Raw genomic sequence first — 55,424 nt, 5'->3', positions numbered from 1 at the left:
CTGGGACCGTCGAAGTGGGAGACGTTCCACGTCGGGCAGCTCGTCCCGTGGATCGACCGCAACCTGCGGACCGTGGCGGCGCGGCGCGGCAGGGCCATCGCCGGGCTGTCCCAGGGCGGGTTCGGCGCGATGAGCTACACGGCCCGCCACCCCGACATGTTCGCGTCCGCGACGTCGTTCTCCGGCGCGCCCGACATCGCGCACGACCCGGTCACCGCCGTCGGCGCGTACGGGGTGATCTCCCTCGTCGCCGCCGCCTACGACGGCGTCCCGCCCGACTCGATCTTCGGCTCGCGGTTCGCCGACGCGATCAACTGGCGCGGCCACGACCCGGCCACCCTCGCGTCCAACCTGCGCGGGACGCGGCTCTCGCTCTACACCGCGACCGGCATCCCCGGGCCGCTCGACCACGGGATCCCCGACCCGGGGGCGGTCGGGATCGAGGCCCTCGCCCACCAGTCGACGCTGAGCTTCCACCGCCGCCTCCAGCAGTTGAAGATCCCGAGCCGGTTCGACGACTACACCTTCGGCACGCACACCTTCCCGTACTGGGCGCGCGACCTGCGCGAGGAGATCGGGCCGCTGATGCGCGCGTTCGCGGCGCCGTCCCGCCCGCCGGCGCGCGTCTCCTACGCGTCGATCGACCGGACGTGGACGCAGTGGGGCTGGACGATCTCGCTCGTCCGCCGCGCATCCCGGGAGTTCAGCGGCCTCAGCGACGCCACGTCCACGGGCTTCACGCTCAAGGCGGGCGGCACCGCGACCGTCACGACGCCCCCGTCCTACCGTCCGGGAGCCCGCTACATCATCACGGTCCCCGGGCACCGCATCACCGCGAAGGCCACCGCGTCCGGACGCCTGGCGTTCACCCTCCGGCCGACGCCCAACGGCAGGGTGACCACCGTCCACGCCACGATCGGGCGGCCCTAACCCTCCAGGACGCCGGACCGGACGAGGGCCCGGACGTGGTCGACGATCGGGGGCCCGACGGCGCGCAGCGCGGCCAGGTCGCCGGACGCGACGGCGGGCGTCACCATCGTGCCGACCGCCGCGACGACGACCTGGCAGGCGAACCGGCCGGACTCGCCGGTCGCGCCCATCAGGCCGGCGAGCGCCGACGCCAGGTCGCGCTGCACCGCCGAGCGGCGGGCGACGGCCTCGGGGCCGGCGGCGAACACCTCCACCAGGAACAGCCGCGCGTAGCCGGGCTCGGACGCCAGCGCGTCCAGGTAGACGGCGATGGCCCGCTCGAACCGGTCGACGGGCTCGGCGCCGCCCTGCGCCGCCTGCGCGAGCCGCTCCCGCACCAGCTCGCCGGCCTGGTCGAACGCCGCCATGAAGCAGTCGAGCTTGGACGAGAACAGCCGGTAGAAGCTCTGCCGCGACACCCGGGCCCGCTTCAGCACGTCCTCGACGGACGTACCGGCGTACCCCTTCTCGGTCATCGCCTCGGCCATGGCCGCCAAAAGGCGCCCGCGGTGGACGCGGTCGACCTCCGCGCGGGACAGCGCGTGGCGTCCCCGGGGGAGCCGGGGCGGCGAGGACTGCGGCACCCGATCACGATAGAGCACCCGCCTCGCGGCGCAGGCCCGTCCGGAAAACGGGGATGAGACCGGTGTGATGGCTTTCACCGGATGGTCCGTACACTGGGCGAACGGGATCGTGGAGGCGGTCCTGCGTTTCGGCGCGCCGTGACCCTACCTTCACGTACGCGGTGGGACGTACGTCACACTATGCATGTAGGTGTTTCGAGGAGGAGAAGCGTGACCGACCGCGACGTGGACGTTCTGAGCAGAGCACCGCTCTTCGAGGCCCTCGACGAGCAGGGCGCCAAGGCGCTGCGCGCCAACGTGACGGAGGTGCGCCTGGCACGCGGTCAGACGCTCTTCAACGAGGGGGAGACGGGCGACCGGCTGTACGTCGTCCTGGAGGGCAAGATCAAGCTGACCCGGACGGCGCCGGACGGCCGGGAGAACCTGCTGAGCGTGCTCGGCCCGAGCGAGATGTTCGGCGAGCTGTCGCTGTTCGACCCGCGGCCCCGCACCGCCAGCGCGATCGCGGTGACCGAGTGCCGGCTCGCCGGGCTCGGCCACGACGACCTGCGGCCGTGGCTGACCGGGCACCCCGAGGTCGCCGTGCAGCTGCTGCGCGCGCTCGCCCAGCGGCTCCGCAAGACCAACGACGTGATGGCCGACCTGGTCTTCACCGACGTGCCGGGCCGCGTCGCCAAGGCGCTGCTGGACCTCGCCGAGCGGTTCGGGCAGCCGTCCGAGGCGGGCCTGCACGTGCACCACGACCTCACCCAGGAGGAGCTGGCGCAGCTCGTCGGCGCGTCCCGGGAGACGGTCAACAAGGCCCTCGCCGACTTCGCGCAGCGCAACTGGCTGCGGATCGAGGCGCGCGCCGTGGTGATCCTCGACATCGAGCGGCTGCGCAAGCGGTCCAAGTGAGCGGGCGCCCCGGGTGAGACCGGGCGGGCCCCGCTCCGCGCAGCGCCGCGCGGAGCGTCAGGGGCGTTCGTTCAGATAGTCCAGCTGCGACTGGACGGACCACTCGGCCGCCGGCCACAGCGACCTGTCGACGTCCGCGTAGACGATCTCGACGACCTCGCGGGCCGTGCGGGCACCGCCCGCCACGGCGGCCTCGACCTGCGCGAGGCGCTCGCGGCGGTGGTCGATGTAGTGGTCGAGGGCGGCCAGCGGGTCGTTCAGCTTCGGGCCGTGACCGGGGAGGATCACGGCCGCTTCCTGGTCGGCGGAGAAGGAGCGCAGCCGGTCCAGGGAGCTCAGGTAGTCGCCGAGCTTCCCCTCCAGCACGGTCGTGCCGTAGCCGAGGACGGTGTCCCCGGTGAGGACGGCGCGGTCCGCCGGCAGCCAGAACGTGAGCGAGTCGTCGCTGTGGCCGGGGGTCTCCATGATCCGCAGTTCGACGCCGCCGGTGGTGACGACGTCCCCCTCGCCGAGCCCCTCGTCGCCGAGCCGGTGCGCCGGGTCGAGGGCCCGCACCTTGACGCCACCCGCTTTGCCGCCGCCCGCGAGCTCGGCGAACTTCGCGGCGCCCGCCGAGTGGTCGGGGTGGCCGTGGGTGAGCAGGACGAGCCCGACGCGCCGGCCCTGGCCCGCGATCAGGTCGGCGACGCGGCGCAGGTGCTTGCCGTCCTTGGGCCCGGGGTCGACGACGACGACCTCCTCGGCGCCCGGTTCCCCGATGATCCAGGTGTTGGTGCCGTCCAGGGTCATCGCCGACGGGTTCGGCGCGAGCACGCAGGTCGCCCGTTCCGTGCCCATCCCATCGATCTCGCTCATGTCGCCCATCCTGCCCGAGGCCCGATCGGGGTGGCGGACCGGGTTCCAGCCCAGCCGTTCGAGGTGCCGCAGCGCGGAGGTACCGGCGAGCCGCCACATGACGGCCCGCGACCAGTTTCCATGAGCAGGCATCCCGCGGCGCGTCACGCCCCGCTCGGGTAGTACTGGGCGGCCTTCTCGGGCAGCACCAGCCACGCCTCACCGTCGATGATCTCCGCGGTGGGCTCGTGCACGATGATCTCGCGGGGCGCGGCGAGCACGTCCGCGACGGTGTCGAACGCGGCCAGCTCGCTCAGCGTCGCCAGGGTCGGCGGCAGCATGAACCACTCGCCGGCCTTCGCGCGCTCGACGGCGTCCGCCGGGCGCACCCACGCGGCCCGGTCGGCCTCGGTGCTGACGTCGCGGGCGCGCTGCCCGGCGGGCATCGCCGCGACGAAGAACCGGGTGTCGTAGCGCTTCGGCTCGACGATCGGGGTGATCCAGTGCGCCCACGGGCGCAGCAGGTCCGCGCGCAGCACCAGGCCGCGCCGGTCGAGGAACCCGCCGAACGACTGGGAACGGTCCAGCAGCGCCTGCCGGTCGGCCTCCCAGTCGTCGCCGCGGGTGTCGTCCACGACCGTGCCGGCGGTGGGGCCGGCCAGCAGGACGAGCGTCTCCTCGAAGGTCTCCCGGACCGCCGCGCAGACCAGCTCCCGCGCGGTCTTCTCGTCGGCCTTGAACGCCGCGCCCCACTCCGCCGGGGACGGCCCGGACCAGGCGAGGTCGGCCTCGCCGTCGCGCGGGTCGACCGAGCCGCCGGGGAAGACGTAGGCGCCGGGCGCGAACGCCATGGACCGCACCCGCCGCAGCAGGAACGCCTGCAGCCCGTGCTCCTCGTGGTCGCGGAGCACGACGACGGTGGCGGCGTGCCGGGCGGGGGCCGGCTGCGCCCGGCCTGCCAGGATGTCATCGATCTGTTCCCGCATCGATTCCGGCAACTTCAGCCCGTTCACCATCGCCCCGCCCAACTCGTCGCACTCATGGCGGTTCATTCGGACATACCGAATGGCGTTCCGTCAACCCCGGGGTCCCGGCGCCGGCGGCTCCGGGATCAGGAGACCTCGGCGATCAGTTCGACCTCGACCGGCACGTTCCGCGGCAGCACGGCGACGCCCACGGCGCTGCGCGCGTGCTTGCCCGCGTCCCCGAACACCTCGCCCAGCAGGTCGCTGGCGCCGTTGATCACCTGCGGCTGGCCGTAGAAGTCCGGCGCGGACGCGACGAACCCGACGACCTTGACGATCCGCACGACCTGCGACAGCTCGCCGACCTCGGCCTTCAGCGCCGCGATCGCGTTCAGCGCGCAGATGCGGGCCTGCTCGGCGGCCACGTCCGCGGACACCTCGGCGCCGACCTTCCCGGTCACCTTGATCTCGCCCTTCACCAGGGGGACCTGGCCGGCGGTGTAGACGAGCGAGCCGGTCCGCGCCGTGGGCACGTACGACGCCAGCGGCGTCACGACCTCCGGCAGCTCCAGGCCCAGCTCGGTGATGCGTTCTTCGGGCGTGCTCATCAGGACTGGATCTCCCGCTTGAAGTAGGCCACCAGGTTCTCCGGGTTCGGGCCCGGCAGGACGGTGACGAGCTCCCACCCGTCCTGGCCCCAGTTGTCGAGGATCTGCTTGGTCGCGTGCACCAGCAGCGGAACGGTCGCGTACTCCCACTTCTTCATGGGTTTCACCCTAGCGATCAGTGCCTCCCCGCCCCGCCCGAACCCGCTCTTCACAGCGCGTCCGCCCGCTCCGGCCGCCCGCTCACAGGGAGGCGGCGTCGTAGTGGTCGCGGGACGCCCGGATCTCGTCGATGTTGTGCTCGGCGAAGTGCTGGACGGCGTCGAGCAGCGGGACGAGGCGCTCGCCCAGCAGCGTCAGCGTGTACTCCACCTGCACCGGCACGGACGGGGTCACGGCGCGCGCCAGGAAACCGTCCCGTTCGAGGGAGCGCAGGGTCTGCGTGAGCATCTTGGCGCTGACGCCCGGCAGGGCGCGGGCGAGCTCGGCGTACCGGCGCGGCCCCCGCGTCAGCTGGTACAGCACCATCGACGTCCACTTGTTGCCGATGACGCCCAGCAGATCATGTGTCGGGCATTGCTCCATATAGGCGTCGAATGCGACCTTGTCCTCCTGCCGCCGTTCGGCGGCGGTCTGCGTCGTCATGTCGTTCTCACAGTCCCCATGCTGCGGGCTCACCTCCGGGTGCCGATCGCACTTGGAGGTAACCCCTTCCGGCGCCGCGCTGTTCCGGGCGACAGTGGCCGTGCTGCGGGGGTTCTCCCCGCTCCCTCCCACGTCAGGAATGGAGTCCGGCATGCGCGCGATCATCGTGGAAAAGCCCGGCGGGCCCGAGGCCCTGAAGAACGCCGAGGTCGGGGAGCCCGAGCCCGGACGCGGGCAGGTGCGGATCCGCACGGCGGCGGCCGGGGTGAACCCCGTGGACGCGGCGACCCGCTCGGGCGCGCTCGCCGACGCGGGACTGATGCCGCCCTTCGGCTCCCGCGGCCCGGTCGGCATCGGCTGGGACGTGGCCGGCACCGTCGAGGCGGTCGGCCCGGACGTCACCCGGTTCGCGGCCGGCGACCCGGTCATCGGCCTGCGGGACCGGCTGGACGTCCCGCTCGGCGCCTACGCGGAGGCCGTCGTCCTGGACGCCGCCGCCGTCGCGCGCGCGCCTGGCTCCGCGTCCGCCGTCGAAGCAGCGACGCTTCCGCTGAACGGGCTCACCGCGTCGCAGGCCCTCGACCTGCTGGATCTTCCGTCCGGCAGCACGCTGCTGGTCACGGGCGCGGCGGGGGCGGTCGGCGGCTTCGCGGTCGAGCTGGCCGTCCAGCGCGGGCTGCGGGTGGTGGCGGCGGCCTCGGAGGCGGACGAGGCGCTGGTCCGCGACCTGGGCGCCGAGTGGTTCGTCCCGCGTGGCCCGCACCTCGGCGACGCCGTGCGGGCGCTCGTCCCCGGCGGCGCGGACGGCGCGCTGGACGCGGCGCTCCTGTCGATCGCGGCGCTGGACGCGGTCCGGGGCGGCGGCGCGTTCGTCGCGGTCAGCGGCGGCCCGGCCGCCCCGACGCCGCTGCGCGGGATCACCGTCCACAACGTGTGGATACGCGCCGACGGCACGCAACTGGAGCAGCTGTCCGCGCTGGTCGACGCCGGGCGCCTCACGCTCCGGGTCGCCGGCACGTTCCCACTCGCGGACGCCGTCAAGGCGCACGAGCGGCTGGAGGCGGGCGGCCTGCGCGGCCGGCTCGTCCTGACCACCGCGGAAGTCTGATCGCCGGGCGATCCGGGCGGCGGCCTCAGGGATTCCGGGGCTCCTGCTCGGCGCGGACCATCACGCGCCGCAGGAGGTCCGACAGGGTGCGGCGCTCGTCCTCGGTCAGGCCGCCGAGCAGCCGGTACTCCTCATGCCCGACGCCGCCCATAGCGCCGAGCCAGGCGGCGCGGCCCTCGTGGGTCAGCTCGACCCGCACCCGCCGCCGGTCGGTCCGCGACGGCGTCCGGCGGACGAACCCGCGCCGCTCCAGCGCGTCCAGCCGCCCGGTCACCGAGTTCGGCGGCATGCCGAGGTCGGCGGCCAGTTCCGACGGGGCGGCGCTCCCGTGCCGGCCGCCGAGCGCCTGCAGGGTGTCGTACTCGTGCCGGTGCAGGTCGTACTCGACCAGCGAGCGGTCCTTCACCCGCCTGATGTGCTCCACGAAGCGCACCATCCGGGTCACGGCGCCCTCGATGTCGGGATCGAGGTCGGACAGGATCCCCGCCCACCGCGCGACGTGGTCGTCGGTCCGGTCGTGGAGTTCCTCCGTTCCGCCCATGCACGGATCGTACGGCCCCCATCACTTCGGCAGCGAATATTTCGTTGACGAATAGTTCGTTACCGAATTAGATTGCCCGGCATGCCCCCTCCGCTGCGCGGCCGGGACTTCCGGCTGCTGTTCACCGCCCGCGTCCTGTCCCTGACCGGCGACGCCGCCGTGCCCGCCGCGCTGACGCTCGCCGTGCTCCGCGCGACCGGCTCCACGTCCGCGCTCGCCCTGGTGCTGGGCTGCGCGATGGTGCCGCGCCTGCTGCTGCTCCCCGTCGGCGGCGTCCTCGCCGACCGGCTCAACGCCCGCACCGTCGCCGTCGCCACCGACCTCGCCGGCTGCGCCGCGCAGCTGTTCGCCGCGCTGGAACTGCTCGGCGGCCATCCCCGGCTCTGGCACCTCGCCGTCGCGCAGGCGATCGGCGGCGCCGCCTCGGCCTTCCAGGCCCCGACGATCTCCCCGATGGTCGCCGGCACGGTCGACACCGCCGGCCTGCAGAAGGCGAACGCGCTGATCGGCACCGCCAACGGCGCCACCCGGCTGGCCGGGCCCGCCCTCGCCGGCACGCTCGTGCTCACCGCCGGCCCCGGCTGGACGTTCGTGCTCGACTCCGCCTCGTTCGCCGCCAGCGCCGCGCTCCTCGCCCTGACCCGCGTCCGGCGCGCCGCCGCCGCGCCCGGCCCGGACGGGGGATCGGGCCGCCGGCTGCTCCGCGACCTCGCCGAAGGCTGGAACGAGGTGCGCTCCCGCGACTGGTACTGGACGAGCCTCATCGCGCACGCCGTCTGGAACGGCGCGTCCGCCGTGCTGCTCACCCTCGGCCCCGCCATCGCGATCGAGCGGCTCGGCGGCGAGGGCACCTGGGTCGCGATCGTGCAGGTCGGCGCGGTCGGCCTGGTCGCCGGGGCGCTGCTGGCCGGGCGCTTGCGGCCGCGCCGCCCGGTGCTGGTCGCCAACCTCGGCCTCGCCGCGTTCGCGGTCCCGCTCGCGCTGCTGGCCGCCGCCGCGCCCGCGCCGCTGATCGTCGTCTCGTACGGGGTGGCGCTCACCGGGCTCGGCGTGCTCAACCCGATCTGGGAGACCGTCGTGCAGCTGTCCGTCCCGCGGCGGTCCCTGGCCCGGGTCACCTCCTACGACTGGCTGCTCTCCCTCGGCGCCGCGCCGCTCGGCTACGCCCTCGCGCCGTGGGCCGCGTCCGCGTGGGGCGCGTCCGTCCCGCTCATGGTCAGCGCCGTCCTGGTCGGCGGGAGCTGCCTGGCGACGGCCGCGGTCCCGGGCGTCCGCGCCCTCACGATGCCGAAGGCCCCCGCCGCCCTATGACGGGCGCCGGGGACCTCCGGCCGAACATCGCTCTCGTCGGGCCGTCAGAAGTCGGCGGGCGGCTCCTGCTCCGGAGCGCCGCCCCCGGCCGGGCGGTCGCCGCCCGCGATGCCGGGCCGCTCGCCCTCGCGGGGGCCGTCCACCTCGCCGGGCCGCTCGGCCCCGGACACCCCCTGGTGCGGCTTCGGCTCGTCCAGCCCGATGACCGGCGGCACGTCCTCGGCGGACCCCAGCGTCGAGGGCTGCTCGGCGGCCTTCGCCAGGTCGGCCTCGGCCTTGGCGAGCCGCTCCCGCAGATCCATCCGCTCGGCGCCGTCACCGGACCGCTCGGGCCCGCCGCCGCCCATCTTGTCGAAGAACCGCAGGATCTCGACCGGAAGCGGCATGACCAGCGTGCTGTTCTTCTCCGCCGACACCTCCACGACCGTCTGCAGCAGCCGCAGCTGGAGGGCCGCCGGATCCTGCGACATGATCTCCGCCGCCGCGGCGAGCCGCTTGGAAGCCTGGAACTCGCCGTCCGCGGTGATGATGCGGGCGCGCCGCTCCCGCTCCGCCTCGGCCTGCCGCGCCATCGAGCGCTTCATGCCCTCCGGCAGCGACACGTCCTTGATCTCCACCCGCTCGATCAGGATCCCCCACGGATCCTGGGTGATCTCGTCGATGATCGAGCGCAGCCGGACGTTGATCTTCTCGCGCTCGCCGAGCAGCTCCTGCATGTCCGCCTGGCCGATCGCCGAGCGCAGCGACGTCTGCGCCACCTGCGAGATCGCGTATCCGTAGTTCTGCACGTTCACGATCGCCTTCACCGGGTCGACCACCCGGAAGTACACGACCGCGTCCACGCGGACGCTCACGTTGTCCTGGGTGATGCCGTCCTGCGCCGGCACCCCCATCGTGACCGTCTGCTGGTTGACCTTTTGCATTCGCTCTGCATAAGGGATGATCGCCGTCAGGCCGGGCCGGCGGACGGCGCCGGGGCGGAGCTGCCCGCCCCGCTGCACCTGGCCGAACCGGAACACGATGCCGTGCTCGAACTGCTGCACGACACGCAGCGACGAGGCGAGCGTGATCAAGCCGCCCACCACGACGATCAGCAAAATGATCAGGGCCACCGCTGCCATCACGGGCCACCTTTCCGATGTGGACTGTCCGTACCCGCTCGGAGCCCGGACGTACCGGCCCGCGGACCGGTCTCACGTTTCCCAGCTAACCGCGCGGGCACGCCCGTAGCAACGGTCCCGGCGGACGATCTGCGAGCGCGGACGGCATCGTGTCAGGGATCACTTGCATCGGGGCGGGCGGCCTCTCAAGTCCTTGCCGAGTGAACGATATGGTCGATCGGGTGAGCGCGAGAGACACCGACTGGGACGGCGTACGCCTCCACGTCGTCACCGGGAAGGGCGGCACGGGCAAGACGACCGTTGCCGCCGCACTCGCCCTGGCGCTGGCCGCGGGCGGCCGCAAGGTCCTGCTCGTCGAGGTCGAGGGACGCCAGGGCATCGCCCAGCTCTTCGACTGCCCGCCGCTGCCCTACGGGGAGCGCCGCGTCGCCGTCGCGCCGGACGGCGGGGACGTCTACGCGCTCGCCGTCGACACCGAAGAGGCGCTCCTCGAGTACCTCGAGATGTTCTACAGCCTCAAGCGCGCCGGGAAGGCGATGACCAAGCTCGGCATCGTCGACTTCGTCACCACCATCGCCCCCGGCCTGCGCGACGTGATCCTCACCGGCAAGACGTCGGAGTCGGTGCGCCGCAGGAAGAAGGACGGCTCGTTCATCTACGACGCCGTCGTCATGGACGCCCCGCCCACCGGCCGCATCACCAAGTTCCTCAACGTCAATGACGAGGTCTCCGGTCTCGCCAAGGTCGGGCCGGTCCGCAACCACGCCGACACCGTGATGAAGGTCGTGCGCAGCCCCGAGACCGCCGTCCACTTCGTCACGCTGCTGGAGGAGATGCCGGTCCAGGAGACGATGGACGGCGTCCGCGAACTCACCGAGGTGGGGCTGCCGGTCGGCGGCGTCATCGTCAACATGGAGCACCAGCCCGTCCTGTCGGAGGACGACCTCGCCGCGGCCGCCGCCGGCGCCCTGGACACCGACGGGATCCTGCGCGGCGTGAAGGCCGCCGGGCTGGAGCACGACGCCGAGTCCATCGCCGCGGTGCTGGCCGCCGAGGCCGGCGAGCACGCCCGCCGCACCGCGCTGCAGCGCCGCGAGAAGGAGCGGCTGGAGTCCGTCGACCGGCCCCGCTACACGCTGCCCATGCTGTCCGACGGCATGGACCTCGCCGGCCTGTACGACCTGGCCGCCGCTTTGCGCGCGCAGGGCGCCGCGTAATTCCTGGGGGAGAGGACGTTATGAGCCCCACCAAGAACCCGCCCGCGCTGGACGTCGACGCGCTGCTCGACGACCCGCGCACCAAGATCATCGTGTGCTGCGGGTCCGGCGGCGTGGGCAAGACCACGACGGCCGCGGCGCTCGGCGTGCGGGCCGCCGAGCGCGGCCGCGACGTCGTCGTGCTCACCGTCGACCCGGCGCGCCGGCTCGCCCAGTCGATGGGGCTGTCCGAGCTGGACAACAACCCGCGCAAGATCGAGGTCGGCGGCGACGGCGAGCTGCACGCCATGATGCTCGACATGAAGCGGACCTTCGACGAGATCGTCGAGGCGCACGCCGACCCGGACCGGGCCAAGCAGATCCTCGCCAACCCCTTCTACCAGTCGCTCTCCTCGTCGCTGTCGGGCACGCAGGAGTACATGGCGATGGAGAAGCTCGGGCAGCTGCACCGCTCCGGCGCCTGGGACCTGATCATCGTCGACACCCCGCCGTCCCGGAACGCCCTGGACTTCCTGGACGCCCCCGAGCGGATGGGCCGGTTCCTCGACGGCCGCTTCATGAAGATCCTCGCCGCCCCCGCCAAGACCGGCGGGCGGTTCGGCGTGAAGGTGATCAGCGCCGGGTTCGGCATGTTCACCGGCGCCATCAACAAGGTCCTCGGCGTCCAGCTGCTGCGCGACGTGCAGACGTTCGTCGCCGCGTTCGACACCATGTTCGGCGGATTCCGCGAGCGCGCCGAGAAGACGTTCAAGCTGCTCCAGACCCCCGGCACCGCGTTCCTCGTCGTCGCCGCACCGGAGCCGGACGCGCTGCGCGAGGCGTCCTACTTCGTCGAGCGGCTCGCCGAGGAGCGGATGCCGCTGGCCGGGCTCGTCGTCAACCGCGTGCACGAGTCCGCCGCCGACGGGCTGTCGGCGGCGCGCAGCCAGGCCGCCGCCGAGACGCTGGAGGAGCGCGGCGAGCACACGCTGACCGCCGCGCTGCTGCGCCTGCACACCGACCGCATGCAGCTCGCCGCCCGCGAGGAACGCCTGCGCGACCACTTCGCCTCGACGCACCCGACCGTCCCGGTCACCGCGGTCCCCGCGCAGGCCGAGGACGTCCACGACCTCGAAGGCCTCCGCCAGGTCGGCGAAGACCTCTCGCTCCTCCCCGAATCCCGCGCCAAGCGCCCCGCCTAACGAGCCGGGGCGGTCTGGAAGACGGGCCAGCCGATCTCGGTACGCCAGCGCGACGAGTCGGGGGTGTCGCGGCGGCCGACGAGGTAGTACTCCCGCATGGGGCCGTCCACAGCGAGTGCGTGCCGCGACACGTACGCGGCGAGCGTGCCGTAGGAACGGTCCACGTCGGCGGGCGAGCCGTGGTGCGTGATGACGGCGAGCTCCGCCGCCGGCACCTCCCCCGGGACGACCCGGCCCATCCGCCGGACGGTCCCGGCGCACGGCACGAAGATGGTCGCCTCGCCGCGATGCCGGGTGTACAGCTCGTCCGCGAAGACACCGCCGGCGTGGCCGGCCTCGGGGAGGTCCTGCGCCGCGAGCGTCCCGTACAGCTCGCCCAGCGCGCCCTGGAACCACGCGCCCATGTCGGCGACGTCGACGACCTCGGTGATGGACGCGGCCGGCGCCGCCGGCACGCTGCGCAGCCCGACGCTCGCGGACGCGTCCGCCGGGGGAGGCGCGAGAAGGTCGCGCAGCGCGGCGACGGCGCACCGCGTCCGGCCGAGATCGTCCTCCAGCCGGCGCAGGTGCGCGGCGATCCGCTCGTTGCGGGCGTGCACGTCCGGCGCCGCGAGCACCGCCTCGATGTCGTCCAGCGGCATGCCGAGGTCGCGGAAACGGCGGATGACCTGCGCGGTCGGGATCTGCTCGACGGTGTAGCGGCGGTAGCCGGTGGCCGGGTCCACGTGGGCGGGTTCGAGCAGCCCGACCCGGTGGTAGTGCCGCAGCGTCTTCACGCTCATGTGGGTGGCGCGCGAGAAGTCCCCGATGGACAGGTACGTCATGCCGCCCATTGTGGGGCCTCCCCTCGGGGGAGAGTCTGCGCCGTTCGCCCGGCTTGACCCTGCCCGTGCGGCAGCCGCGAGCGTCGGTCCCGACGGCCCGCCGGGCCGGACGGAAGGAGACCGACGATGACCCAGGGAACCGACCACGAGCTGCGGCCCGCCACGATCGAGGACGTCGCCCGCCGCTACGTCGCGGTGTGGAGCGAACCCGACGCCGGCAGGCGCCGCGCCGCCATCGCCGCGCTGTGGGCGGAGGACGGCGTGGAGCTCGTCGAGACCGCGCGGTTCCGCGGCCACACCGAGCTGGCGGACAGGATCGCCGAGGCGTACGACGAGTTCGTGGTCCGCCGCAAGTACGCCGTGGTGTCGGCGGACGACGTGTTCGGCCACCACAACGCCGTCACGTTCACCGTCCGGCTCGTGGCAGGCGACGGCGAGGTCGCCTGGGCCGCGCGGGTGTTCCTCGTCCTCGGCGAGGACGACCTCATCCGCTACGACTACCAGTTCACCGTGCAGCCCCTGAAGGCATGACCACCGAGCAGGCATGACCACCGGGTCCGGCGCGGCGGCAGGCCCGCACCTCATCGGTACGGGCCCGCAGCCGCGCTTCGGTGAACCTTGCGGTCACCTGCCGTCGACCGATCCCAGCGGACCGGTCGTGCCCATGACCGCCCGCAGGCGGCCATCGGGCGTACCGCCGACCGGCGCCGAGCTCCGCTCAGCTCGCGACGAGCTCTTCCTCGTCGGCCTCGACCGACCGCTCGTACTCCTCCTTGGCGGTCTCCAGCAGCTCGCGCCACGACCGCACGTCCGGCCGCCGGCGCAGGAGCGCACGACGCTCCCTCTCCGTCATGCCGCCCCAGACGCCGAACTCGATCCTGTTGTCGAGGGCGTCGGCGAGACATTCCGTGCGCACCGGGCAGCCGCGGCAGATGAGCTTGGCCCGGTTCTGTGCCGCTCCCTGAACGAACAGGGCGTCCGGATCCGCGTTACGGCAGGCGGCGCGGGCGGTCCAATCCGTGATCCACATCTTGGCCCCACTCCCCTAGGGTCTGTGTCGATTTGCGCTCCTTGGCCGGACGGGCGCGGACGTCAGGCCGCCAAACGAAAGCCGTGGGGAAGAACTTACGGAAGCGAGGGACGATTCAACAGACCCCGATGGGCCCATTCTCGATATAGCCCACCGGGGCCATACCGCCGGAACGGACTAGTTACCTGTAGTTGACGCGCCAGACACGGCGCAGGTTGTCACGAGGGGGACATACCGGGCGAACACCCGGCGCCGCGCGCCCCGCAGCACCCGGGCCTGGGGGACCTGTCCCGTATGCACTGGTCGTCCCGCGTACCCTAGAGCGCGTGCGCGCTGCGAAGCTAGATCGGGGTAAGGCCTTCTCCACGCTGTTCAAGCTGCTGGGGGCGGGCGTCGTCGCGGGTGTCCTGGTCGCGTTCATCGCGCTGCCCGGCGTCGGCAGCGCGGGACTGACCGCGCGCGACGCCGCGAACAACTTCGAGGACATGGACAGCAACCTCAAGACGACGCCGCCGTCGGAGAAGACGGTGATGTACGACGCCAACGGCAAGCAGATCGCCACGTTCTTCGACAAGTACCGCGAGTCGGTCCGGCTCGACCAGGTCGCCCCCATCATGCGGCAGGCGATGGTCGACATCGAGGACTCGCGCTTCTACAAGCACGGCGCCCTCGACCTGAAGGGCACCATCCGCGCGCTGGCGTCCAACGTCGAGTCCGAGCAGACGCAGGGCGGCTCCACCCTCACGCAGCAGTACGTGAAGAACCTGCTCGTCGACCAGGCCACGACGCAGGAGGAGTACAAGGAGGTCACGGCCCCGACCGTGGGCCGCAAGCTGCGCGAGCTGCGCTACGCGCTCGACATCGAGCAGCACATGACCAAGGACCAGATCCTCGAGGGCTACCTCAACGTCGCGTACTTCAGCGCCGGCGCCTACGGCATCCAGGCCGCCGCCAAGCGCTACTTCAGCGTCCCCGCGTCCAAGGTGACCCTCGGGCAGGCCGCCCTCCTGGCCGGCATCACGCAGAACCCCACCCTGTACGACCCGATCCGCAACCCGAAGGAAGCCCGCAAGCGGCGCGACATCGTCCTCTACCGGATGGCGCAGCTCGGGGACATCTCCAAGCAGCGCGCGGACGCCGAGGCCGCCAAGCCCATCCAGCTGAACCGCACCGACCCGGTCGGCGGCTGCGAGTCCAGCAAGGCGCCCTACTTCTGCGAGTACGTCAAGTACGACATGCTCGACATCCTCTCCAACGGCAAGTACTGGTCGATGACGCCGAAGGAGCAGCAGAACGTCGTCAACAAGCTGAACCGCGGCGGCTACACCATCCGCACCACCCTCGACATGAAGGCGCAGAACGCGGTCGACCGGGCGCTGCGCAGCCACGTCGCCCCGGCCGGCAACCGCGTCGGCGCCGAGGCGATGGTCGAGCCCGGCACCGGCAGGATCAAGGCGATCGGGCTGAGCAAGCGGTTCGGCGCGGGCAAGGGCCGCACCACCATCAACCTGCCCGCCGACTCCCACCACGGCGGCGGCACCGGCGTGTCCGCCGGCTCCACGTTCAAGACCTTCACCCTCGCCGCCGCCCTGGACGAGGGCATCCCGGTCAGCACCACCATCAACTCGCCGCAGACCACGACCGTCGGCGGGTTCCAGCCCTGCAAGTACACCGGCACCATCAACGGCACCAAGTACAAGAACCAGATGGCCGGCGGCGGGACCTGGACGCTGCACAACGCCGGTGACAGCGAGGCCGGCGACTTCAACCTGAAGACCGCGACCTGGCACTCGGTCAACACCTTCTACGCCCAGCTGGAGAAGCGCGTCGGCGTCTGCGACGCCGTCGACATGGCCAAGGCGTTCGGCATGAAGCGGGGCAACGGGGAGGAGATCGCGCCGGTCCCGTCCCAGGTCCTCGGCAGCAACGACATCGACATGGTCCACCTCGCCGCCGCCTACGCCGGCTTCGGCGCCCGCGGCAAGTACTGCGAGCCGCTCTCCGTCACGCAGGTCATCGACTCCGACGGCAAGCAGCTGAAGCTTCCCAAGCAGGACTGCCACCAGGCCGTCGACCAGGCCGTCGCCGACAAGGTCGACTCCATCCTCAGCGGCGTCCTCACCAAGGGCACCGCCGCCGGCCGCGGCATCGGCCGTCCCGCCGCCGGCAAGACCGGCACCTGCGAGGAGTTCACCTGCGCGGTGTTCGCCGGCTTCACCCCGAACATGGCCGCCGCCACCGCCTACTGGGACTACCGCGGCCCCTGGCAGTACAAGGTCTACGGCGTCTACGGCGCGGACACCCCCGGCGCGATGTGGCAGCAGAGCATGCAGGACGCCCTCGCCGGCAAGCCCGCTCCCGGCTTCAGCACCCCGTCCCGCGACTTCGGCGACACCACCCGCGTCCCGCAGGTGAAGGGCATGAAGCTCGCCGCCGCCAAGGCCAAGATCACGGGCTCCGACCTGCGGGTGCAGGTCGCGTCCGGGTCCGTCGACTCCGACCAGCCGAAGGGCACGGTCGTGTCGACCTCACCGGACGCGGGCTCCGAGGTCCCGCCCGGCACCACCGTCATCCTCTACATCAGCAACGGCAAGAAGAAGGGCGGCGGCGGGAACGGCCACGGGAACGACGGCGGCGGCGACGAGGGCTTCCCCGGCTGGCCACCCGGCAACTGACGGCAAGAAGGCCCGGCACGCGTGCCGGGCCTGGGAGGGCCCGGCGAGACGCCGGGCGCGGAAGGGCCCGGCGACGCGCCGGGCCCTTCTCTCATTCCGCGAGCTGCCGCTTGACCTCCGCGGCGACCCGCCCGCCCTCGGCGCGCCCGGCGACCTTCGGGTTCACGACCTTCATGACCTGCCCCATCGCCCGCGGGCCCGCCGCGCCCGTCTCGGCGATGGCGTCCGCCACCAGCGCGGTCAGCTCCTCGTCCGCCAGCTGCGCGGGCAGGTACTCCTCCAGCACCGCGCCCTCGTCCCGCTCGGCCTGCGCCTGCTCCGCCCGGCCCGCGTCCCCGAACGCCGTCGCCGCCTCCCGCCGCTTCTTCGCCTCCCGGGTGAGGACCTTCACCACGTCCTCGTCCGAGAGCTCGCGCGCCTGCTTCCCGGCGACCTCCTCGTTCTTCACCGCCGTCAGCGCCATCCGCAGCGTCCGCGTGCGCACCTCGTCGCGCGCCTTCATCGCCACCGACAGGTCGGTCTCCAGCTTCACCTTCAGGTCGCTCATGGTCACATCATGCCCGCACGAACCCGGCCGCCTCATCAGGATTACCGCGAGGTGCCCATGTCTGGAACCATGGACGCCAGAGAAGGGAGAACCGTGCGAAAGATCTACGCCGCGTCCCTCGGCCTCCTGGGCGCGGGCGCCGCGACCTTCGGGTACGCCTCGGTGATCGAGCGGAACTGGTTCCGGCTCCGCCGCTTCGACGTGCCGGTGCTGCCGCCCGGCCGTCCTCCGGTCAAGATCCTGCACCTCTCCGACGCGCACCTGACGCCGGGCAGGTCCCGCCTCATCCACTGGGTCCGCTCCCTGGACGCCCTGGAGCCCGACCTCGTCGTCAACACCGGCGACACCCTCTCCCACCGGGACGCCATCGGCCCCTTCCTGGACGCCCTCGGCCCCCTCCTGGACCGTCCCGGCGTCTTCGTCTACGGGTCCAACGACCTGTACTCCCCGATCTTCAAGAACCCCCTGCGCTACATCTGGCGCACCAGCAAGTCCGACTACAAGCGGCACCGCCGCGAGCCCGACCTGCCCTACCGCGAGCTCGGCTCGTCCCTCCAGGCCGCCGGCTGGCTCGACCTCAACAACCGCATCGGCCGCCTCAAGGTCGGCGAGCTCGACGTCGAGTTCGGCGGCATCGACGACTCGCACATCAACCGCGACCGCTACGACAAGATCGCCGGCCCCGTCGACCCGCAGGCCGACGTCCACCTCGGCGTCATGCACTCCCCCGAGCCCCGCAACCTCGACCGCTTCGCCGCCGACGGCTACGACCTCCTCCTGGCCGGCCACACCCACGGCGGCCAGGTCTGCGTCCCCTTCTACGGCGCCCTCGCCACCAACTGCGGCATCGACCGGCCCCGCGTCAAGGGCCTGCACGAGCACCGCGGCTCCTGGCTCCACGTCTCCGCCGGCCTCGGCACCTCGCCCAAGGCCCCCGTCCGCTTCTGCTGCCCACCCGAGGCCTCCCTCCTCACCCTCGTCCCCCGATGACCCCGCCGCCCCAAATCGGGTACGCACCACTCCCCGACATCCGCTAAAGTGGTCAAGGCGCCGGGAGCACGTACGACTCCCGGGCAGCCACCACCGGGGTGTAGCGCAGCTTGGCAGCGCGCTTCGTTCGGGACGAAGAGGTCGTGGGTTCAAATCCCGCCACCCCGACAGAAAACGCCAGGTCAGAGGCCGGTTCCCACACAGGGAATCCGGCCTCTTGATCGTTTGTCCGCGATTCGTCCGCGCCTCCACGGACACCGTCCACCCGGACCAGCACTGAGCGGACTTGTTCCCCTCCCACGTGTACAGATCCCGCGCTCCCTCCAGCACGTCCCGCAGGCATCGTCAGCGCTTCGCGCCTAGGTGAGGGTCCGCAGTCCACGCCTCCAGCATCAGTGGTCGTACACCTCGTAGCCGCACAAGCCGGTGAAGAGGACGCTCTTGCCAGCGGCGGCGTAGCGGTGCAGCAGTACGTTGCGTGCCCGGTGTACGGGCCTTCCTGCGGGTGGAACCGTGCTGCGCCGGCGAGTGGGCCGCCGGGTGCAAACGGCAGGCGCTCGACTATCGACAGTCACGGTGAGTGGGGCTTGTAACTCGGGGTTACAAGCCCCTCGTGTCAGTGTCGGAGGCCGTCGGTGGTGGCGTGGTCGAGGAGGGTTCCGCCTCGGGTTGCGCCGTACATGGTGGTGTCGGTGATGGTGGCGGCGGTGAAGTCGGCGCTGTCGAGGACGGCGTTGACGAAGAGAACGTGGTGGACGGTGGCGTTGCGGAACCGGGCGCGGGTGAAATCACCGCGGGACAACACGGCCCAGTGGAGGTCGGCCCCGTCCAAGAGGGCGCCGGTGAAGTCGGCGCCGACTGTGGTGATCTTGTTGAGCCGGGCGCCGGTGAGATCGGCTCCGGACAGGTCGGCGTGGTCGAGTTCGGCGCCGAACAGGTCCACGCCGCGCAGGTCGCGCCCGGCCAGCGGAGCGCCCTGCAGGTCGGTGTAGTTTCCGTCGCTGGCGGGATAGCGCGCGTCGGTCCAGTCGTCGCCCCGTTTGGCGGCGCGGATGACGTCCTCAAGGTTGGCGGCCTGCTCGGGGGCGGCCCAGCGGGCGCGGGCGGCGTCGCGTTCGCCTGCCAGTGCCGACAGCGCCTCGCCATGCCGAGGTGAGGTCGCATGCCAGGTCGTCGCGGGGTAACTGTTCTGCGTGCCGGTGGTGACGGCCGCTTCGAAAGCGGCCGGATCGGTGAGGTTGCCGGTCCAGATACCGCCGGTGAGATCCGCGCCGGTCAGGTCGGCACCACTGAGGTCGCAGGTGAGGACGGTCGTTTGGACGGCACGCAACCCCGACGCGCGGCATCCCGTAAGCCGCGCCTCGGACAGCCGGCTCGCTGACAGGTCGGCGTCGACGAGCACGGTTCCGGACAGGTCGGTGTGGCGTGCGCTGACGTCGAGCAGTACCGCCCCAGTGAGGTCGGCTCTGGACAGGTCGGCGAAGTCCAGAACGGCCCTGGTCAGGTCGATACCGGTGAGGTCGCGACCGGCCAGCGGCGCACCGCCGAGGTCGGTCTCCAACTCGAACGGCGGCCGCTCGCCCAGGGCCGCCGCCCAGTCCCCACCGGTCAGCGCCTCCTCGAGTGCCTCCTCCAAGCGCGCGGCCATGAGGGGCTCGGTCCAGCGCTCCATGCGCCACACTGTCGCGGCCGCGTTGATGGACAGCATTCGCCGATTCTCCTACGCGCCGGGCGGCCAGTGGTGCATGGGCGCACTCGGCGGGTATCCGATGCTGTGCAGGAAGCCGTTGACGTTGTGGAACAGCTTGTTGGCACGTTCGTGCTGGTTGAACAGGTTGGTGAGCGCCTCGTGAGTGAGGTCGTCGGGCAGCCTGCGTTCGAGTCGGGAGATCTCACGGTCCAGTGCGGGGATGATGTTGTTCTGCAGCGCGTTGCGGGACTGCTGGAGGTCGTGGATGTGGCTGTACGGAACGTTCGTGACCGGTTTGCGCGCCACCACAACACCCTGGGACTCGAGTCTCGCGGCCTTGAAGTGGTTGTGGTCGGTCTGGCGGTTGATCTTGCCGAGAGGATCGTCGGCGACGTTCTCCAGTTTGTTCATCGCCTGTTTCGCCTCCTGGCTCAGCCCGCTGTAGTCGGGGGCGAGCCCGAAGGGGTCGGCCCATCGCCAGGGGTTGGGCACGTAGGCGTGCGGGTTGGGACCTCCCGCCAGGCCGATGGGATCGGCGCTGATGTAGCGAGCCGTGTCCGGGTCGTAGTAGCGGTGATAGTTGTAGTGGAACCCGGATTCGTCGTCGTAATACTGGCCCGGGAAGCGCAGCGGGCATGGCGCGCCGGCGCCGGCTCCCTTGAGCGATACGGTGCCCGCTCCCAGAGCGGTGTCCGCGCCCCAGATCGAACTGCCGTCGGCGGAGACGACCTCGCCGCCGGGCGTCACCAATTCGGCGGGCGCGCCGACAAGGTCGGCGACGATGGCGTAAAAGCGCGCGTTGGTGCTGTCGGGTGAGTGGACGTCCTGCAGCAAGGGGACGAGGCTTCCCGGCTCATGGGCCCAAGTCGTCACCGTGTCGTCGCGTTGCTGCTCGACGAGAACCGGACCGTCCCATGTGAACAACGTCCGTTCCAGGACGGTCTGACTGTCGGCGGTAACCCGTTCCTTGGCGATGCGACGGCCGAGCGCGTCGTAACGGTAACGCCAATGCGCCCCGTCCGGGGTGACGAGCGCTACGAGCCGGTCGTCGGGGTCCCAGAAGTAGCGCCAGTCTCGGTGGGCTCCTGACAATGTGATCTGCCGCCGGACGACCAGGCGCCCCTGTTGGTCATGCTGATACTGCGTCCTGCCCGCACGCCGCAGCAGCGTCCCGGTGAAGACGCGGTCGCCTTGCACGGCCGCCGTGTCGTCAGGGGGCGCCCCTGGCGGGAGACCTGCGGCAGGGCTGGGCCAGGTCGCCGCCGTCACATTGCCGGCCAGGTCATACCCGTACTGCTCCACGCCGGCCGCGCTGTGAACGGAGGTGATCCGGCGGTGTCCATCGATCTGGGCACTCCGTTGCCCGCCCCGGCGATCGTTGACGGCGGTCGGGCTTCCGTCCTCCCTGTAGGCGTGCGTGCGGTGCTGGAGCAGCCTGGCGTCAGGACCGGTCTGCGGGGTCGGTGCACCCCAGAGCGCCTGGGACGTCAGCCGTCCCGCGGCGTCGTACTGCTGGTCGAGCGCCACGGCGTCGCCCAGCCGCCGCCGCGTTTCCCGGCCCAGGGCGTCATAGCCGAAGTCGAGCCGTCGGCCCCCCGCCATCAGAGCGGTGAGGCGACCGGACGGATCGTAGGCCCACACCGCCTCCCAGCTGGACGGCGTGCGGCGGCGCACCCGGCGGCCGAGGGGGTCGAAGTCCGTCCGCACCGTGCGTCCGTCGCAGGTCTCGGCCACGACCCGGCCGAGTGGGTCACGCTCGAACACCACCTCGGAGTGGGCGTTGGTGGCGCGGATCATCCGTCCGTTGGGGTCGTAGGCGTAGGTGCTCGTCCCGGCCGCCGAACGCTGCGCCACCACCCGCCCGAGCAGGTCCCTCTGGAACTCGGTCGCCTCGCCCGCGCCGTTGACCCGCGTGATCAGCTGGTTCCCGGCGTCGTGGGAGTAGCGGAGCATGCGGCCGTTGACGTCGGTCTCGGAAACGATGTTCCCGGCGGAATCGTAGCCGTAGGTCCAGCGCGCGCCGGCGGGGTTGGTGACGGCGACGACCTGCAATTCGGTGTCGTAGGTCAGCGCGACCGTCGAACCGTCCGGGCCGATCTGTCGGAGCGGGTGGTCGAACGGGCCGTACTCGGTGCGGACCACCTGGCCGAGCTGGTCGGTATAGGCGGTCTGGTTGCCCTCCGCGTCGTATTCCCAGGACTCGGCGAGTCCGAGCGGGTCGACCCGGCTGGTGGGCAGCCCTTCGAGCGTCCAGCCGTAACGGGTCTGGCCACCGATGGCGTCGGTGTGGGTGACCAGCCGGCCGAGGGCGTCGCGCTGGTACCGGGTGAGCTCCCCGGAAGGGCCGGTGATGCCGACCGGCAGGCCGACGGCATTGTTCTCGATGCGGGTGGTGAACCCGAGCGGATCGGTGAGGCCGGTGAGCGCGCCGTGCGCGTCCCGGGTGTAGCGGATCGTGGCGCCAGACGGGTCGGTCTCGGCGACGAGGAGACCCGCTGGGTCGTAGTCGTAGGCCCATTCGGTGCCGTCCGCACATGACACCCGTGCGGGTAGATGGTGGTCGTTGTACTCGACGCGGATCCGGGTTCCGTCAGGCCGTTCAATGTCGGTCACATCGCCGAACTCGTTATGCCGATACCGGAAAGTGCGGCCGAGGGGGTCGGTGCGAGTGAGGAGGTTGCCGCGCTCATCCCATGCCGAGAGCGTGACGCGGCCGAGCGGGTCGCGCTCGGACACGATCCGGCCGCGTTCATCGAATCGGTAGGTGGTCCGTCGGCCGAGCGAGTCGGTCAGCACCGTCTGGTTCTCGTCATACTGCAGCCAGGTGTCGAGGAAGCCGCCGGTGCCGGACCCGCGCACCGCCCGGCCCCGATCGTCATAGGCGTAGCGGTACTCGTTGCCGTTGCGGTCCCGCCAACCCGTCATCCTGCTTGTGGCGTCATAGGTGAAGGTCTGCGGCAGGCCGGACGAGTTGATGATCTCGGTGAGGCGCCCGGCGGGGTCGTAGCGATATCGCATCAGCGGGAGGTCACCGTCACCGGCGCGCAGAAGCAGAGCGGTCACGCGCCGGCTCGCGCCGGTACCGTCGCCCTCCACCGCGACCCGATAGCCCCCGGAGTGCCGCACCTCCACCAGGTCACCGGCGTCGTCGTGGTCGAAGTCGATCCGGTTGCCGCTGCGGTCACTGATCGCGCCGATCGGGCGCCGTGCTCCGAAGACGTCGCCCGGCGGAGGAAAGTACAGGAACCGGTCCCTCTGCGGGTCCTCGACCGTGTACCCGCCATCGGCGCCTAGAGTCAGCGGCCGGACGGGCCCGTTCAGCGGCGCGACCGGCGTCCCGGGCGTCGGCGGGAGCGGGTAGGCGGCGATCGTGCCGTCCGCCAAGGTCAGCCACACGCCGTCCTGATGCACCTCTAGATGCTGGTCAAGGGTGGACGCCCAGGAGACCCCGAACAACCTTCCCTGCCGGTATGTCGACAGATGGATGCGCTCGAACACCAGCGGAAGCACCCCCGGCAGCACCGCGTCGGTCTGCGGGAGCAGTACCTCACCCGAGGCCACGTCGATCGGGTCGCCGCCCACCGTCCGGTCGGCTGGAGGCCGGCCCGGCGTCCCCTCGCGGGCCGCCGTACCCGCGTCCCGTCCGGCGGTGCGTTCGGCTGCGCGGCCCGCGTCCTTCTCCGCGGTCCGGGCCGCGGTCTTCTCCGCGTCCTTGACGACGGTGCGCTCGGTGACCGTCACGGCCTCGCGGTCCAGCAGACGCTCGACGGACTTGGTGATGATGCTGGCGGCCTTCCCGCCTCCCGGCGCCATCAACCGGCCCCGAGCAGCGTGTTGATCGCCTCGTTGACGATCGCGCCGATGATGCGCTGCTGGATCTCCTTGAACACCGGGATCTCCAGCAGCGACCCGCCGAACGTCTCCGGCGCGGTCGCCAGCGCCTCGAGGATCTCCATCAGCAGAATCGTCAGCTGCACGATCACGTTGATCTTCAATGCCAGCACCACGGCCGCGCACACCAGCAGCATCGCGCCCAGGACGTGCGCGGCCGTCGCGCCGTCCTTGAGCACGGCCGAGGGGGAGTGCTGGTGCTCCCAGCGGGACTTGAACGCGTCGATGTCGCCGCCGGAGTTGCCCGTCCACACCTCCTGGGCGGCCCGCTCGGCGTCAGTGCTGATCTGCTGGAGCTTCGACCCGTATGACGTCCAGGACGAGCCGAGTTCGAACAGCCGCTGCTCGTCGATCTCCGGCCAGTTGAACCCCAGGTCGTTGAGCAGCCGTTCCAACTCTCCGGGCAGCGTCATTCCCATCGGCTAAACACTCCGCCCGACCTGCTTCGTCGCATCCTCGATCCGCTGCTCGGAATCGTCGTAGCGATCGGCCATCGAATGGATGGCGTCCCCGAAGTCGGCGAACGCCTTGGCCGCGGAGTTGTAGGACTTGTGTGCCCACTGCAGCGCCACCTGGTACGACGCGCCGATCAGCGACCCGACCATGTCGGTTTCCCCGTACTCGAGGTTCGACGCGTCCCCCTGAAACTCCTGCCAGGCCGAATCCAGCGCCTGGGCCGCCGCGTGCAGATCCGACCCGGCGCTCCGCAGCGTCCCCGATCGGACGACTATCTCCTCAGTCACGCCGCTCACCCGCCGCAGATTGGATCCGGGCCACGGTCTCGGCGATCCCCTGGGAGAACACCGCCATCCCCCGCGCCGAATCGGCCTGCAACTCACCCAGCCGCGCTGCCAAGGCGTGCGTATCGACGTCGCCCTCCGGCCCACCGCTTCCAGCCTGGGTCCGCAGCTCCTCAAGGGCGGCGTTCACCACCTGCACGATCTGGGCGGCCAACTCCTCCGCACCTGAGCGCAGAGCTCGCGGATCCAGTTCCAGGGACTCGATCCGGCCTCCAGAGACGACGGTCGCGCGAACACGACCATCAACCGTCTCAGCCGTGCTCGTGATGGTCTCTGCGTCACCTGGCCGGGCTGAAGCCGACCGCATCTGCTCCAGCGTCCGCCGGGTCTGCGTCAATAGCTCATCGAGATCTGCCAGGCCGCGCTCCACTGGACCCCCAAGCATGCGAAACCGTGATCAAGTAGGCATAGGGCGGCAGATTACCGACTCTCCATCTGGTTGTCACCTCTTGTCATTGCAGTAGCGCATCGAGTCAAAGGTGACCGAGATTCCAGCCCGAGCGTTGATCCATTACCGGGAGGACGAGGCCATGGGCAACGGGAGACCGGCCCGCTGTCGCACTACCAGCAGGAACTCGCCGCCCGCCGACCGTCGAAGTGATGACGCTGCTCGCCCTCCCAGTGCCCACCTCCGGAACGTTCTGGACGACGATCTGCGCAGCACGGACTGTACCTGTAAGCGCAGCCGGTTCCATGTGCGCTCCCGGTGTCAACCGCGGCCGAAAGCCAGCTCTGGCATATCTCATGATCGGGCGGATCGGCTAGTGCCAGATCAGGCAACGTTTGCCCTGTCGATGACGGTGCGGAGGCGTCAATGCCCTCAAAGCGTGGAGACGGTGCTCTGCCGCTTCGGCCCTGAGCCAGGCCGTTGAAGCTCTCTCCGCCTTGGACGGCCGGAATCGGAAGAGCCTCCACACTGACCAGCCATGACCAGCGGGACACCACCTTCTGGCCATGCTCGCATGCCAAGTAGTGCGCGATGGTCAGCCTGCCACGGCGGAGCCCGCGGCGCCGTCATCGAGGAGTTCCTCCGTTTCGCCCGCGACGGCGTGCCCATCGGCACCTCACCCGCCGCGCCCGAATGAGCGTGGCCGTCGGCTACCTTGCGATCCTTTCGCTCCGCGAGGTCGGTGCGCCCTACAGAGTGCCCCGCCTGGCCCCCTGACCTGGCCGACTACTTCGCCCGGCAGCAGACCCCGACCAACCCCAACACCGCACGCTGGCGACGGCCGCCCCGAGACGACCGTCCTCACCACCTTCATAAGGATCACGGCCAATGAGCGGAACACCAGGTCGCACTGATACCACGTGCCCGGCTTACCGCCCGGGTCGGCCGGGTCGGCCGAGACGAATCCAGCCTTGATCTGTACCCGCTGTGATGCAGCATTCTCGCGGGCGGTGGCCGCCCGCAATCTCCGCAGTCCGTGCCGCGCCGCCGCCAGCCGGCACAGCTCCCGGACAGTCGCGGTCGCCACGCCTCGGCCTGCAACGTGCTGCGCAACCCGGTATCCGAGTTCGGCAGTGCCGTCCTGAAGCGGTAAAGGTTGAACCGGCCCAGAACCGAGCCGTCCTCGGCGACAAGCACGTAGAAGGCGCCGATGCCGGCCTCCTGCTCGGCCAGCAGGGCACTGTGCCGGTCGGCGAACTGCTCGAAATACTCCTCACCACGGTCGGAGACCGAGGCGGCGAAGTAAGCGCGGTTCGCCAGCTCGAAAGCCAGGACCGCCGGAGCATGACCGGCATTCAGCCGCATCAACTCGGGCACTGCCCAACCCTACCCGCATCACTCACTCAGGCCACCTGAGTTTCTGCCAACGGGAGAGCGCCAGCCCGAAGACCAGGCCACGTAGAAACCTACGACTGGAGTCTTAGACGAGCTTCCATGACATCCAGGAAAGCAGGGTCGTAGGGATCATCCACGTGCTCGCTATTCCATAGGCCGGATCTGCGAACATTCTCGTTTCTCGCGTCCAGGCCGAGCCAGCCGGGGCTGATCGGGCGGGTTCCGCCAGTGCAACGGGAGAGGAGGGCGATCGAGTTGGCTCGTATGAATATGCGTTGTTCGCGTTCGGGCACTTCGAGCCAAAGTAGCGGCATAGCGCCGATGCGCTCGCTTACAGCTCGCTCAAGCGGGTACTCGGCTTCTCGCTGCGCAGGGCTCACCTTCCTCTGGCCCCAGGACATCTCCACCTCGGCCGACCATTGGCCTGTCTGCAGCAACGCGCTGCCGACGTGCTGCCGGAAGATTGAGCCGCGGTGATTGCCCACACCTACTTTGCTGCCGCTCACTGGACCTCGGTGTTGGGTGAGCCTGGTCCAGAAGGTTGCCTGCGATGTGGCCCTCAACGCATGGCTGCCCACGCGCACGACCCGAAGCCGGTTCTCCCCGGCTCGTACCTGGCCGTCTTCGAGGAAGAACTCCACGCCGTACTGGGGCCACCCGTCGGCCTGGGTGCAATCCTTGAGCAGCCTCGGTCCGCCGAGCCGCTCGGTCAGCTCATCGAGTATGGCGTAGAACCGGTCAGTAGCCAGTCGACGATCCTCTCGTATGACGCTCACCCCAGCCGCTCCACTGTCGAACCTTCCGGATACCTATCGGCGAGATGCCCCTGCCAGAAGCAGGTAAAGGCCTGTCCGAGCCGGCGCGGCACCTTACCCGAGGCTCCCTTCCCGCGCCCTCGATGGTCACCAGGAACGCGTCGACCCCTGCTTGTCCCCAAGACGTGCGCCGTACGAGCTTGGCGTAGTCAGAGCTACTAGCTACGAAAGCTACGACCGACGTCACGACGGAGCCGTGAAAGGGGCGGCGCGGTCGAAGCGGGCGAGGAGGCTCGTTTTGCGGTGGTGCTTTTGGCGCAGGTGCGTGAGCCGTGCGGTGAACTCCTGGGGGATGCCGGCGCGGTCGGCGATGGTCCGCAGGTCCTTGAGGAGTTCGACGGCCACGTCGTAGTCGGAGGGTTTGCGGGCGTCGATCAGTTCATCGACGCGTGCCCAGGTGATCTCCGGGTCGCGGGCGATGGCGTCGAGTCGCTTCTCGCGGGCCGCAGCGCGCTGTTGCTCGCGGCGGGCCTCCTGCTCCGCACGTGTCGCCTCGGCTTTGTGTTCGCGCTCGTGGCGGAGTGCGGCGGCGGTGTCCAGCAGCTCGGCCACCGTGCGCCGGGGACGGTCATCTCCCGCGGCGTCGGATCCGCCGCGGAATCTGCGGAGCAGCTCCATCTGAGCCTGGGGCCCCTGACCCTGCGCGACCCGGAGGAGGAGAGCCTTCCCCTCCTTCGGGGGTAGCTCGTCGATCCACTTGGCGAGCCGGGCGGTGTCGCCCTCGGTCTCGGTCAATGGCGGGCTCGTCTGGGCGGCGACCCGGAGCAGGTCGGAGTCGAGGCGAAGGAAGTCGGCCAGGGCGCGCTGGGGGGCGGTGAGGGAACGCAGCCCTGCGGGCACCGGCGGCTCGAGTTCGTCGTCCTCGTCCGGGTCGAAGGCGTCCTCGTCGCGTTCCCAGGTTCCGTAGGCCGCGAGCCAGCCGAGGTAGAGCGGGCGCAGGTCCCCGGCGGCCAGTTCAGTGCGGACTCCGATGATCGCCGAAAGGGAGCCGTCGGCGCCCTCGATCCAGTCGCCGCCCTCCTCCTCGCTGGTCAGGTCGAGGATGAGGTGCTTGCCGGAAACCTCGGCGGTGACATAGGGGTCGATGCAGTACCGCTCAGCGACCTTGAGGGGGAGCAGCGTGCGGGGAAGGCGGAGCATCACCTCGCGGGTTCCCCAGTTGGTCACGTACAGGTGGGCGTCGTAATAGCGCCGCATCATCGTCCGCGGGCTGCCCCGGAAGTCGCCCCAGTGGTATTCGTTGGTGAAGCTGGTGGCGGTGATCCGTGCCCGGGTGGACAGTGCGCGGACTTCGGCCTGCTGCCGCTCGTCCAAGGGCTGGTCGACGGCCAGGAACTCGTAGTACTGGTATTCGCTCATCTTTGTTCGTCGTCAGCGAGCCCAGAGTCGGTAGGCGTCGATCCACTCGGCGCCCGCCGGGCGTGGCGTAGGAAGCGGCAGGTCCAGAACCCCGATGGCCTGCCGGTGCTTGCCGCGGGCGCAGATCCCAACGATCTCACCACCAGGCGAGACATCAATCTTCGTGACGGTCACCTCGACGCCCAGAACGGTGGTCTCGAAAGGCGTGATCAAATGCTCTTCCAGCAGGCAATGGAACGCGGAGTGCTGCTCGTGCTCGTCATAAGCATCGACGATGGCCTGCTCTACCAGGGCATCCAGTTCGGCATCGCTCAGGCTTGTCACTCTGCCAGCGTAGTGAGGCCTGGCTGACGATGTGAGATTTCGTTCGAGCCGACGATCGATGCGTGGCGCCGGTCGCCGGCTTGGATGCCTGGCTGCGCGGGATGTCGACGCTCGGCGGGTACCGCCGTTCGACTTGAATGGCTCTGTGACGAACACGCAGGTCAACGAGGTGCGGCGGTTGATCGACGGATTGCAATGGAATCGCCGCCGAGATCCGTATCGGGGACGCTGAGGGTGCACGGCGGCGCCGCCGGATGACAAGCGGCTGGCCGCCCGGCTGGTGAAGACGCGACTGGACGGGCCGGGCTGGCCGGACATCCGGTTGGCGGAGTTCAAAGGTCGCCGACAATTTCCGCGAGCTCTCCGTCGAGAGTCTCACCTCCTCAGACCACGACCATGCCAACTGGCATGCCAGTTGGCATGGTCGTGAGGACGAGTGAAGTCCGGGAACATCGCGGCCGTTACAGCCCCGAGGCGACTCCGCTGGCGCCATGCCTGGTAAGGCTCGGCCCGAACATGCGCGTGGTCCCATCCGGCTCAGCGGCCTCCAGGCAACGCGACCCGGTCGCCGAGGCAGTCAGGCGCACATATCGGTGATCGCAGTCTCGGCCTTTTCCACCTCGCTGGGGCGTGGAGCGAGAAGGGCTGAGTTCCGACCTTTCTCGCTACTATCGGGTGGTTGAGCGGCTGCGGGTTCTGGCTAGGGCCTCGAGGGCTGTCTCATCGGCGTCGGGGAGGGTGTGTAGGTAGCGCTCGGTGGTGGCGATGGAGGCGTGGCCGAGGCGTTCTTTGACTATCTGGAGGTCGGCGCCGCCGTTCAGGAGCCAGGAGGCGTGGGCGTGGCGTAGGTCGCGCATGGTCGGTCTGAAGTCCAGGCCGGCGGCGGCGATGGCGGGGTACCAGATGTTGCGGCGGAACCAGTCGTTGGGGATGTGGCCGTCCGTCATGCGCGTGCGCAGGGGGCGCGGGTTGTCCTTGCCCTTGGCACGGCGCGCGGCCCGGTAGAGGGCGAAGGCTCCGCGGCAGTAGTCGCAGCGGCATCTGCCGGTGGTGTAGGCGCTGAGGGTGCCGTGGTTTTAGGTGCGGCCCTTGTCGTTGGATTCGGTGCGGCCGAGGGTTGCCGGGTCGGGGATCTCGGTGATGCGGGCGCGGGGCTTGTCCTGGGGCGGCATCTGGAAGAGGAGGTCGTCACGGGTTAGGCCCGCCGTCCTGATGTGGTCTTCGAGCTTCTCTGCCATCTGGGCGCTGAGCTTGAAGCGGCGGTACTCCTTGTCCTTCGGGTAGTCCTTCACGAGGAAGTGGCCGCCGTCCGGGTGGAACTTCGGGTTGAGCTCTACCACCGTGCGGCTGACCGTGAGGATCCGCGTCCTGAGGTTGAGGTCCTTCGGGCGCAGCTCACTGAGCTCGCCCCAGCGAAGGCCGCTCTCGATCTCGGTTTCGGTGAGGAGGCGGAAGGTTCCGTCAGGGAGCGCGTGGTAGATGTCGTCGAACTGCTCCGGTGTGACGATCTTGAGCGGCTTGCGGACGACGGGCGGGGCCTTCACTCCGCGGCAGGGGTGGAGGAAGGTGACCTGGTCTTCCAGTGCCGTGGTGAAGATGGCACTGAGGATGATTTTGGTGCAGCGGATGGTCACGGGTTTCATGCCCCGCTTCTTGAGCTTGGCGATCCAGGCGCGGACGTGCTCGGGGAGGATGTCGACCATCCGCATGCGGCCGAACTCCGGCATGATGTGCTTGTAGATGGTGTAGGTGTAGCCCTCTCGCGTGCTGGCCTCCATCTCATGGTTCGGGAGCCAGGTGTTCTCGACGTAGTCTTGGAAGCGCTGCCTTCCGCGTGCGGGTTCTCCCGTTCTGCCTTCGGAGACCTTCACTTCGGCGCATTGCCATGCTTTTTCTGCTTCCTTCTTGCTTGCGTAGGTTCCGGCTGATCTCCGTTGACCCCGGATGTCGTCGTGCTTGATCATCTGACCCTCATTTGACCCCGGACTATGTGTGACGGCGTGATCCTGGCCATCACTCACTGGTAACGAGGTAGGTCATCTACCTGGGACTTTACCGCGAAGCGGCGTTGATCGCGCGTCTAGGTATGTGCATGATCATGGGTTCGGGATGAAGAGGTCGTGGGTTCAGATTCTGCCGCCTCGACAGCAGATAGCGTCAATTTTAAGGCCGGTTTTTAAATAGGGAAATCGGCGTTTTGATCGATTGGCTTCTGTTTCGTTCGGGGCCCTATCAGCGCTCATTCGTGAGCGTCAACTGTTGAGCGTCCGTGTCGTGGGGCGGGCTGTCCAACGAGCCCATATCGTGGCCCCACTTCAGGCGCCCACCTCGCCTCAACATCGCAGTGCGGCTGCCACGGGGCCGGACGCTGCCGTGCAGCGTGACTTAACGGCCAGCCTCAGCCGGGTTCTTGCGCCGGCTGGCGGACGGACGATCGGCTGACGTGCGCGGTAGTGGTGGCCCGTTCGGGGGGTCCGGGTCGGGCGCAGCTGAGCAGTGGGGCGATGTCGTCTGGTCGGCGGGTGGAGCATGGAGGGAGCGTTGTCGCGGAGCTGTCGCCATGCGGCGGAGCGGTCCAGCGGTGGGCCGACCAGCAGGGACGTATTTACGATTAGCTCTTGACAAATATTCACTTGCCCGCATCATTATTGCCGATGGTGGGCGGTTGGATCGCCCCGGCGATTCCCGAGGAGGGGCGCGGATGCAAGCGGTCGGAACGCAGCTCGATGCCGGGACTGGGCAGCGGGTGAGGCCAGCGGGTCGTCGACGAGAGCGGCGCAGGCGGCGGGACGACCGGCGGGTCGGGTGGCTGTTCCTCCTGCCGGTGATCGTCGGCTTCCTGGTCTTCTATGCCTATCCGACGGTCCGGGGCATCTGGTACTCGCTCACCGACTACAGCCTGCTCAACGACCCGTCGTATGTCGGTGCTGACAACTACCGGCACCTCGTCGACGACGCGCAGTTCTGGAACGCTCTCAAGGTCACCGCCTACTACGTGGTCGTCAACATCGCCTCCCAGACCGTCCTGGCGCTGGGCCTCGCCGCGTTGATGCACCGGCTCACCCGGTCGGTCGTGCTCCGGGCGGCGCTCCTGGTGCCGTGGCTGGTGCCCAACGTGACGGTGGGGCTGCTGTGGGCCTGGCTGCTGGATCCGGATCTCGGGTTCGTCAACCACATCCTCGGCGGCGTCGGGATCGACACGACCCTGTCGTTCAACTCGCCGACCTGGGCGATGCCGCTGGTCGCGCTGGTGAACAGCTGGGCTTACACCGGTTACACGGCTCTGCTTCTTTACGCCGGGATGCTCCAGATCCCGCAGCACCTGTACGAGAGCGCCGCGATCGACGGTGCCGGCGAGGCGCGCATGTTCCGCTCGATCACGCTGCCGCTGCTGCGCCCGATCCTGGCGCTCGTGCTGGTGGTGTCCCTGATCGGCTCGTTCCAGATCTTCGACACCGTCGCGGTCGCCTACGGAGGGAAGGCCCCGATCCCCGAGACCCGCGTCATCTACTACTACATCTACCAGCAGGCCTTCACGTACTTCCATATGGGCTACGCCGCCGCTGTGGCGATGGTCCTCGTCGTCCTTCTGGGCCTGCTGACGGCCGTTCAGATGCGACTGCTGCGCGCTTCCCGCTCGGACCTCGGTTAGGAGCCCCGATTGTTCTCCCGTATGGGCCGAGGCACCTCCTGGGCCGTCCTCATCCTCGCGCTCGCCGTCACCATCTTTCCGTTCTACTGGATGGTCAGGACGGCGCTCACGCCGGCGGCCGACCTGTATCGGGACTCGACGTCCCTGTGGCCGCACCATCCGACGCTGATCAACTTCAGGCGCGTGCTGGGGCTGGTCGACGCCCAGCGGGCGCGGTCCGCGGGCGGCTCGGGCGCGCAGATCGACTTCCTGCGGTACACGCTGAACTCGATGATCTACAGCGGTCTCATCGCGGTGGTGCAGACCTTCTGCTGCGCGATGGCCGGGTACGCCTTCGCGCGGCTGCGCTTCCCGGGACGCGACCTGGCGTTCGGGGTCATGGTGGCGGCGCTGATGGTCCCGCCGATCTTCACGCTGCTGCCGAACTTCGTCCTGGTCAAGCAGCTCGGGATGCTCAACACGATGCAGGGCATGGCGCTGCCGAGTCTGCTGATGACGCCCTTCGCCGTCTTCTTCCTGCGGCAGTTCTTCCTGTCGATCCCCAGGGACGTCGAGGAGGCCGCGACGCTCGAGGGGATCGGTCCCTGGGGGATGTTCTGGCGGATCGTCCTCCCGATGAGCCGCGGGCCGCTGATCACCGTCGGCCTGACGACCATCGTGTGGAGCTGGAAGGACTACCTGTGGCCGCTGCTGGTGGGCAAGGGTGAGAGCAGCCGGGTGCTGACCGTCGGGCTGGGCGTGTTCCTCCAGCAGTCCCCGAACACGGCACCGGACTGGACAGGGCTGATGGCCGGTTCGGTCATTTCGGTCGTCCCCGTGCTCGTTCTTCTGCTCTTCCTCGGCAAGCGGCTGGTCCAGTCCCTCAACTTCTCCGGCATGAAATGACCCGGGTGATCGGAGTGAGGTCGGTTCGGACGTCTGTTGTCCTGGCCGATGGGCGGCAGTTGTTCTACTTCGACGACGGCCCCGGGCATGACCGGACGGCACCCGACACGCGTTCGCTGCACGCGTTCGCGCCCGGCGCGGAGTTGCGGCACGACAGGTTGACCGGCGAGCCGGTGCTGGTCGCCGCCCATCGCCAGACGCGGACGGTGAGCTCGGCGGGCGGCGACTGCCCGCTGTGCCCGAGCAGGCCCGGCCATCCGACGGAGATTCCCGCCGGCGACTATCACGTCGCGGTCTTCGAGAACCGCTTCCCGTCGCTGGGCGGCCCGGTCGGCGGCCGGTGCGAGGTGGTGTCGTTCTCCAGCGACCACGATCGTTCTTTTGCCGGTCTCTCCGATGCGCGCCGGTTCACCATCGGGCGAGCCTGGGCCGACCGCACCGCTGCGCTGTCTGCCGTGCCGGGTGTGGAGCAGGTTTTCGTCTTCGAGAACCGGGGGGCTCAGGTGGGTGCGACGCTCAGTCATCCGCACGGCCAGATTTATGCCTATCCGTATCTTCCGCCTGTCCAGGCGTCGGTTCTGCGGGCGGCGCGCGCGCACCGGGCCGCGGGTGGCGGCTGCCTGCTCTGCCCGATCGTCGCGGACCAGGCGGCGGGCCCGCTCGTCGTCGCCGAGACGGAGGGCTTCGTGGCGTTCGTGCCCGAGGCGGCGCGCTGGCCGTACGAGGTGCACATCGCGCCGCGCGGGTGCGTGCCGTACCTGACCGGCCTGGACGACGAGGGCCTCGCCGAGCTGATGTACCTGTACGGCGACGTCCTGAGCAGGTTCGAAGACCTCTTCGGCGACGGCGAGACCGCGTACATGGCCTGCTGGCACCAGCCCCCGCTGCACCAGACCGACCTCACCCACTTCTACGTTCAGGTCTTCACAACCCGCAGGTCCGCGGATCGGTGGAAGTTCCTGGCGTCGAGTGAGTCGGGCGCGGGGGCCTTTATCAACGACGTTCTCCCGGAGACCGCTGCCGAGCGGCTGCGGAACGTCCGGGTGCGGGGACGGGCATGAGGCTGGTGCGATCCCGACGTCGCGCGGGGGGCGCGAGGGCGGGGTCCTGGCGCGCGCCTGGAAGGGTCAACCTGATCGGCGAGCACACCGACTACAACGACGGTCTGGTTCTGCCCTACGCCTTGCCTCAGGGTGTCACCGTCACTGGCTGCCGCCGCGATGACGACGTCCTGGAGATGCACTCCCTGGGGCGCACGGAGCGCGTTGACCTGGCGGCTCTCACCCCCGGTGCCGTTACAGGATGGGCGGCCTACGTCGCCGGTGTCGCGGCCTGCCTGCGCGATGCTGGGCATCCGGTCGGCGGCGCCACTCTGCGGTTCGCCTCCGACCTTCCGCAGGGCGCGGGCGTGTCGTCCAGCGCGGCTCTTGAATGCGCCACCGCTGTGGCCCTCGCCGGCCTCTACGAGCTCGACATCGGCGGCGAGGAACTCGCGAGGATCGCGCAGCGGGCCGAGCAAGACTACGCCGGGGTTCCGTGCGGGATCCTCGACCAGTCGGCTTCGCTGCTGTGCCGCGCGGACCATGCGCTCCTGCTCGACTGCCGCACCGGTGCCGCCACCCATGTGCCACTACGGCTCGGCGACCACCGCGTGCTCGTGGTCGACACGCGCGCCGGGCACCGGCTCGGCGACGGCGAATATGCGAGCCGCCGGTCCTGTTGTGAAGAGGCGGCGCGTGCGCTGGGAGTCGGGTCGCTCCGGGACGTCACCGACCCGGAGGCGGCCGGATCGCTGCCGGATCCGGTGATGCGCCGTCGGGTCAGGCACGTCGTCCAGGAGAATCGCCGCGTCTTGGCGGCCGTCGATCTCCTCCGCAGAGGCGAGATCGCCGAGCTGGGGCCGTTGCTGACCGCTAGCCACGTCTCATTGCGCGACGACTACGAGGTCTCCTGGCCGCAGGCGGACGTTGCCGTCGACGCCGCGCTGGCGGCGCAGGCGTGCGGCGCGCGGATGTGCGGCGGTGGTTTCGGCGGCTCGATCCTCGTCCTTGCGCACCGGGACGTCCTCGACGATGTCCGCGTCGCGGTCGACACGGCCTTCTCCGGACGCGGCTGGGCCTCGCCTCGCTATCTGGAGACGACGGCCTCCTCCGGGGCGGGCCCTGTGTGAACGCGCCTCAGGATGACAGGACGAGGGGCGCGGGCATCCCGTCGGTGAACAGCTGGGCGTCGATGTGGTCGAGGGCGACGCGGAGGGCGCCGAGGGCGACGCTGTCGGCGCCGAGCGTGGACGCCCGGATCTCCGGGACGCGCAGGCAGAGCCGGCCCAGCTCCCGGGCGAGCGGGTCGATGATCAGGTCCGCGGAGCGGGAGTAGCCGCCACCGAGGACGACGACCTGCGGATCGAGGGCCAGGACGAGCGCGGCCGCGCCGACGGCGAGGTCCTTCACGTACTTGCGGAGCGCGGTCCTGGCGTCGCGGTCGCCCGTGCGGGCGTGCTCGAAGACCCAGGCGGCCCTGTCGTTGGGGTGGACGTCCGAGGGGATGCCGGGGCAGTTCTCCAGGTGCGACGGGGCGGCGAGCCAGCGGACCGCCTTGAGGGCCCCTATCTCGCCGGCGGCTCCGCCGTAGCCGCGCCGCAGCGTGCCGTCGAGGATGAGGCCGGCGCCGGTGCGCATGCCCGCGAGCACGTAGACGATGTCGTCGGCGTCCTGCGCGGTGCCCTGCCAGCGTTCGGCGACGGCGCCGAGCTTGCAGTCGTTCTCGACGAGGACCGGGCAGCTGAACCGGGCGGACAGGTGCTCGGCCGGGGAGACGCTCGACCAGCCCGGAAGCGGGGTGAACAGGGTGGTGCGGCCGGTGGCGTCGACCGGACCGGTCACCCCGACCGTCACCGCCCAGACCTGGTCGGGGCGCATGCCCGCCCCGGCCAGGCACTGGGTGATGGCGGTGTCGACGGCGCCGAGCCGCGCGACCGGGTCGGCCTCCGGCTCCACGGGCAGCCGGTGGCTGTGCAGGACCTTCCCTTCCAGGTCCGCGAGCAGCACGAGGATCTTGTGGCCGCCGACGTCGACGCCGAGCACGTGCCCGGCGCCGGCGTTGAAGCGGTAGCGGCGGGCCGGGCGCCCGACGCTGCTGCCGTCGGGTTCGACGACCTTGACCCACCCGTCGGAGACGAGCCCGCGGACGACGACGTCGGTGCCGGGCCGGGACAGGCCGGTGCGGGCGGCGAGTTCGGTGACCGTGGCGGGCGGCTGCCCCCGCATCGCCTTGACGACGCTGAGCGAGTTGAGCTCGCGGAGCTTGCTGACATCGGCCCCTGACGCGGCCCCGTCGGTCACCACGACCCCCTTTTACGCTTCGGTGAAGACAAATTCTAGCCGTCAGGTCAGGAGATCGGGTACAGCCGGCCGGGATCCAGGGCGGTTCCGAAGTCGACGGGACGGCCGTCGATGACGAAACGGTAGCGGCCCTCCCGCGTGACGTCGGGGCGTTCCGCGAGGTAGTCCGCCAGCTGCTTCAGCTCGCCGGCGCCGAGCCAGGACGGCGGGTCCGAGACGGCCTTGAACCCGCAGATCGCGGCGAGGTCGCGCAGCCAGCCCATCTGGGTGTCGGTGAGCAGGTTGAGGCGGCTGCGGAAGTAGACGACGTCGGGGTCGACCTGCGCGAGCGGCGCCTGCCACAGCCGGTGCAGCGTGTTCACCAGGGCGTTGTAGGCCATCGCGTCGGACGGGTCGTCGGTGGCGTAGTTGGCCCACATGGGGGCGACGTCGGGGCCGCTGCGCAGCCCGTCGAGCAGGCCGAGGGAGGGCAGCAGCAGGCTTCCGCTGCCGAGCAGGTAGGCCTCAGGGCCGGCGACCTGCCGGATCAGGGTGAGCGCTTCCCGGTAGGCCAGCTCGCGGTGCGCGCCCGAATGCCGGACCCCGGGGGCGGCTCCGGCATTGATGAAGTCGAGCTTGAGATAGGTGAACCCCCACTCGTGGACGACGCGGCGAATCAGCTCGGCGAGGTGCTCGCGGACTTCCGGGTGCGTGGTGTCGAGGGCGTGGTAGCCCGTCCCCCAGTTGTGTCCGGCGACCACCGGCTCGCCCCGCTCGTCGGCGAGCAGCCATCCGGGGTGCTCGCGGGCGACCTCGGAGTCCGGCAGGGCGATGAAAGGAGCGATCCAAAGACCGGCCCGCATGCCGGAGCCCGTGATGCGCTCGGCGAGGGCGGCCATGCCGGAGGGGAACTTGTCGTTGGCGTGCCAGTCGCCCACCGCCCGCTCCCAGCCGTCGTCGACCTGGACGACGTCGAACGGCAGCTCGGCGAGGGCCGCGAAGTCCTTGGTGAGCTGCTGCTCGGCGATGCCCTCGTAGTAGGCGTACCAGGTGCACCACACGTTGCCCGCGACGCGGTGGCTGCTGCCTAGGCGCGTCGCCAGCAGGTCGGTGTAGCGGGCGAAGACCTCCTGCTCGTCGCCGTAGGCGAGGAACCAGGGCGCGCCCTCCTCCTCGCACCAACCGGCGAGGGTGTCCCGGTCGGCGGAAAGGCGCGGGGTGCCGAAACCGAGCGAGCCGAGGAGCAGCACCCGGCCGTCCTCACCCTGGAGCGCGGCGACGGCCGAGGAGTGGTGGCGGGCCGGGTCGTCCCAGACGGTGTCGTCGGCGGTCAGGCGCCGTTCGGGGGAGGCGATCCGGAGCGGGGCCTCGCTGAGCCGCCGCCACCCGCACGGGCTCCAGGAGTTCTGGCCGTGCCGGTAGAACAGGGCGTCTCCGAGACCGTGCAGGACCGCGATCCGGCCGGGCGGCAGGATCAGTCCGCCCTCAGCGGGCTCGGGGGGCTGCGCTCCGGCCGTCTCGACCGCGAACACGCGGTCTGCCAGGTCGACGAGCAGGGGCATGGGACTCCTTAGAGGCGATCAAACCGTTCGGCGGGACGTCCCTGGGTCGGGTCCTCCCGGCCGGCACCGGGTCGGGGCCGGCCGGGGGACCTCCCAGCGGTACGTCCCGCCGAGGGGAGCGGGTCGGACGGTCAGCGGAACAGGGCGTTGACCTGCTGGTTGGCCTTCTTCAGCGCCGACGCGGGGTCGGACTGGCCGAGGACGACCGACTGCAGGGAGTCCTGGACGATCTGGCTGACCTCGGTGCCGTGGTCGGTGACCGGCAGCGGGAAGGTGCCGCCGGGGGTCTTGGTGTAGTCGACGTAGACCTGGACGTCGCGTCCCTTGGCCTTGTGGGCCGCGAGCGCCTTGTCCGTCGCGGTCTTGATGGCCGGGAAGACGACCGCGTTGGCGGCGACGATGTCCTGGCACTGGGAGGAGCCGAGGAACTTGACCCACTTCCACGCCTCGTCCTTGTGCTTGGTGCCGGCCCAGATCGCGTCCGACAGCCCGTTGATCGCGGACTTGCGGGAGCCGACGGGGCCGACCGGCAGCGGCGCGAGCGCGAACTTCTGCTTGGCGCCGTCGCCCAGGTAGGTGTTGATCGTCCAAGAGCCGGCGATCGTCAGCGCGGACTTGCCGGCGTTCATGATCCCGTCGATGCCGAGCGTCGACTGCTTGTCGAACCTGGGCGCGTAGCCCTTGTCCGTGACCGCCTTGTACCAGGCGATGGTCTGGACGAGCTTGGGGTCGTCGTACTGGAACCTGGTGCCCTTGGCACTGCCGTCCAGGTAGGCGAAGCCGTTGGCGGCGGCGAGCTCACCCCACCCGTTCTGGCCCTGGGAGCCGTCGTTCCACTCCGGCTGGTAGCCGTAGACCTTCACGTGGTTCTTGTCGAAGCCCGGGTCGAGGCCGTTACGGCCCTTGTCGTCGACCGTGAGCTTGGCGATCGTCTGCTCGAACGTGCCGCCGTCGGTCGGGTTCCAGGTGAGGTTCGCCAGGTCGGCGGGCTTGATGCCGGCCTTGCTCAGCATGTCGGCGTTGTAGACGACGGCCTCGGTGTCCCAGTCCTTCGGCAGGCCGTAGCGCTTGCCGTCCTTGGTCCACACCTCGGCGAGGCCGTTCTGGTACTGGGAGAGGTCGACCTTGTCCTTCTCGACGTAGGGCTGGATGTCGAGGATCTGCTGGCTGGCGACGAACTGCGGGTAGTACGACGCCTGGTCGGTCCAGACGTCGGGGGCGTCGCCGGCGGCCAGCTGCGTGGTGAGGTTCTGCCAGTACTGCGCCCACGCCGTCTGGGTCATCTTGACGGTGATGTTCGGGTTCGCGGTGTGGAAGGCGTCCGCGCACTGCTGGTAGGAGGCCTGCTGGTTGTCGTCCCACAGCCAGTAGTTCAGCGTGACCGGGCCGTCGCTCTTGCCGCCGCCGGAGCCGCCGCACGCGGTGAGCGCCGTTCCGGCCAGCAGTCCGCACAGCAGCGCCGCGCCGACCCGACTCTTGTTGATCATTGGTGCCTCAGCTCGGGGTGGGGGCGAGGGTTCTGGAGGTTCCCTCTTGCCTGGTTGGCTCTCGCCAATAATGATGTGGCTCATCGGAAAATTGTCAAGGGCTCCTCATAACCCTTGACCGGGCATCCCCCTGGAGGGCTTGCGATGGTCCACTCCCCGATCCGCAGACCGGCCCGGTGGGCGGCCGCCGCCGCGCTGACCTCGGCCGTCGTGACGGTACCGACCGCGATGGTGCCGACCGCCGCCGCGGCCGCCGGCCCCCAGCCGGGCTGGCGGACCCTGGCTGCGGGCGAGGCACCGGACGCCAACCCGCTGTCCGGGTTCATCCCCTACGCCGGGGCCTACTCGACCTTCCCGCACTCGATGGAGTGGTTCTACCTGCCGGTCAACGCGGTGATGAAGGGTCCGCACCGGTTCGACTGGAAGGCGCTGGAGGACCAGCTGGACGCCATCGCCGCGCGCGGCCACCAGGCGGCGTTCCGGTTCTACCTCGACTACCCCCGGCAGCCGAGCGGGGTGCCGCAATACCTGCTGGACGAGGGCCTGGCCACCCACTCCTACGACGACTTCGGCAACAACGGGACGAGCGTGTCCCCCGATTACGACGACCCGCGGCTGGCATCCGCACTCGACCGGTTCATCGCCGCCCTCGGCCACCGTTACGACGGCGACCCCCGGATCGGGTTCCTCCAGCTCGGCCTGCTGGGCTTCTGGGGCGAGTGGCACACCTGGCCGCACAACGGCGACCCGGGCACCGAGAACTGGTTCGCCTCGCAGGTCGAGCAGGTCAGGGTCCTTCACGCCTACGACAAGGCGTTCGACAAGACGCGGCTCATGGTCCGCTACCCGAGCACCGACAACGCCGCCCTGGACATGGGCTACCACGACGACTCGTTCGCCTACTCCACCCTGCCGGGGACCGGCTGGAACTTCATGGACCTGATGCTGCAGGCCGGGACGGGCGACAAGTGGAAGGACGAGCCGGTCGCCGGCGAGCTGCGGCCCGAGCTGCAGGGATGCATCTTCAACGTGCCGAACGACTGCGTCACCGACGGCGACAACGACTTCGACGGCGGTGTGACGCAGACCCATGCCACCTGGCTGCTGAACCACTACGCCTTCAGCCCCGGGTACACCGGCGCCGCCTACGACAAGGCGCTGCAGAGTGCCAAGTCCCTCGGCTACCGGTTCCGCGTCACCGGGGTGAAGACCGTCGCCGGGGTGAAGACCGGCACCGACCGGCGCGGTCTCAGGCTCTCGGTCCGCATCCAGGACGACGGCGTCGCCCCCTTCTACTACGACTGGCCGCTCCAGATCGCCGCCGTCGGCCCCGACCGGAAGATCGCCCGCACCTGGACGACGTCCTGGAAGCTGACCGGCGTCAAGCCCGGCGCCCCGGCCGAACTCACCGCCACCCTGCCCACCGCCGGCCTGCCGCGGGCGGGCCGGTCCGGTGGCGGCTACACGCTCGTCCTGCGGGCCGCCAACCCGATGCGCGGCGGCATGCCGCTGCGCTTCGCCAACGCCGGCCAGGACACCACCCTTCCCGGCTGGCTCACGCTCGGCGACGCCCGCATCTCCTGAGCGCTCCGCTCCGCGCACTTTCGGGGGACCCTGCCCACCCCGACCGAGGAGGTCACCGTCCCATGCACTCGCCCCTGGCGCGGCCAAACCGCGCTGTCGCCGCACTCGCCGTGCTCGCCGCAGGCGTGCTGCTGACGTTGCCGCCGGCGTCCGCCGCCGCCGCGTCCCCGCAAGGCCCGCCGCCCCGGCCCGCCGCGCCCGCCGCGCCTGATCCGTCCCTGACCGTCCACCCGCTCACGGCCGCCGCGGGCCCCGTCGACAACCCGCTCAAGGGATTCGCCCGCTTCTACAATCCCGGCGTCGACCAGAACCAGGGCTACCCGCACTCCCTCACCTGGAGCTACTTCGGACTCTCCGAAGTCATGACGAACCCGTCCGACTGCAGCTCCTTCGACTGGTCGAAGGTCGACGCCACCCTCAACGAGAGCGCGCGCTACGGCAACCAGGTCGCGCTCCGGTTCTACATGGAGTACCCCGGCGGCTCCGGCACCCATCCGGCCAACGCGATCCCGCACTGCTTCGACGGGCACGTCACCTACCGCACCAACACCCAGTGGAACACCACAAGCCCCGACTACGACAACGCCTACCTGCTCACCGGCCTGAAGAACTTCATCGCCGCGTTCGGCGCCCGCTACGACGGCGACCCGCGCCTCGGCTTCGTCCACCTCGGCCTCGTCGGGCTGTGGGGCGAATGGCACACCTGGCCCTACGACAGCGACACCAGCGATGGCTATCCCGACTACATGCCGACCAACGCGCACCTCGCCGACATCCTCCAGGCCTACGACAGCGCCTTCAACAAGACCAAGCTGGAAGTCCGCTATCCGGATTCCGGCGGAGGCGCGGCCAACACCCGCGACATCGGCTACCACGACGACTCCTTCTGCTACCGCGAAGGCAGCCCGCTCGCCGGCGTCACCCTGCCCGGATCGCTCGGCGGCGCTAGCTACGCCCAGCTCCAGCGGGCTCTCGACCAGGGCGTCGAGAACAAGTGGATCACCGACTCGATGGGCGGCGAGGTCCGGCCCGAAATCCAGCCCCAGGCCTTCTCCTCCTGGCCCGGCGGGTCGGGGGCGGTCGACAACATGAAGGCGTGCATCGAGCTCGAGCACACCACCTGGAAGATCAACGAAGGAAGCTCCGGATACAGCCCGTCCGACGCGAACGTCGCCGCCGCGGTACGGCTCATGGGGTACGACCTGGGCGTCACCAACGCCTACTACCGCAACTCCGTGAGCGGCACCGCGAGGGTCGGCGTCCAGATCACCAACGACGGCGTCGCCCCGTTCTACTACCCGTGGACGGTCACGCTCGGCCTGAAGAACAGCTCCGGGACCGTGGTGAAGACCTGGGACACCCCCTGGGACCTGCGGACCGTCATGCCCCAGAAGATCCGGGCGTTCCCCGAGTGGGGCGTCGGCTCCGACCCGACCTACCGCGACTTCGGCTACCCGCAGTACTTCCAGGCCGACGTCGGCCTCTCCGGCGTCGCGAACGGGAACTACCAGCTCGTCATGCGGGTGAAGAACCCGCTGGAGGCGGTGAGCGCCAACGCCAAGAAGCTGCGGTTCGCCAACGCCGCCCAGAACACCGACGGCTGGCTCGGCCTCGGCGCCATGACCGTCGGGACCGGCTCGTCGTCCTCCGCCACGGTCGAGGCCGAGGACCCCGGCAACACCCTCGCCGGCGGGGCCGTCGCCGCGTCCTGCACCGGATGCTCGGGCGGTGCGAAGGTCGGCTACCTCGGCAACGGCGGCACCCTCACCTTCAACCACGTCACCACCGGCGTGGCAGGAAACCACGTCCTGACGATCTCCTACGCCTCGGCGGAGGCGCGCTCGGCGACCGTCAGGGTCGGCAACGGAACCGCGACAACGGTCAACCTCCCGTCCAGCGGAGGCTGGGACACCGTCGCGACCACCACCCTGCCGGTCACCTTGACCGGCGGCGACAACACGATCACCATCGCCGGCCCCGGCGGCTGGGCCCCCGACATCGACAAGATCACGATCACGTCGGGCTGACCCCCGCCTTTCGCCCCGGGGCCGGTACCGGCCCCGGGGCTCCGGCCCGTAGTGAGGAGCACCATGACCGACGATCTGCGCCTCGGCGTGATCGGAGCCGGAGGGCAGCGCAGCGTGCTAGCCGCGCCCGCCCATCGCCCCGGCCGGGGATCACGCGTCACCGCCGTGTGCGACACCGACCCCGCGCGGCTGCGGGAGAGCGCCCGGCGCCTCGGCGCGGCCGGGGCCGTCCTCGTCACCGACCACCACCGTCTCCTGAAACGGGACGACGTCGACGCCGTGCTCATCGCCACACCCGACGACACGCACGCCGCGATCGCCATCGACGCCCTGCACGCGGGCAAGGCCGTCTACCTGGAGAAACCCCTCGCCATCACCATCGAGGACTGCGACGAGGTGCTCCGCGTCGCCGCGAAGACCGGAACGCGCCTGTACCTCGGCCACAACATGCGGCACATGGGCGTCGTCCGGCTGATGCGCGACATCATCCGCCGCGGCGACATCGGCGAGCCCAAGACGGTGTGGGTGCGGCACTTCGTGGGACGCGGCGGCCAGTACTACTTCAAGGACTGGCACGCCGAACGCCGGCGTACGACCGGGCTGCTCGTGCAGAAGGCCGCCCACGACATCGACGTCATCCATTGGCTGACGGGCGGCTACACCGAGCGCGTGAACGCCCTCGGCGACCTCATGGTCTACGGCTCCCTGCCCCGCCGCCCCGCCGGTGAGCCACCCTCCGAGGGCTGGCTCACCGCTTCGCCCTGGCCGCCGACCTCCTCCACCGGTTTCCACCACCGCATCGACGTCGAAGACGTCTCGGTCATGAACATGCGATTGGACAACGGCGTCATCGCCACCTACCAGCAATGCCATTTCAGCCCGGACTACTGGCGCAACTACACCGTCATCGGCACCCACGGACGGTTGGAGAACTTCGGCGACGAGGAGGGCGCCGTCGTCAAGGTGTGGAACAGCCGCCAGTCCGGCTACCGGGACGACTCCGACATCGCCTACACCGTCCCACCGGCCACGGGGGACCACGGCGGAGCCGACGGTGCCGTCCTTGAGGAGTTCCTCCGGTTCGCCCGCAACGGCGGCCCCACCGACACCTCACCCGTCGCGGCCCGAATGAGCGTGGCCGCCGGCTACCTGGCCACCCTCTCGCTCCGCGAGAACAGCGCACCCTACACGGTCCCCCGCCTGGACCCGGACCTGACCGACTACTTCGCACGACACCAGACCAACAAAAGCCGAACCCGCCAATAACCGCCTCAGAAGACCGCCTTTAGACGAGTTTCCATGACATCCAGGAAAGCGGGATCGTAGGAATCATCCACGTGCTCGCTGTTCCACAACCCGGATCTGCGGACATTCCCGTTTCTCGCGTCCAGGCCGAGCCAGCCGGGACTGATCGGGTGGGTTCCGCCAGTGCAGCGGGAGAGGAGGGCGATCGAGTTGGCTCGTAGGGATACGCGGTGTTCGCGATCGGGCACATCGAGCCAAAGCAGTGGCATAGCGCCGATACGATCGCTTACAGCTCGCTCAAGCGGGTACTCGGCTTCTCGCTGCGCAGGGCTCACCTTCCTCTGGCCCCAGGACATCTGCACCTCGTCCGACCACTGGCCAGTCAGCAGGAGCGCGCTGCCGACGTGCTGCCGGAATATCGAGCCACGGTGATTGCCCACGCCTGCTTTGCTGCCGCTCACCGGACCCCGGTGTTGGGCGAGCCTGGTCCAGAAGTTCGCCTGCGATGTGGCCCTCAACGCATGGCTTCCCACGCGCACGACCCGAAGCCGATCTTCCCCGGCTCGTACCTGGCCGTCTTCGAGGAAGAACTCCACGCCGTACTGCGGCCACCCGTCCGCCCGGGTGCAATCCTTGAGCAGTCTCGGCCCGCCGAGCCGCTCGGCCAACTCATCGAGCATGGCGTAGAACCGGTCCGTAGCCAGTCGACGATCCTCTCGCATCACACTCACCCCAGGAGCTCGACCGTCGTACCTTCCGGATATCTATCGGCGAGCTGGCCCTGCCAGAAGCAGGAAAAGGCCTGGCCGAGCCGCCGCGGCACCTTACCCGAGGCTCCCTTGCCCGCGTCCTCGATGGTCACCAGGAACGCATTGACCTCTGCCTGTTCCCAGGACGTGCGCCGTACGAGCTTCGCGTAATCAGAGCTGCCGGCCACGAAAGCCACGATCGACGACACGTTGCGACGTCGGGCTTCGCCGATCAGAAGACCTTCAAGGAGGCCGGCCGGCCAATCCGACAAGCGCATGATCTTGTTGTAGTCACCGATGGCTTCCTGCGGGTGCAACAGCCCGTACCCGCCGCTGAGAATGAGCAGGGGGGCTTCCCGATTCACAGCATCCCGTAGCTCGTCTGCGGCGGATGTATAGAAGCCGCCATCGTAGCGACGCCAGGCAGGCATCAATCGTCGTTCATCCACGTTCGCCATTGCACGATTGTGCTGCCGTGCCGCGAGAAGCTCGGAAGGCCACAGCGCCGATTCCCGGTTTCCCGAGTCTCCGCCAGTTCTCTTTGTCTTCGAGCAGGGAATCAACAGAAGAGTCTCGCTGCCGATGAGCCTCTGCAGCATCTTCACGCCCCCCTCTGGCGACAATGCCTTCTCCCGCCGTCGATCGGCGTTCCGATGCGCCGGAGCCTGGTTCCCGTTCACTGCGGGTAATGGCGGACCGCCGAGTCAGGGACGCCTCCCACGATCTGCGACAGCTCAACCCATGACAGGCCGACAGCATCCTCGTTCTTGGGCCGAGCGGCCAGGAACTCCCTGAGGCGGGTCCAGTCGGCCCGGCCGTTGCTTTCACCTGGCACGATGCCCCGCCTTCCAAACGTGACGGCATTTCCACGTCAGCACGCATTCCATTCCACGCAGTGCCAAGGTGCCATGGCATCGACGCCTGCGCTACCGGAGGCCTCAACGCGGTTCACCACTCCTTCTCCTAGCGCGCGCCTGCCCCGATCGTCCGGCAGCCGGCGGGTGATGGCGATGACGGCAGCGCGCCCGGTGGCCTTCGGCACATCAGTCCGCCTCGGTCAGGCTTCTCAGCTGTCCAAGGTGTTCCTCTATCGTCGTCTTCTGGACTACGAACACGTCCAGCGTCGTCCGCACCTCTCTCTCATAGTCGATGAGGTTCTTTTCGCTCACCGTCGCCTCGTCGTAGCGGTCCGCAATATCTTCAGCTTCGGGTCGTCCTTCCACGGCCTTCAGCTGCTCCTCGAGCTGACGGCGGGTGGAACCGGCGGCAGCAACCATCCGCTGCGCTTCTGCCAGCTCCGCAAGTAGCTCTTCGTGCTTCTTCCGGAGCTCCTCAAGCTTCAGACTCAGCGGTCCACCGTCGGAATCTGCGGGGCGTTCACGACCCGCGCTGCGGCCTCTACCGAATCTCATGTGACTGCCCTTCCTCGTGCCGTTACCTGCGAGATCAGCGGTCGGGTGCGCCACACGATTGGTCCACGCGGGGCGGGTTCCGCGCCTCCTCTCGACTTCGAGGGGTTCGCTCCCGAAGAGCTTTCAGCGCTTGCCGGCGCACCGCAAGCTCGTCGCCGGCTCTTGCCCCCTGCGTTTCCGCCGTGCCTCATCCGCCCAGGCGGGATCCACGTGCTGTTCGCGCCTGAGAGGTATCACGATGATGCGGCCCGGCTGTGGGCCGGTGGGCCGACTCTCGCGATCATCGACACCGCCTCGTTTCTCAGGGTTCTAGGGGGAGGTTGGCGGTGGACCAGGCCTCTATGCCTTCGGTGTAGAGGCGGAGGTTTTGGTAGCCGAGGGTTGTTAGGGCGGTGGCCAGGTCGGGGGCTCGGGTGCAGGTGGGGTCGGTGGAGTAGATGACGATGGGGGCCGTGCGGTCGGGGAGGAGGGCGGCGGCCTTGGCGGGGGCGTCTTCGGCGGTGAGGTTGAGGGCGGTCGGGAGGTGGCGGCGCTCGTAGGCGGGGGCGGGGAGGGCGTCGACGATGGTGACCTTGCCGATGGCGGCCTGGAGTTCGGCGCGGGAGATCGTGGCGGGGCGGAGGGGGCCGCTCAGGTGGAGGTTGGCGATGGTCCAGCGGTCGGTGGAGCGGACGAGGAGGAGGGTTACGCGGAAGGAGCCGCTGGCGTCGTGGCCGCGGGCGGTGGTGCGCTGGTTCTGGACGGCGGTGACGATGGCGGCGTCGCCGTAGAGGCGGATGTGGGGGTCGAGGATCTCGAAGTGGTGGTTGGTCAGGTCGGTGTGGCGGGCGGCCCATTGTTGTGCGGTCAGGACGAAGCCGACTGGGCCGATGCCGGTGAAGTCGGGGGTCAGCAGGGTGTCGTAGGCGGACGTGTCGCCGGTGCGTTCGGCGTCGGCCCAGCGGGTGATCAGGTCGCGGATCTCGTTGGTCATCGGACTGGTTCCTTTCGTGGGGTGGAGGTGGGGAGTGACGTTTCGCGGGGTGGCAGGAGGGCTGTCGGCAGGATCGCCAGGGCGGTCAGGGCCAGTGGCCACCAGAAGGTGTGGGCGAAGGCGGCCGAGGGCGTTGTCGTGCGGAGATTGTGTTCGAGGACGACGGCGTACAGGGCGGTGCCGAAGGCGCCGCCGACGCGTTGGGTGATGTTCAGCAGGGCGGTCGCGCGGGGGATGGCGGCGCGGTCGATGCGGCGGTAGGCCATGGACATGGCGGGTGCCATGAGGCAGCCGGCGCCGAGGCCCGTGAGGAGTAGTGCGGCGGTCACCAGGACGTAGCCGGCGGATGGCCAGGTGTAGGCCAGGAGGCCGGTGGTCAGGAGGGGGAGGCCGGTCAGGATGATCGGTTTGCCCAGGCCGCGGTCGGCGAGGCGTCCGGTGACGGTCAGGGCCACGGCGGCGCCGGCGCCTTGAGGGAGCAGCAGGAGGCCGGTGGCCAGCGCGGACTCGTGGTGGACGACCTGGTAGTACAGCGGCAGCAGGAGCATGGAGCCTTGCAGGACCGCGCCGATCAGGACCTGGATCGCGGCAGCGGAGGAGAACGTCCGGTCGGCGAGGTGGCGCAGGTCCAGCAGCGGGTGGCGGGTGCGCAGCGCGTGTCTTGCGAAGAGGGCGAGCAGGATCGTTCCCGCTAGGGCGGCGGTTTCGGTTTTGAGGGTGAAGGCGGAGGTGGAGACGGCGTAGATGATCGCGATCAGGGCGGGAGAGAGCAGGAGCAGGCCGGGGATGTCGAGGGGTTCGGCCCGGCGGCGGGGCGCGTTCTCCAGCAGTCGCCATGAGAGGAGGAGGGCGAGGAGGCCGATCGGCACGTTGACGAGGAAGATCCACTGCCAGGCGGCGACGGAGACCAGCAGGCCGCCGAGGACGGGGCCGAGCATGGGGCCCAGCATCATCGGGACGCCGATCAGGCCCATCGCCCGGCCCATCCGGTGCGGGCCGGCGGCCTGCGCGACCAGGGTCATGCCGACGGGGACGACCATGCCGCCGCCGAGTCCCTGGACGACGCGGAAGGCGATGAGGCTCGGCGCCGACCAGGCGAGGGCGCACAGCAGCGAGCCGATGATGAAGAGGGCGAGCGACGTCGTCCAGACGCGCTTGCCGCCGAAGCGGTCGGCGGCCCAGCCGGTGAGCGGGATGACCGCGGCGAGAGCGAGCGCGTAGCCGGTCATCACCCACTGGATCGCGGGCAGCGGCGCTGCGAGGTCGCGCGCCAGGGTGTCGATCGCGACGCTGACGATCGTCGCGTCGAGGACGGTGAGGATCGCGCCGGTCACCACGATCGCGGCGGTGACGGGCAGGCGGTCCCGGCCGGGGGTCGTGTCCGTCACGACTCCTCCTTAAGCGGGGGAAATCTCTCCACTTGACTGTGGCATGGGCGAGGGTGAGCCGCAAGGGTAAGTGGGGAGATTTTCTCCGGTTCTGCTACCGTGTTACTGAACAGGAGGTGGCCGATGCGGGCTGATGCGCGGCGCAATCTCGAGCGGATCCTGGCGGCGGCGCGGGACGTGATCGTCGAGCGCGGACCGGACGTCCCGCTCGACGACATCGCGCGGCGGGCGGAGGTCGGCAGCGGCACGCTGTACCGGCGCTTCCCGGACCGCGACACGCTGCTCCATGCCGTCGCGCTGGACGCGCTGACCGGGACCCTGGACGCGGTTCGGGACGCCTGCGAGCAGGAGGCCGATCCGTTCGACGCGCTGGCCAGCTATCTGCGCCGGACCCTCGACCTGCGCGTTTCGGCGGTGCTCCCGGCGCTGCTCGGCAGGGTCGACCTGGAGGGCGATCCCGAGCTGGCGCCGCTGCGGAAGGAGTCACTCCGGATCCTCGAAGGCCTGGTCTCCGCCGCGCACGAGGCCGGGACGCTGCCGGACGACGTCACGTTCGGCGACATCGGGATGATGGCCGTCCGCATCGCGCGTCCCCTGCCCGGCCCGTTGCCGGAGGAGGAGAAGCACGCCCTTGCCCGGCGGCATATGGATCTGTTCATCCGGGGGCTGCGCGCGCAGGCCGCGTCATAGGCGGAACTCAGGAAACGGGCCGGGCGTCGAAAGTCGCAACGATCACCGGAGGACGAGGAGCGCGCTGTGCCCGTGGAACTGGATCTGCCCGATCCCGAGGACGTGTGGGCCGAGGCGTGCGCGCTGGCCATGCTCTCGGTGAGCACCCCGGGATGGGGCGCGACCGTGCGCGACGACGGCGTCCGCACCGATGACGTCGGCAACGGCTGGCACGGGATGAGCTGGGTGAGCGGCGGCCGGGCGCTGCTCTACGGCTACGACGTCGACTACAGCGAGACGCGCTTCCACGTGCCGCCGATCGACCTGCTGGCCGGCGGGCCGGGGTGGCTGCCCTGGGAATGGCTCGCCGAGATGATGCGACAGGAGTTCATCGTCCAGTACGTCTACTGGTGGGACGGCACGGCCTGGGCCCGGACCGACTATCCGGACGGCCTGAACGACGGCGGCGGCGGTGCGCTCGGCCGCGATGACCAGGTGGAGCTGTCCTTCCTGGAGACGGCACCGGCCGAGAGCGCCTTCGAGGACCTGATCCGGGCGGCACGCGCGCGGGCGGTCGACCGGGACGCGGTCGGGGCGCTGCTGCGGCATCTCGATCCGGAGTCGTTCGACATCACGGCGACCGCGCCCGGCGACGCCGAGGCCGTGCTCGCGGTCGCCGAACGCGCCGGGCTGACGCCGGGTTCCGTGCGGCCCGAGCTTCCCGCCGGCCGGGGCGAACCGGCGGGCCGCCGCGCCAACCTCATCGACGATCTCGCAGGACAATGGGACCTCTACGAGAAGAGCTTCATGGACGACGGGGTCCCGTCGCATCTGTGCTGGTCGAAGCCGTCCTGAGCGTTCAGGCGAGGTCGCGGGCGGCGGTTAGGGCGGCGCCTGCGAGGACGGCCAGCGCGAGGGCCGCGGGGACGGCGGCCGCCGTCTGCGCGAGGGCGCTCTGCGTCGCCGCCGCGCTCAGGCCGGCGCCGACGAGGGTCAGGGCCGTGGCCAGCCGTCCCGTGGATGGGAGCGTCGCAGTCCGGGAAGAGCGGGCGACGAGGGTGCACAGCCGGTGGGCGGTGAAGGCGAGCGTGCCCCAGTAGTAGACGAGCAGGGCGGCGGCGAGGAGAGCGGGCGGGTGGCTCAGCGCGCCGGTCCGGGCCGCAAGGAGCATGGCCAGCAGGGCCAGGCCAGGGGCCGTCAGGGTGCGGACGCTCTGGACGGCCAGGTGGCGGAGCGCGTCCCGGCGGAGTGACGGGAGCGGAGCGGCGAGGGCGGCGCCGAGGAGGATCGGGGCGAGCCAGAGGCTGGTCGCGGGATGGCCCGTGTCGGCGGTCAGGGTGCTGGACGGCTCGACGGCGCGCAGCAGCAACGCCGACAGGGCGAGGATCGCGAAGAGGGCGACGGCGACGGTCCGGCGGGTCTGGCCTGCGCGGATCTCGGGCCAATCGGCGGGGTGGAGCCAGAGGCGGACGGCCCCCGCGACGGTGTCGGCCCAGGCGCGGACGCCCGATTCGGCGACCGCGTCGTCGATCTCGGCGCCCCAGCGGTCGCGGACCGGCGGCGGGTAGAGCGCGGACGCCCTCATGCCGGGCCCAGGGCGCGGAGGCCGGCCTGGGAGACGCGGGCCATCTGCTCCAGCTCGACGCGGAGCGCGGCGCGGCCCGCGTCGGTGATGCGCATGGTGCGGTGGCGCGCGTCGGACGGTTCGTCCGAGGCCTCGATCAGGGCGCGGGACTCGAGCCGGGAGAGGGCGCCGTAGAGGCTGCCGGGGCCGAGCTTGCGGCCGGCGAGCTCCTCGATCGCGGTGTTGATGGCGTAGCCGTGCAGGGGCCCGTCGGCGAGGACGGTCAGGACGAGCATCTGGGCGTCGTTGCTGTGCACGCCCCCGAGTGTAGTACGTGACGCGATGCTACTTGCCACGTAGTACGAGACGCGTACTATAGCGGCCATGGAACCGACGGAACGGCCGCGGGCCGTCTGGGCGAGCCTCGGCCTGGCCTGCCTGTTCGAGGCGATGACCGTGCTCGCGACGCAGGACGAGGACGTCCGGGCGGTGAGCCCGTGGCAGGACGATCCGTACGACGCGATGGTGTCGCTGGCGCAGTTCGCGGTGCCGATGCTCGCCGCGGTGATCGCGCTGCGGCTGCTCGCATGGCGGGCGCCGGGCGGGCCCGACCGGGTGCGGCAGACGGTCCGGGCGGCGGGGGCGATGACCGCGCTGGTCGGGCTGACGCTGGCGTTCGAGTGGGCCGCCGTGGGAACGGTGCGGCCGGCGTGGGGCACATGGGTGCTGATCGCCGGGCTGGCCGTGAACTCGGTGTTCACGGTCGTCGTGGCCGGGATGCTGGCGCGGTGCCGCGGAACGCGGGGACGGTGGCGGCACGACTGGCTCGGGGACGTGCTGGTGGTCGCTCAACGGATACCGGTGCTGCGGCGATGGGCCACGCCAGGCGCCGCGGACCTGGTGCGAAGGCACGCGATGACGGTCTTCGTGCTGGCCGCCGCGCTGGCGGCGGCCGGGATCGTGGGTGCGCTGGCCATCGGCGAACGGTGGACGGACCCCTGGCTCGTGGCATGGGCGCTCGTCATCGAGTTCACCTCGAACCTGGCGTTCTGCGTGATCAGCAACGCGGTCGCCGGGTTCATCGCCCGCCCGGAACGGACCCCGGCGCGGCGGGCCGCCGAGGCGTCGGTGGTGGCGGGATGCGGCGCGGTCCAGGTCGCGATGGCGTTCCGGGAGGCGCTGTGGCCGGGTCCCCTGACCTCGGTGGCGGACCTGTCCGCCCTCACTCTCGGAGCCGGCGCGGCCGCCACGGCGGTCACTGGGGCACTGCTCATGACGAGAGGACGCTCATGGCAGCGATGATCAGCGCGGACGGGCTGTCGAAGCGGTATGGGCGGCGGGAGGCCGTGAGCGGCCTCGGGTTCGCGGTCGAGGCGGGGCAGGTCTGCGCGCTCCTCGGGCCGAACGGGGCCGGGAAGACCTCGACGATGCGGATGCTCGTCGGGCTGTCGAGACCCGACGCGGGAACCGCCCGGATCCTGGACGAGCCGGTCGGGCTCGGCGCCCGCGTGCTGCGGCGGGTGGGCGTCCTGATCGACGGTCCGGCGTTCGTGCCGCACATGTCCGGCATGGCCAACCTGAAGCTGCTCTGGGCGGCGACCGGGCGCGCGTGGCCGCCGCCCGCGCTGGACGACGCACTGGATCTCGCGGGCCTCGGCGCGGCGGTCGGGCGGAAGGTCAAGGGCTACTCGACGGGGATGAAGCAGCGGCTGATGCTGGCGCAGGCGCTGATGCGCGCACCGGACGTGCTGATCCTGGACGAGCCGGCGAACGGCCTGGACCCGGCCGAGGTGCGGGCGCTGCGCGAACGGCTCGCCGAGCTGGCGCGGAGCGGGGCGGCGGTGCTGGTGTCCAGCCACCAGCTGGCGGAGGTGCAGCAGCTCGCGACGCACATCGTCGTGATGAACCACGGGCGGCTCGTCGCCTCCGGCCCGCTGGACGAGCTGCTCGGCGGCGAGGACGCCCACCGCGTCGAGGTGGACGACACCGCGCGGGCCGCCGCCGTTCTACGCGAGACGCGGAGCGTCACGGCGGTCACCGTGCAGGACGGGGCGGTCCTCGTGACCGCTCCCGGGCTGGCGCCGGACGGCCTCGTGCAGGCGCTGGTCGGAGCCGGTGTGGGCGTCCTGTCGGTGAACCGGGCGAGCCGGACGCTGGAAGAGGTGTTCCTGACCGTGACGGATGGGGAGGACGAGCATGCTGCGCGTTGAACTGACAGCCCAGCTTCTGCGGGTCCGCACGCTCGTCGCGCTGGCGTGCCTGGCCGCCGTCCCGGTCGCGGCGGGGCTGGCGACCGCGTCGAGCGCCGGGCACCGCAACGGGAACCAGGGCGGGCTGTTCGGCGCGGCGTCGTTCTCGGCGCTGAACCATGCGATGGCGAGCCTGGAGTTCATCGGCCCGCTCCTGCTGCCCCTCGTGGTGGCCCTGCTGGCGAGTGCGATCGGCTCGTCCGACCGGGACTGGGGGACGCTGCGCTACCTGTACGTCGCGCCGGTCGGCCGGGGACGGCTGCTGGCGGGCAAGTTCGGGGCCGTGGCGGTCGCCACCGCCATTGCGACGGCGTGCGTGCCGGTGGCGGGGCTCGTCATCGGCGTGCCGCTGTTCGGCTGGCATCCGTTCCATGTCATCGGCGGTTCGGAGCTGTCGGCGGGGGACGCCGCGGGTCGCGTGCTGGCGGCGTCCGGATACACCTTGTTGTGCATGCTGAGCATCGGCTTCATCGCGTTCACGCTGGGGCTGTGGCTGCCGCGCGGCGCCGAGGCACTCGGGGCCGCCGTCGCGTTCGTCGTGGTGGCGAGCATCCTGAACGGGCAATCGGCACTGCATTCCGTCCAGGTCGTCCTGCCGGTGCACTACTGGCAGGACTGGACGCACCTGTTCGACGCCCACGGGACGGCCCATCTCGGCACCGGGGTCGCGTGCCAGCTCGCCACGATCGTGCTGGCCGCCGGGGCGTCCGCGCTTGTCCTGCTGCGGCGCGACCCGGCGGCATGACCGGGGCAAGGGCCACTAGGCGACCCGGGCGGCGAGGAAGTCCTCCCAGGTCAGCTCGCCCGTGTCGGCGCCCTCCAGGGACAGGTTCCGGGCGTCGCGGTAGGCGCGGCCGGCCTTGCCCGGCATCCGGACCGGCATCATCAGCCGGTGCTTCCCCGCCGCCTCCAGGTAGCCGCGGACGAGCTCGTCGATCCGGTACACCTTCGGGCCGACCAGGTCGGGCACCCGGCCCCCCGGCGCGCCGAGCGCCAGCCCGGCGAGGCGGGCCGCGACGTCCCGCGGGTCGACCGGCTGGAAGCGCAGCCCGCCCGGCGCCGGGACGACCGGCATCTTCGCCATCTTCTGCGCCACGCCGAACACCAGGTCGTGGAACTGGGCGGCGCGCAGGATCGTCCACGGCACGCCCGATTCGATCAGGGCCTCCTCGGCGCGCAACTGCGTCCGCAGGTAGCCGAGCGGGACGCGGTCCGCGCCGACCACCGAGATCAGCACCATGTGCCGCACCCCGGCCCGCGCGGCGGCCCGGGCGAGGTTCCGGGCCGCCTCGTCGTCGCCCTTCGCGCCGCCGGCGAGGTGCAGGACGGTCTCGACGCCTTCGACGGCCCGTTCGACGCCCTCGTCCTTGAGCAGGTCGCCGGTCACGTACTCGACGCCGTCGGCGTCGTCGTGCGCGCGGCGGCTGAGGACGCGGACGTCGCGTCCGGCGTCCAGCAGCAGGGGGAGGACGTGCCGTCCGAGGGTGCCGGTGCCGCCGGTGAGCAGGATCTGCGCGGTCATGTCGTTCTCCTAGGCCGTTCTCGTTGCGATCACCCACCTAGACGGGAGCTCGCGCCTGGAACGTGACATGCCGCGCCGGGTGATCCGCGTCACCGGCCGGAGGGACGGTGGTGCGGGTAGCGGTGGTGGCGGTCGTCGTCGCGGGGGTCCACGCGGACGGCGGCGGACGGGCGGTCCGCATGGCAGGTGACGGTCATCGTGACCAGCCGGCCGGACGACTGGAACCGGACGAAGACGGCCCCGGGCGGCCTGCGGTTGCTGCCGCCGACGCTGAAGTTCTGCGCGGGCGTCCAGGAGACCAGGAACGGCTGCCCGTGGTCGCAGCGGGCGACGACGTCGCCGGCCTCGGAGGCCAGGTTGGTGATGGAGGCGGTGACCTGCTCGGTGACGGTGACCGTCGGGGCCGGGCGGGGCGGTGCGTGCGAAGACG

At 70.4% G+C, this 55,424-nt stretch carries 55 protein-coding genes, 1 tRNA gene and 1 pseudogene (2 of these 57 cut by a window edge); 22 read left to right on the top strand and 35 right to left on the bottom strand.

Annotated elements, in window-relative coordinates; genetic code table 11:
• Window positions 1–930: the 3' portion of an alpha/beta hydrolase gene (locus ABD296_RS07535; RefSeq protein ID WP_344262940.1), read on the top strand. Its footprint begins 426 nt before the window's first position; 930 of the gene's 1,356 nt are visible here — the last part of the coding sequence; its start codon lies off the left edge, out of view; its stop codon occupies window positions 928–930.
• Here the strand turns inward: ABD296_RS07535 and ABD296_RS07530 are convergent.
• Complete coding sequence (locus ABD296_RS07530; RefSeq protein WP_344262938.1) at window positions 927–1,553, bottom strand: TetR/AcrR family transcriptional regulator; 627 nt, start codon at window positions 1,551–1,553, stop codon at window positions 927–929. The two genes, ABD296_RS07535 and ABD296_RS07530, sit on opposite strands and share 4 nt — an antisense overlap.
• A gap of 210 nt (window positions 1,554–1,763) precedes the next feature.
• On the opposite strand from ABD296_RS07530, the gene ABD296_RS07525 reads away from it, so the two are divergent.
• Window positions 1,764–2,450: a Crp/Fnr family transcriptional regulator gene (locus tag ABD296_RS07525; protein ID WP_067483689.1), complete on the top strand. Its 687-nt coding sequence runs from the start codon at window positions 1,764–1,766 to the stop codon at window positions 2,448–2,450.
• Window positions 2,451–2,507: 57 nt separating this feature from the next.
• Here ABD296_RS07525 and ABD296_RS07520 read toward each other — a convergent pair whose 3' ends face one another.
• The 5 genes from ABD296_RS07520 to ABD296_RS07500 form a co-directional block, all read right to left on the bottom strand.
• Complete coding sequence (locus ABD296_RS07520; protein WP_344262934.1) at window positions 2,508–3,305, bottom strand: MBL fold metallo-hydrolase; 798 nt, start codon at window positions 3,303–3,305, stop codon at window positions 2,508–2,510.
• Window positions 3,306–3,448: 143 nt separating this feature from the next.
• On the bottom strand, window positions 3,449–4,270 hold the full coding sequence (locus tag ABD296_RS07515; RefSeq protein ID WP_344262948.1) for an NUDIX hydrolase: 822 nt from the start codon (window positions 4,268–4,270) through the stop codon (window positions 3,449–3,451).
• Window positions 4,271–4,395: 125 nt separating this feature from the next.
• The gene (locus ABD296_RS07510) at window positions 4,396–4,857 is read right to left on the bottom strand and encodes a RidA family protein (protein WP_344262931.1); all 462 of its coding nucleotides are present in this window, start codon (window positions 4,855–4,857) and stop codon (window positions 4,396–4,398) included.
• On the bottom strand, window positions 4,857–5,015 hold the full coding sequence (locus ABD296_RS07505; protein ID WP_151540233.1) for a DUF4177 domain-containing protein: 159 nt from the start codon (window positions 5,013–5,015) through the stop codon (window positions 4,857–4,859). The genes ABD296_RS07510 and ABD296_RS07505 overlap by 1 nt, the downstream gene beginning before the upstream one ends.
• Window positions 5,016–5,097: 82 nt before the next feature.
• The gene (locus ABD296_RS07500; RefSeq protein ID WP_344262924.1) at window positions 5,098–5,499 is read right to left on the bottom strand and encodes a winged helix-turn-helix transcriptional regulator; all 402 of its coding nucleotides are present in this window, start codon (window positions 5,497–5,499) and stop codon (window positions 5,098–5,100) included.
• Between the two features lie 151 nt (window positions 5,500–5,650).
• On the opposite strand from ABD296_RS07500, the gene ABD296_RS07495 reads away from it, so the two are divergent.
• Entirely contained in the window at window positions 5,651–6,607 is a 957-nt protein-coding gene (locus tag ABD296_RS07495) for an NADP-dependent oxidoreductase (RefSeq protein ID WP_344262922.1), read from the top strand.
• A gap of 25 nt (window positions 6,608–6,632) precedes the next feature.
• Here ABD296_RS07495 and ABD296_RS07490 read toward each other — a convergent pair whose 3' ends face one another.
• Window positions 6,633–7,148, bottom strand: a complete 516-nt coding sequence (locus ABD296_RS07490) for a MarR family winged helix-turn-helix transcriptional regulator (protein WP_344262920.1) — start codon at window positions 7,146–7,148, stop codon at window positions 6,633–6,635.
• An 81-nt stretch (window positions 7,149–7,229) separates the two neighbouring features.
• Between ABD296_RS07490 and ABD296_RS07485 the strand changes: the two genes are divergently transcribed.
• The gene (locus ABD296_RS07485) at window positions 7,230–8,459 is read left to right on the top strand and encodes an MFS transporter (RefSeq protein WP_344262918.1); all 1,230 of its coding nucleotides are present in this window, start codon (window positions 7,230–7,232) and stop codon (window positions 8,457–8,459) included.
• A 44-nt stretch (window positions 8,460–8,503) separates the two neighbouring features.
• Here the strand turns inward: ABD296_RS07485 and ABD296_RS07480 are convergent, their stop codons facing one another.
• Window positions 8,504–9,580, bottom strand: a complete 1,077-nt coding sequence (locus tag ABD296_RS07480; protein WP_344262915.1) for an SPFH domain-containing protein — start codon at window positions 9,578–9,580, stop codon at window positions 8,504–8,506.
• A 221-nt stretch (window positions 9,581–9,801) separates the two neighbouring features.
• On the opposite strand from ABD296_RS07480, the gene ABD296_RS07475 reads away from it, so the two are divergent.
• The gene (locus ABD296_RS07475; protein WP_344262913.1) at window positions 9,802–10,797 is read left to right on the top strand and encodes an ArsA-related P-loop ATPase; all 996 of its coding nucleotides are present in this window, start codon (window positions 9,802–9,804) and stop codon (window positions 10,795–10,797) included.
• A gap of 20 nt (window positions 10,798–10,817) precedes the next feature.
• Window positions 10,818–11,978, top strand: a complete 1,161-nt coding sequence (locus tag ABD296_RS07470; protein ID WP_344262910.1) for an ArsA family ATPase — start codon at window positions 10,818–10,820, stop codon at window positions 11,976–11,978.
• Here the strand turns inward: ABD296_RS07470 and ABD296_RS07465 are convergent.
• A complete protein-coding gene (locus ABD296_RS07465) occupies window positions 11,975–12,802 on the bottom strand; it encodes a MerR family transcriptional regulator (protein ID WP_344262908.1) in 828 nt (275 codons plus the stop codon). The two genes, ABD296_RS07470 and ABD296_RS07465, sit on opposite strands and share 4 nt — an antisense overlap.
• A 126-nt stretch (window positions 12,803–12,928) precedes the next feature.
• On the opposite strand from ABD296_RS07465, the gene ABD296_RS07460 reads away from it, so the two are divergent.
• A complete protein-coding gene (locus ABD296_RS07460; protein ID WP_344262906.1) occupies window positions 12,929–13,333 on the top strand; it encodes a hypothetical protein in 405 nt (134 codons plus the stop codon).
• A gap of 187 nt (window positions 13,334–13,520) precedes the next feature.
• On the opposite strand, the gene ABD296_RS07455 is transcribed toward ABD296_RS07460, so the two are convergent.
• Entirely contained in the window at window positions 13,521–13,832 is a 312-nt protein-coding gene (locus ABD296_RS07455; protein WP_285915495.1) for a WhiB family transcriptional regulator, read from the bottom strand.
• 326 nt (window positions 13,833–14,158) lie between these two features.
• Here ABD296_RS07455 and ABD296_RS07450 point away from each other — a divergent pair, with 326 nt between their 5' ends.
• Window positions 14,159–16,507, top strand: a complete 2,349-nt coding sequence (locus ABD296_RS07450) for a penicillin-binding protein (RefSeq protein WP_344262901.1) — start codon at window positions 14,159–14,161, stop codon at window positions 16,505–16,507.
• A gap of 91 nt (window positions 16,508–16,598) precedes the next feature.
• On the opposite strand, the gene ABD296_RS07445 is transcribed toward ABD296_RS07450, so the two are convergent.
• Window positions 16,599–17,054 carry a GatB/YqeY domain-containing protein gene (locus tag ABD296_RS07445; protein WP_344262899.1) on the bottom strand — a complete coding sequence of 152 codons (456 nt, stop codon included), beginning with the start codon at window positions 17,052–17,054 and terminating at the stop codon, window positions 16,599–16,601.
• A 93-nt stretch (window positions 17,055–17,147) separates the two neighbouring features.
• Here ABD296_RS07445 and ABD296_RS07440 point away from each other — a divergent pair, with 93 nt between their 5' ends.
• Together ABD296_RS07440 and ABD296_RS07435 are read left to right on the top strand one after the other, a co-directional pair.
• The gene (locus tag ABD296_RS07440) at window positions 17,148–18,044 is read left to right on the top strand and encodes a metallophosphoesterase (protein ID WP_344262897.1); all 897 of its coding nucleotides are present in this window, start codon (window positions 17,148–17,150) and stop codon (window positions 18,042–18,044) included.
• A 94-nt stretch (window positions 18,045–18,138) separates the two neighbouring features.
• Window positions 18,139–18,212: transfer RNA gene (locus tag ABD296_RS07435), tRNA-Pro, on the top strand.
• 448 nt (window positions 18,213–18,660) lie between these two features.
• Here ABD296_RS07435 and ABD296_RS07430 read toward each other — a convergent pair.
• The 11 genes and pseudogenes from ABD296_RS07430 to ABD296_RS07380 form a co-directional block, all read right to left on the bottom strand.
• Complete coding sequence (locus ABD296_RS07430) at window positions 18,661–19,752, bottom strand: pentapeptide repeat-containing protein (RefSeq protein ID WP_344262895.1); 1,092 nt, start codon at window positions 19,750–19,752, stop codon at window positions 18,661–18,663.
• A 12-nt stretch (window positions 19,753–19,764) separates the two neighbouring features.
• A complete protein-coding gene (locus ABD296_RS07425) occupies window positions 19,765–23,547 on the bottom strand; it encodes a polymorphic toxin type 28 domain-containing protein (protein WP_344262893.1) in 3,783 nt (1,260 codons plus the stop codon).
• A complete protein-coding gene (locus ABD296_RS07420) occupies window positions 23,547–24,038 on the bottom strand; it encodes a WXG100-like domain-containing protein (RefSeq protein WP_344262891.1) in 492 nt (163 codons plus the stop codon). The genes ABD296_RS07425 and ABD296_RS07420 overlap by 1 nt, the downstream gene beginning before the upstream one ends.
• A 9-nt stretch (window positions 24,039–24,047) precedes the next feature.
• On the bottom strand, window positions 24,048–24,368 hold the full coding sequence (locus ABD296_RS07415) for a type VII secretion target (RefSeq protein WP_344262889.1): 321 nt from the start codon (window positions 24,366–24,368) through the stop codon (window positions 24,048–24,050).
• Window positions 24,361–24,795, bottom strand: coding sequence for a YbaB/EbfC family nucleoid-associated protein (locus ABD296_RS07410; RefSeq protein WP_344262887.1), 435 nt, complete (start codon window positions 24,793–24,795; stop codon window positions 24,361–24,363). The genes ABD296_RS07415 and ABD296_RS07410 overlap by 8 nt, the downstream gene beginning before the upstream one ends.
• A 694-nt stretch (window positions 24,796–25,489) precedes the next feature.
• A pseudogene (locus tag ABD296_RS50510) lies at window positions 25,490–25,933 on the bottom strand (GNAT family N-acetyltransferase); the annotation flags it as partial.
• Between the two features lie 346 nt (window positions 25,934–26,279).
• Window positions 26,280–26,984: a hypothetical protein gene (locus ABD296_RS07400; protein ID WP_344262883.1), complete on the bottom strand. Its 705-nt coding sequence runs from the start codon at window positions 26,982–26,984 to the stop codon at window positions 26,280–26,282.
• Between the two features lie 222 nt (window positions 26,985–27,206).
• On the bottom strand, window positions 27,207–28,382 hold the full coding sequence (locus ABD296_RS07395) for a coiled-coil domain-containing protein (RefSeq protein WP_344262881.1): 1,176 nt from the start codon (window positions 28,380–28,382) through the stop codon (window positions 27,207–27,209).
• 12 nt (window positions 28,383–28,394) lie between these two features.
• A complete protein-coding gene (locus tag ABD296_RS07390; RefSeq protein WP_344262879.1) occupies window positions 28,395–28,706 on the bottom strand; it encodes a calcium-binding protein in 312 nt (103 codons plus the stop codon).
• A 668-nt stretch (window positions 28,707–29,374) separates the two neighbouring features.
• Window positions 29,375–29,653: a tyrosine-type recombinase/integrase gene (locus ABD296_RS07385; protein ID WP_344262877.1), complete on the bottom strand. Its 279-nt coding sequence runs from the start codon at window positions 29,651–29,653 to the stop codon at window positions 29,375–29,377.
• Between the two features lie 129 nt (window positions 29,654–29,782).
• The gene (locus ABD296_RS07380) at window positions 29,783–30,670 is read right to left on the bottom strand and encodes a tyrosine-type recombinase/integrase (protein WP_344262875.1); all 888 of its coding nucleotides are present in this window, start codon (window positions 30,668–30,670) and stop codon (window positions 29,783–29,785) included.
• Between the two features lie 737 nt (window positions 30,671–31,407).
• Between ABD296_RS07380 and ABD296_RS07375 the strand changes: the two genes are divergently transcribed.
• The 4 genes from ABD296_RS07375 to galK are packed head-to-tail and all read left to right on the top strand — an operon-like array spanning window position 31,408 to window position 35,413.
• Window positions 31,408–32,358, top strand: a complete 951-nt coding sequence (locus ABD296_RS07375; RefSeq protein ID WP_344262873.1) for a carbohydrate ABC transporter permease — start codon at window positions 31,408–31,410, stop codon at window positions 32,356–32,358.
• 21 nt (window positions 32,359–32,379) lie between these two features.
• Window positions 32,380–33,243 (top strand): carbohydrate ABC transporter permease, encoded by an 864-nt coding sequence (locus tag ABD296_RS07370; protein ID WP_344262871.1) that lies wholly within the window; start codon window positions 32,380–32,382, stop codon window positions 33,241–33,243.
• Window positions 33,240–34,304, top strand: a complete 1,065-nt coding sequence (galT, locus tag ABD296_RS07365; protein ID WP_344262869.1) for a galactose-1-phosphate uridylyltransferase — start codon at window positions 33,240–33,242, stop codon at window positions 34,302–34,304. Before ABD296_RS07370 ends, galT begins: the two co-directional genes overlap by 4 nt.
• Window positions 34,301–35,413, top strand: a complete 1,113-nt coding sequence (galK, locus tag ABD296_RS07360; RefSeq protein ID WP_344262867.1) for a galactokinase — start codon at window positions 34,301–34,303, stop codon at window positions 35,411–35,413. Before galT ends, galK begins: the two co-directional genes overlap by 4 nt.
• Before the next feature lie 7 nt (window positions 35,414–35,420).
• On the opposite strand, the gene ABD296_RS07355 is transcribed toward galK, so the two are convergent.
• From ABD296_RS07355 to ABD296_RS07345, 3 genes are all read right to left on the bottom strand, one after another.
• Entirely contained in the window at window positions 35,421–36,584 is a 1,164-nt protein-coding gene (locus tag ABD296_RS07355; RefSeq protein ID WP_344262865.1) for an ROK family transcriptional regulator, read from the bottom strand.
• A gap of 47 nt (window positions 36,585–36,631) precedes the next feature.
• Window positions 36,632–38,125 (bottom strand): glycoside hydrolase family 36 protein, encoded by a 1,494-nt coding sequence (locus ABD296_RS07350; RefSeq protein ID WP_344262863.1) that lies wholly within the window; start codon window positions 38,123–38,125, stop codon window positions 36,632–36,634.
• A 131-nt stretch (window positions 38,126–38,256) separates the two neighbouring features.
• Window positions 38,257–39,612: an ABC transporter substrate-binding protein gene (locus ABD296_RS07345; RefSeq protein WP_344262861.1), complete on the bottom strand. Its 1,356-nt coding sequence runs from the start codon at window positions 39,610–39,612 to the stop codon at window positions 38,257–38,259.
• A 144-nt stretch (window positions 39,613–39,756) separates the two neighbouring features.
• Here ABD296_RS07345 and ABD296_RS07340 point away from each other — a divergent pair, with 144 nt between their 5' ends.
• The 3 genes from ABD296_RS07340 (at window position 39,757) to ABD296_RS07330 (ending at window position 44,489) form a co-directional block, all read left to right on the top strand.
• Window positions 39,757–41,196, top strand: a complete 1,440-nt coding sequence (locus tag ABD296_RS07340) for a DUF4832 domain-containing protein (RefSeq protein ID WP_344262859.1) — start codon at window positions 39,757–39,759, stop codon at window positions 41,194–41,196.
• 62 nt (window positions 41,197–41,258) lie between these two features.
• Window positions 41,259–43,223, top strand: coding sequence for a DUF4832 domain-containing protein (locus tag ABD296_RS07335; RefSeq protein WP_344262857.1), 1,965 nt, complete (start codon window positions 41,259–41,261; stop codon window positions 43,221–43,223).
• Window positions 43,224–43,286: 63 nt separating this feature from the next.
• On the top strand, window positions 43,287–44,489 hold the full coding sequence (locus tag ABD296_RS07330) for a Gfo/Idh/MocA family protein (protein ID WP_344262855.1): 1,203 nt from the start codon (window positions 43,287–43,289) through the stop codon (window positions 44,487–44,489).
• Window positions 44,490–44,494: 5 nt separating this feature from the next.
• Here ABD296_RS07330 and ABD296_RS07325 read toward each other — a convergent pair whose 3' ends face one another.
• From ABD296_RS07325 to ABD296_RS07305, 6 genes are all read right to left on the bottom strand, one after another.
• Window positions 44,495–45,190 carry a hypothetical protein gene (locus tag ABD296_RS07325; protein WP_344262853.1) on the bottom strand — a complete coding sequence of 232 codons (696 nt, stop codon included), beginning with the start codon at window positions 45,188–45,190 and terminating at the stop codon, window positions 44,495–44,497.
• A gap of 5 nt (window positions 45,191–45,195) precedes the next feature.
• Window positions 45,196–45,822 (bottom strand): YaaA family protein, encoded by a 627-nt coding sequence (locus tag ABD296_RS07320; RefSeq protein ID WP_344262851.1) that lies wholly within the window; start codon window positions 45,820–45,822, stop codon window positions 45,196–45,198.
• A gap of 71 nt (window positions 45,823–45,893) precedes the next feature.
• Window positions 45,894–46,052: a DUF7662 domain-containing protein gene (locus tag ABD296_RS50815; protein WP_455363852.1), complete on the bottom strand. Its 159-nt coding sequence runs from the start codon at window positions 46,050–46,052 to the stop codon at window positions 45,894–45,896.
• Between the two features lie 208 nt (window positions 46,053–46,260).
• Entirely contained in the window at window positions 46,261–46,629 is a 369-nt protein-coding gene (locus tag ABD296_RS07315; protein WP_344262849.1) for a hypothetical protein, read from the bottom strand.
• Window positions 46,630–46,930: 301 nt separating this feature from the next.
• Window positions 46,931–47,602: an SgcJ/EcaC family oxidoreductase gene (locus tag ABD296_RS07310; protein ID WP_344262847.1), complete on the bottom strand. Its 672-nt coding sequence runs from the start codon at window positions 47,600–47,602 to the stop codon at window positions 46,931–46,933.
• Window positions 47,599–48,990 carry an MDR family MFS transporter gene (locus ABD296_RS07305; RefSeq protein ID WP_344262845.1) on the bottom strand — a complete coding sequence of 464 codons (1,392 nt, stop codon included), beginning with the start codon at window positions 48,988–48,990 and terminating at the stop codon, window positions 47,599–47,601. The genes ABD296_RS07310 and ABD296_RS07305 overlap by 4 nt, the downstream gene beginning before the upstream one ends.
• Window positions 48,991–49,113: 123 nt before the next feature.
• Between ABD296_RS07305 and ABD296_RS07300 the strand changes: the two genes are divergently transcribed.
• Window positions 49,114–49,680, top strand: a complete 567-nt coding sequence (locus tag ABD296_RS07300) for a TetR/AcrR family transcriptional regulator (protein WP_344262843.1) — start codon at window positions 49,114–49,116, stop codon at window positions 49,678–49,680.
• A 66-nt stretch (window positions 49,681–49,746) separates the two neighbouring features.
• On the top strand, window positions 49,747–50,514 hold the full coding sequence (locus ABD296_RS07295) for a hypothetical protein (protein ID WP_344262840.1): 768 nt from the start codon (window positions 49,747–49,749) through the stop codon (window positions 50,512–50,514).
• A gap of 4 nt (window positions 50,515–50,518) precedes the next feature.
• Here ABD296_RS07295 and ABD296_RS07290 read toward each other — a convergent pair whose 3' ends face one another.
• Together ABD296_RS07290 and ABD296_RS07285 are read right to left on the bottom strand one after the other, a co-directional pair.
• Window positions 50,519–51,244, bottom strand: coding sequence for a hypothetical protein (locus ABD296_RS07290; protein WP_344262838.1), 726 nt, complete (start codon window positions 51,242–51,244; stop codon window positions 50,519–50,521).
• Window positions 51,241–51,540, bottom strand: coding sequence for a PadR family transcriptional regulator (locus ABD296_RS07285; RefSeq protein WP_344262836.1), 300 nt, complete (start codon window positions 51,538–51,540; stop codon window positions 51,241–51,243). The genes ABD296_RS07290 and ABD296_RS07285 overlap by 4 nt, the downstream gene beginning before the upstream one ends.
• 67 nt (window positions 51,541–51,607) lie before the next feature.
• Between ABD296_RS07285 and ABD296_RS07280 the strand changes: the two genes are divergently transcribed.
• The 3 genes from ABD296_RS07280 to ABD296_RS07270 are packed head-to-tail and all read left to right on the top strand — an operon-like array spanning window position 51,608 to window position 54,217.
• Window positions 51,608–52,525: a hypothetical protein gene (locus ABD296_RS07280; RefSeq protein WP_344262834.1), complete on the top strand. Its 918-nt coding sequence runs from the start codon at window positions 51,608–51,610 to the stop codon at window positions 52,523–52,525.
• Window positions 52,513–53,433: an ABC transporter ATP-binding protein gene (locus ABD296_RS07275; RefSeq protein WP_344262832.1), complete on the top strand. Its 921-nt coding sequence runs from the start codon at window positions 52,513–52,515 to the stop codon at window positions 53,431–53,433. The genes ABD296_RS07280 and ABD296_RS07275 overlap by 13 nt, the downstream gene beginning before the upstream one ends.
• The gene (locus tag ABD296_RS07270; protein WP_344262830.1) at window positions 53,420–54,217 is read left to right on the top strand and encodes an ABC transporter permease subunit; all 798 of its coding nucleotides are present in this window, start codon (window positions 53,420–53,422) and stop codon (window positions 54,215–54,217) included. Before ABD296_RS07275 ends, ABD296_RS07270 begins: the two co-directional genes overlap by 14 nt.
• A gap of 15 nt (window positions 54,218–54,232) precedes the next feature.
• On the opposite strand, the gene ABD296_RS07265 is transcribed toward ABD296_RS07270, so the two are convergent.
• Window positions 54,233–54,994: an SDR family oxidoreductase gene (locus ABD296_RS07265; RefSeq protein ID WP_344262828.1), complete on the bottom strand. Its 762-nt coding sequence runs from the start codon at window positions 54,992–54,994 to the stop codon at window positions 54,233–54,235.
• Between the two features lie 89 nt (window positions 54,995–55,083).
• Window positions 55,084–55,424 carry the 3' portion of a hypothetical protein gene (locus ABD296_RS07260; RefSeq protein WP_344262826.1) on the bottom strand. The gene runs 208 nt beyond the window's last position, so the window shows 341 of its 549 coding nt (coding positions 209–549); its start codon lies beyond the right edge, outside the window — the gene reads right to left on this strand; its stop codon occupies window positions 55,084–55,086.

It is taken from the genome of Actinomadura napierensis, assembly GCF_039529375.1.
GTDB classification, from domain to species: domain Bacteria; phylum Actinomycetota; class Actinomycetes; order Streptosporangiales; family Streptosporangiaceae; genus Spirillospora; species Spirillospora napierensis.
Note: the sequence above shows the minus strand (reverse complement) of the source record. Positions and strands in the feature narration are given on the sequence as shown.

Coding starts and splice junctions, on each gene's coding strand:
- ABD296_RS07420 (WP_344262891.1), bottom strand. CDS start 24,038: ATGACGCTGCCCGGAGAGTTGGAACGGCTGCTCAACGACCTGGGGTTC.
- ABD296_RS07265 (WP_344262828.1), bottom strand. CDS start 54,994: ATGACCGCGCAGATCCTGCTCACCGGCGGCACCGGCACCCTCGGACGG.
- ABD296_RS07310 (WP_344262847.1), bottom strand. CDS start 47,602: ATGACCAACGAGATCCGCGACCTGATCACCCGCTGGGCCGACGCCGAA.
- ABD296_RS07465 (WP_344262908.1), bottom strand. CDS start 12,802: ATGACGTACCTGTCCATCGGGGACTTCTCGCGCGCCACCCACATGAGC.
- ABD296_RS07485 (WP_344262918.1), top strand. CDS start 7,230: ATGCCCCCTCCGCTGCGCGGCCGGGACTTCCGGCTGCTGTTCACCGCC.
- ABD296_RS07425 (WP_344262893.1), bottom strand. CDS start 23,547: ATGGCGCCGGGAGGCGGGAAGGCCGCCAGCATCATCACCAAGTCCGTC.
- ABD296_RS07300 (WP_344262843.1), top strand. CDS start 49,114: ATGCGGGCTGATGCGCGGCGCAATCTCGAGCGGATCCTGGCGGCGGCG.
- ABD296_RS07325 (WP_344262853.1), bottom strand. CDS start 45,190: ATGCGAGAGGATCGTCGACTGGCTACGGACCGGTTCTACGCCATGCTC.
- ABD296_RS07515 (WP_344262948.1), bottom strand. CDS start 4,270: ATGCGGGAACAGATCGATGACATCCTGGCAGGCCGGGCGCAGCCGGCC.
- ABD296_RS07500 (WP_344262924.1), bottom strand. CDS start 5,499: ATGACGACGCAGACCGCCGCCGAACGGCGGCAGGAGGACAAGGTCGCA.
- ABD296_RS07345 (WP_344262861.1), bottom strand. CDS start 39,612: ATGATCAACAAGAGTCGGGTCGGCGCGGCGCTGCTGTGCGGACTGCTG.
- ABD296_RS07315 (WP_344262849.1), bottom strand. CDS start 46,629: ATGAGATTCGGTAGAGGCCGCAGCGCGGGTCGTGAACGCCCCGCAGAT.
- ABD296_RS07335 (WP_344262857.1), top strand. CDS start 41,259: ATGCACTCGCCCCTGGCGCGGCCAAACCGCGCTGTCGCCGCACTCGCC.
- ABD296_RS07510 (WP_344262931.1), bottom strand. CDS start 4,857: ATGAGCACGCCCGAAGAACGCATCACCGAGCTGGGCCTGGAGCTGCCG.
- ABD296_RS07330 (WP_344262855.1), top strand. CDS start 43,287: ATGACCGACGATCTGCGCCTCGGCGTGATCGGAGCCGGAGGGCAGCGC.
- ABD296_RS07280 (WP_344262834.1), top strand. CDS start 51,608: ATGGAACCGACGGAACGGCCGCGGGCCGTCTGGGCGAGCCTCGGCCTG.
- ABD296_RS07350 (WP_344262863.1), bottom strand. CDS start 38,125: ATGCCCCTGCTCGTCGACCTGGCAGACCGCGTGTTCGCGGTCGAGACG.
- ABD296_RS07495 (WP_344262922.1), top strand. CDS start 5,651: ATGCGCGCGATCATCGTGGAAAAGCCCGGCGGGCCCGAGGCCCTGAAG.
- galK (WP_344262867.1), top strand. CDS start 34,301: ATGAGGCTGGTGCGATCCCGACGTCGCGCGGGGGGCGCGAGGGCGGGG.
- ABD296_RS07290 (WP_344262838.1), bottom strand. CDS start 51,244: ATGAGGGCGTCCGCGCTCTACCCGCCGCCGGTCCGCGACCGCTGGGGC.
- ABD296_RS07520 (WP_344262934.1), bottom strand. CDS start 3,305: ATGAGCGAGATCGATGGGATGGGCACGGAACGGGCGACCTGCGTGCTC.
- ABD296_RS07375 (WP_344262873.1), top strand. CDS start 31,408: ATGCAAGCGGTCGGAACGCAGCTCGATGCCGGGACTGGGCAGCGGGTG.
- ABD296_RS07380 (WP_344262875.1), bottom strand. CDS start 30,670: ATGATCAAGCACGACGACATCCGGGGTCAACGGAGATCAGCCGGAACC.
- ABD296_RS07505 (WP_151540233.1), bottom strand. CDS start 5,015: ATGAAGAAGTGGGAGTACGCGACCGTTCCGCTGCTGGTGCACGCGACC.
- ABD296_RS07340 (WP_344262859.1), top strand. CDS start 39,757: ATGGTCCACTCCCCGATCCGCAGACCGGCCCGGTGGGCGGCCGCCGCC.
- ABD296_RS07430 (WP_344262895.1), bottom strand. CDS start 19,752: ATGCTGTCCATCAACGCGGCCGCGACAGTGTGGCGCATGGAGCGCTGG.
- ABD296_RS07470 (WP_344262910.1), top strand. CDS start 10,818: ATGAGCCCCACCAAGAACCCGCCCGCGCTGGACGTCGACGCGCTGCTC.
- ABD296_RS07270 (WP_344262830.1), top strand. CDS start 53,420: ATGCTGCGCGTTGAACTGACAGCCCAGCTTCTGCGGGTCCGCACGCTC.
- ABD296_RS07455 (WP_285915495.1), bottom strand. CDS start 13,832: ATGTGGATCACGGATTGGACCGCCCGCGCCGCCTGCCGTAACGCGGAT.
- ABD296_RS07480 (WP_344262915.1), bottom strand. CDS start 9,580: ATGGCAGCGGTGGCCCTGATCATTTTGCTGATCGTCGTGGTGGGCGGC.
- ABD296_RS07385 (WP_344262877.1), bottom strand. CDS start 29,653: ATGACGGACGGCCACATCCCCAACGACTGGTTCCGCCGCAACATCTGG.
- ABD296_RS07490 (WP_344262920.1), bottom strand. CDS start 7,148: ATGGGCGGAACGGAGGAACTCCACGACCGGACCGACGACCACGTCGCG.
- ABD296_RS07445 (WP_344262899.1), bottom strand. CDS start 17,054: ATGAGCGACCTGAAGGTGAAGCTGGAGACCGACCTGTCGGTGGCGATG.
- galT (WP_344262869.1), top strand. CDS start 33,240: ATGACCCGGGTGATCGGAGTGAGGTCGGTTCGGACGTCTGTTGTCCTG.
- ABD296_RS07275 (WP_344262832.1), top strand. CDS start 52,513: ATGGCAGCGATGATCAGCGCGGACGGGCTGTCGAAGCGGTATGGGCGG.
- ABD296_RS07395 (WP_344262881.1), bottom strand. CDS start 28,382: ATGAGCGAATACCAGTACTACGAGTTCCTGGCCGTCGACCAGCCCTTG.
- ABD296_RS07370 (WP_344262871.1), top strand. CDS start 32,380: ATGGGCCGAGGCACCTCCTGGGCCGTCCTCATCCTCGCGCTCGCCGTC.
- ABD296_RS07460 (WP_344262906.1), top strand. CDS start 12,929: ATGACCCAGGGAACCGACCACGAGCTGCGGCCCGCCACGATCGAGGAC.